Annotated in this window: 37 protein-coding genes and 1 pseudogene; 14 read left to right on the forward strand and 24 right to left on the reverse strand. The window is 69.4% G+C overall.

The genetic code is table 11. The annotated features are described in order from the left end of the window. Window positions 1–335 precede the first annotated feature (335 nt). Entirely contained in the window at window positions 336–1286 is a 951-nt protein-coding gene (locus tag AC069I_RS19470) for a DMT family transporter (RefSeq protein WP_478232098.1), read from the reverse strand. Window positions 1287–1530: 244 nt separating this feature from the next. Between AC069I_RS19470 and AC069I_RS19475 the strand changes: the two genes are divergently transcribed. Further along, window positions 1531–1713: a hypothetical protein gene (locus tag AC069I_RS19475; protein ID WP_478266131.1), complete on the forward strand. Its 183-nt coding sequence runs from the start codon at window positions 1531–1533 to the stop codon at window positions 1711–1713. Between the two features lie 230 nt (window positions 1714–1943). Here the strand turns inward: AC069I_RS19475 and AC069I_RS19480 are convergent, their stop codons facing one another. Then, window positions 1944–2738, reverse strand: a complete 795-nt coding sequence (locus AC069I_RS19480; RefSeq protein WP_478232097.1) for an SAM-dependent methyltransferase — start codon at window positions 2736–2738, stop codon at window positions 1944–1946. A 367-nt stretch (window positions 2739–3105) separates the two neighbouring features. Between AC069I_RS19480 and AC069I_RS19485 the strand changes: the two genes are divergently transcribed. Both AC069I_RS19485 and AC069I_RS19490 read left to right on the forward strand, forming a co-directional pair. Continuing rightward, a complete protein-coding gene (locus tag AC069I_RS19485) occupies window positions 3106–3885 on the forward strand; it encodes an alpha/beta fold hydrolase (protein ID WP_478224612.1) in 780 nt (259 codons plus the stop codon). Between the two features lie 29 nt (window positions 3886–3914). Continuing rightward, window positions 3915–4109, forward strand: a pseudogene (locus tag AC069I_RS19490) (MerR family transcriptional regulator); the annotation flags it as partial. A gap of 657 nt (window positions 4110–4766) precedes the next feature. Here AC069I_RS19490 and AC069I_RS19495 read toward each other — a convergent pair. Next, entirely contained in the window at window positions 4767–5456 is a 690-nt protein-coding gene (locus tag AC069I_RS19495) for a LysE family translocator (RefSeq protein ID WP_478266239.1), read from the reverse strand. Continuing rightward, complete coding sequence (locus AC069I_RS19500) at window positions 5405–5968, reverse strand: MarR family winged helix-turn-helix transcriptional regulator (RefSeq protein ID WP_478224613.1); 564 nt, start codon at window positions 5966–5968, stop codon at window positions 5405–5407. The genes AC069I_RS19495 and AC069I_RS19500 overlap by 52 nt, the downstream gene beginning before the upstream one ends. A 91-nt stretch (window positions 5969–6059) precedes the next feature. On the opposite strand from AC069I_RS19500, the gene AC069I_RS19505 reads away from it, so the two are divergent. After that, window positions 6060–6788 (forward strand): SDR family NAD(P)-dependent oxidoreductase, encoded by a 729-nt coding sequence (locus AC069I_RS19505; RefSeq protein ID WP_478224614.1) that lies wholly within the window; start codon window positions 6060–6062, stop codon window positions 6786–6788. A gap of 836 nt (window positions 6789–7624) precedes the next feature. On the opposite strand, the gene AC069I_RS19510 is transcribed toward AC069I_RS19505, so the two are convergent. Continuing rightward, complete coding sequence (locus AC069I_RS19510) at window positions 7625–9004, reverse strand: amino acid permease (RefSeq protein WP_478224894.1); 1380 nt, start codon at window positions 9002–9004, stop codon at window positions 7625–7627. 194 nt (window positions 9005–9198) lie between these two features. After that, window positions 9199–10086 carry a LysR substrate-binding domain-containing protein gene (locus tag AC069I_RS19515; protein ID WP_478266132.1) on the reverse strand — a complete coding sequence of 296 codons (888 nt, stop codon included), beginning with the start codon at window positions 10084–10086 and terminating at the stop codon, window positions 9199–9201. A gap of 72 nt (window positions 10087–10158) precedes the next feature. Here AC069I_RS19515 and AC069I_RS19520 point away from each other — a divergent pair, with 72 nt between their 5' ends. After that, complete coding sequence (locus tag AC069I_RS19520) at window positions 10159–11154, forward strand: YeiH family protein (protein WP_478266133.1); 996 nt, start codon at window positions 10159–10161, stop codon at window positions 11152–11154. On the opposite strand, the gene AC069I_RS19525 is transcribed toward AC069I_RS19520, so the two are convergent. From AC069I_RS19525 to xsc, 3 genes are all read right to left on the reverse strand, one after another. Next, the gene (locus tag AC069I_RS19525) at window positions 11132–12124 is read right to left on the reverse strand and encodes a phosphotransacetylase (protein WP_478266134.1); all 993 of its coding nucleotides are present in this window, start codon (window positions 12122–12124) and stop codon (window positions 11132–11134) included. The two genes, AC069I_RS19520 and AC069I_RS19525, sit on opposite strands and share 23 nt — an antisense overlap. Window positions 12125–12191: 67 nt before the next feature. Then, window positions 12192–13556, reverse strand: a complete 1365-nt coding sequence (locus tag AC069I_RS19530) for an aspartate aminotransferase family protein (protein ID WP_478224617.1) — start codon at window positions 13554–13556, stop codon at window positions 12192–12194. Window positions 13557–13903: 347 nt separating this feature from the next. Then, on the reverse strand, window positions 13904–15712 hold the full coding sequence (gene xsc, locus AC069I_RS19535) for a sulfoacetaldehyde acetyltransferase (protein WP_125795585.1): 1809 nt from the start codon (window positions 15710–15712) through the stop codon (window positions 13904–13906). Between the two features lie 144 nt (window positions 15713–15856). Here xsc and AC069I_RS19540 point away from each other — a divergent pair, with 144 nt between their 5' ends. From AC069I_RS19540 to AC069I_RS19550, 3 genes are read left to right on the forward strand one after another with little or no spacing between them, the layout of a single operon-like run. Then, the gene (locus AC069I_RS19540) at window positions 15857–16657 is read left to right on the forward strand and encodes an IclR family transcriptional regulator (RefSeq protein WP_340688425.1); all 801 of its coding nucleotides are present in this window, start codon (window positions 15857–15859) and stop codon (window positions 16655–16657) included. A gap of 9 nt (window positions 16658–16666) precedes the next feature. Beyond that, on the forward strand, window positions 16667–17599 hold the full coding sequence (locus tag AC069I_RS19545; RefSeq protein WP_478224618.1) for an AAA family ATPase: 933 nt from the start codon (window positions 16667–16669) through the stop codon (window positions 17597–17599). Beyond that, window positions 17596–19284, forward strand: coding sequence for a cobaltochelatase CobT-related protein (locus AC069I_RS19550; protein WP_478224619.1), 1689 nt, complete (start codon window positions 17596–17598; stop codon window positions 19282–19284). Before AC069I_RS19545 ends, AC069I_RS19550 begins: the two co-directional genes overlap by 4 nt. On the opposite strand, the gene AC069I_RS19555 is transcribed toward AC069I_RS19550, so the two are convergent. Next, window positions 19267–19467, reverse strand: coding sequence for an antitoxin (locus AC069I_RS19555; protein ID WP_125682836.1), 201 nt, complete (start codon window positions 19465–19467; stop codon window positions 19267–19269). The two genes, AC069I_RS19550 and AC069I_RS19555, sit on opposite strands and share 18 nt — an antisense overlap. A gap of 331 nt (window positions 19468–19798) precedes the next feature. Between AC069I_RS19555 and AC069I_RS19560 the strand changes: the two genes are divergently transcribed. Beyond that, window positions 19799–20305 carry an OmpA family protein gene (locus tag AC069I_RS19560; RefSeq protein WP_478266135.1) on the forward strand — a complete coding sequence of 169 codons (507 nt, stop codon included), beginning with the start codon at window positions 19799–19801 and terminating at the stop codon, window positions 20303–20305. Beyond that, window positions 20302–21525, forward strand: coding sequence for a polysaccharide pyruvyl transferase family protein (locus tag AC069I_RS19565; RefSeq protein ID WP_478224621.1), 1224 nt, complete (start codon window positions 20302–20304; stop codon window positions 21523–21525). Before AC069I_RS19560 ends, AC069I_RS19565 begins: the two co-directional genes overlap by 4 nt. 159 nt (window positions 21526–21684) lie before the next feature. On the opposite strand, the gene AC069I_RS19570 is transcribed toward AC069I_RS19565, so the two are convergent. The 5 genes from AC069I_RS19570 to ald form a co-directional block, all read right to left on the reverse strand. Further along, on the reverse strand, window positions 21685–23124 hold the full coding sequence (locus AC069I_RS19570) for a sodium:solute symporter family protein (RefSeq protein ID WP_478224622.1): 1440 nt from the start codon (window positions 23122–23124) through the stop codon (window positions 21685–21687). Continuing rightward, window positions 23124–23336: a DUF3311 domain-containing protein gene (locus AC069I_RS19575; protein WP_037339284.1), complete on the reverse strand. Its 213-nt coding sequence runs from the start codon at window positions 23334–23336 to the stop codon at window positions 23124–23126. Before AC069I_RS19575 ends, AC069I_RS19570 begins: the two co-directional genes overlap by 1 nt. Beyond that, complete coding sequence (locus AC069I_RS19580) at window positions 23333–24994, reverse strand: amidohydrolase (RefSeq protein WP_478224623.1); 1662 nt, start codon at window positions 24992–24994, stop codon at window positions 23333–23335. The genes AC069I_RS19575 and AC069I_RS19580 overlap by 4 nt, the downstream gene beginning before the upstream one ends. Window positions 24995–25107: 113 nt before the next feature. Next, window positions 25108–26571, reverse strand: a complete 1464-nt coding sequence (pdxR, locus tag AC069I_RS19585) for a MocR-like pyridoxine biosynthesis transcription factor PdxR (protein ID WP_478224624.1) — start codon at window positions 26569–26571, stop codon at window positions 25108–25110. Window positions 26572–26636: 65 nt separating this feature from the next. Then, complete coding sequence (gene ald / locus AC069I_RS19590; protein WP_478266136.1) at window positions 26637–27752, reverse strand: alanine dehydrogenase; 1116 nt, start codon at window positions 27750–27752, stop codon at window positions 26637–26639. Window positions 27753–27930: 178 nt separating this feature from the next. Between ald and AC069I_RS19595 the strand changes: the two genes are divergently transcribed. Then, on the forward strand, window positions 27931–28644 hold the full coding sequence (locus tag AC069I_RS19595) for a TSUP family transporter (RefSeq protein WP_478266137.1): 714 nt from the start codon (window positions 27931–27933) through the stop codon (window positions 28642–28644). A gap of 226 nt (window positions 28645–28870) precedes the next feature. On the opposite strand, the gene AC069I_RS19600 is transcribed toward AC069I_RS19595, so the two are convergent. The 9 genes from AC069I_RS19600 to AC069I_RS19640 are packed head-to-tail and all read right to left on the reverse strand — an operon-like array spanning window position 28871 to window position 39239. Further along, entirely contained in the window at window positions 28871–30340 is a 1470-nt protein-coding gene (locus AC069I_RS19600) for an isochorismatase family protein (RefSeq protein WP_478266138.1), read from the reverse strand. After that, entirely contained in the window at window positions 30327–30968 is a 642-nt protein-coding gene (locus AC069I_RS19605; protein ID WP_478266139.1) for an SRPBCC family protein, read from the reverse strand. The genes AC069I_RS19600 and AC069I_RS19605 overlap by 14 nt, the downstream gene beginning before the upstream one ends. Beyond that, complete coding sequence (locus tag AC069I_RS19610; RefSeq protein WP_340688410.1) at window positions 30965–31465, reverse strand: (2Fe-2S)-binding protein; 501 nt, start codon at window positions 31463–31465, stop codon at window positions 30965–30967. Before AC069I_RS19610 ends, AC069I_RS19605 begins: the two co-directional genes overlap by 4 nt. Next, a complete protein-coding gene (locus AC069I_RS19615; protein ID WP_478266140.1) occupies window positions 31462–33867 on the reverse strand; it encodes a xanthine dehydrogenase family protein molybdopterin-binding subunit in 2406 nt (801 codons plus the stop codon). Before AC069I_RS19615 ends, AC069I_RS19610 begins: the two co-directional genes overlap by 4 nt. Further along, a complete protein-coding gene (locus tag AC069I_RS19620) occupies window positions 33864–34730 on the reverse strand; it encodes an FAD binding domain-containing protein (protein WP_478224630.1) in 867 nt (288 codons plus the stop codon). The genes AC069I_RS19615 and AC069I_RS19620 overlap by 4 nt, the downstream gene beginning before the upstream one ends. After that, entirely contained in the window at window positions 34727–36115 is a 1389-nt protein-coding gene (locus tag AC069I_RS19625; protein ID WP_478224631.1) for an MFS transporter, read from the reverse strand. The genes AC069I_RS19620 and AC069I_RS19625 overlap by 4 nt, the downstream gene beginning before the upstream one ends. A 34-nt stretch (window positions 36116–36149) precedes the next feature. Further along, a complete protein-coding gene (locus AC069I_RS19630; RefSeq protein WP_478266141.1) occupies window positions 36150–37421 on the reverse strand; it encodes an FAD-dependent oxidoreductase in 1272 nt (423 codons plus the stop codon). After that, entirely contained in the window at window positions 37399–38196 is a 798-nt protein-coding gene (locus AC069I_RS19635) for a maleate cis-trans isomerase family protein (protein ID WP_478224633.1), read from the reverse strand. Before AC069I_RS19635 ends, AC069I_RS19630 begins: the two co-directional genes overlap by 23 nt. Next, window positions 38193–39239 (reverse strand): 2,5-dihydroxypyridine 5,6-dioxygenase NicX family protein, encoded by a 1047-nt coding sequence (locus tag AC069I_RS19640; RefSeq protein WP_016335108.1) that lies wholly within the window; start codon window positions 39237–39239, stop codon window positions 38193–38195. The genes AC069I_RS19635 and AC069I_RS19640 overlap by 4 nt, the downstream gene beginning before the upstream one ends. A gap of 203 nt (window positions 39240–39442) precedes the next feature. On the opposite strand from AC069I_RS19640, the gene AC069I_RS19645 reads away from it, so the two are divergent. The 3 genes from AC069I_RS19645 (at window position 39443) to AC069I_RS19655 (ending at window position 41684) form a co-directional block, all read left to right on the forward strand. Then, complete coding sequence (locus AC069I_RS19645) at window positions 39443–39943, forward strand: MarR family winged helix-turn-helix transcriptional regulator (RefSeq protein WP_465455551.1); 501 nt, start codon at window positions 39443–39445, stop codon at window positions 39941–39943. Window positions 39944–40026: 83 nt separating this feature from the next. Next, window positions 40027–40692: a HEAT repeat domain-containing protein gene (locus AC069I_RS19650; protein WP_478224634.1), complete on the forward strand. Its 666-nt coding sequence runs from the start codon at window positions 40027–40029 to the stop codon at window positions 40690–40692. Next, a complete protein-coding gene (locus AC069I_RS19655; RefSeq protein ID WP_478266142.1) occupies window positions 40686–41684 on the forward strand; it encodes a HEAT repeat domain-containing protein in 999 nt (332 codons plus the stop codon). The genes AC069I_RS19650 and AC069I_RS19655 overlap by 7 nt, the downstream gene beginning before the upstream one ends. The last annotated feature ends 312 nt before the right edge of the window (window positions 41685–41996 follow it).

Genomic DNA, 41996 nt, shown 5'->3' on the forward strand with positions numbered 1-41996 from the left:
GAGAGAAGCAAAAAACGGGCCTGGTCCTGAGATGGGGGGGCTGAGTTCGCTTTTGGGTTCCAACCCAAAACCCCCCCCCACGACCCTCTTCAAACCTTCTTCCGTCGACCTTCATGACGGGAACTCGATCACGCCACCTTTGCCATACGGATCAAATAGAACGACAGCTCTTCATCACCAAAGGAAGTGATCGACAGCGTTTCGACCACCGGGGCGGATACCGGTCGACGTGACGAACTCGGGCCGCGGATCGGCGCCGGGGCCGCTGGTTTCGCCGACCGATTCGGCCGCTGAGTCCACTCTGGACGACCGGCGATTTTCCCAGTAGCGCCGGATCACTGCGGTGCCGGTTCCTTCGACTGACGTCCGAGGCTGCCGATCGCGGTCATGATCAGCACGATTCCCACGACACCGGCCACCGTCAGCCGCTCACCCAGCCAGACGACGGCGATCACGACAGCGGTGACCGGCTCGAGCAGGGTCGCCACCACCGCCGCGCCGCTGGGTGTGGTCCGCAGGCCGGTGAACAGCAGCGCGTAGGCGAGCGCCATCGTCACGGCCCCGAGGTAGCCGATCAGCGCCCACGACCCGAGGTCGCCGGTCCACGTCCCACCGCCGCTCGCCAACGGCACGATCAGTCCGGCGGGAACGAGCACCATCGCCGCGACGCAGGTCGTCGTCGTGGTCATGGTCAGCGTGTCGAGCCGTAGGGACAACGGCCCGGCCGCGTCGGCGGAGAGGGCGTAGGCGGCTCCGGACGCGAGTGCGGTGAGCACACCTAGCACCGGGTACGGCGCTTCGCCGTCGGGGCTGCCGGCGACACTGACCAGGAGAAGCCCGGCCAGTGCGACCGCGACCGTGAGGAACTGGCCGGCGGAAGGCCGGCGGCGACGCCGGACGCTGCCGGTGATCAGCAACAGCACCGGCGCGAACCCGAGACACACCACGGTGGTGATGCTCACGCCGGCCCACAGGACGGCCACAAAGAAGAGCAGCTGGAAGATCGCCGTCGAAACCCCGACCGCCGCCACCCGCCGCCAATGCCGCCGACCGAGCCGCACGCAGTCGCGCAACCGCCGCATCACGGCAGCGGCGATCACCAGGACGACCACCGCGACGAAGGCGCGGTACCCGCCGATGGCCAGTGGTGAGAGGCCCGAAGCGTCGTGGACGACCGGGATGACCGGACCGATCGTGCCCCAGAGCACGCCGGCCAGACACACCAGAACCAGTGCTCGCCCCCGGCCGGCGGGCGCCTGGACAGGCTGTGTTTCCGTGGTTGCCACACCGGCAGCATGACAAACGGACTCAAGCCCGGTCGCCACCCGGCGGTATCCACGACCGGGCCGGTCACGTCCGGCACCGCCCATCGTCGGACGAACACCGACAGGTCGACAGCGTTCTGTCGACCTGCGCGCGGCAATCCCCAGTTTGGTTTTTCACCGGAGAGGCCGATTCCCGCGTCCAACGGAATAGACGAGCGAATCACGCAAAGCTCCGAGAGAGGGGAAACTTTGTCCAAATCGCGGTATGCCGGGTCGGGTTTCGGCGAATCCCTACTACCGGGACACGACCTCAGGTCCGAAGTGCACGCATTACGACAAGAAGATCTCGAAGAAGAAAGACATCGTCATGATCTGTCAGTCCGGCCCGTTGTGGGACATCTGCGTCGACCGCGGCGTCACCCGGAGGCCGGGCGGAGTACGAGGCTGACGAAACCGAAAGCTTCCCGGTGGACGCGTAGCCATTCTCTCGATGGGTGGCTGCCGCGGCAAGCGCGTGAGGACTGTCCGGACGATCGAGCCGGTCCGCCACGCCGAGATTCTGCACGGTATGCGCAGGCTGTCGTCGTACCGACTCGTCCCCCGACGGTGACGCCACCGGATGACGCGCATGGGCAAGCCGGGAAATCCGTTCACGTCGCGAACAGGACGCCGAGGACCTCAGACCTTGCGTCCGACCCCGGCGTAGACGTCGTCCGGTTCGATGTCACGGAGGCCGGGTTCGGGATGCCACTGTGGCGCGCTCACCACACCGGGATCGATCAGCTCCAGTCCGTCGAAGAGCGCGGCGACCTCAGCGTAGGGGCGGAAGTACATGGGATCCCTGCTGTTCTTCATCGCCTCGGTGACCGCCGCCATTTCCCGGGGCGCGTGGTCGGCGGTCAGATGCGACAGCGCGACCAGGCTGCCTGCCGGCAGTGCCTCCCGGTAACGGGCGACGATCTCGGTGGGGTGCAGGCTGTCCGGGATGAAATGGAACACGGCCACCATGAGCAGCCCGATCGGCTGATCGGAATCCAGCAACGCCCGCACCGCGGGCGAATTCAGGACCGCCTGAGGCTCGCAGAGGTCTTCTTCGACAACGGCGGCGTTCGGGTTGCCGTCCAGGATGAGGCGGCTGTGGGCGACGGCGACCTTGTCGTAGTCGACGTAGACCACCTGACATTCGGGATCCATGTCCTGGGCGATTTCGTGCACGTTCCCGACCGCCGGGATCCCTGAGCCCAGGTCGAGGAACCGGGTGATGCCCTGTCCGACCATGTACTGCACGGCACGGCGAAGGAACGCCCGGTTGGACGCGGCGACCTGACGGCCAGAGGGCAGGACCGCCATGACCTTCTCCCCGACAGCGCGGTCGGCGTCGAAATTGTGGCTACCGCCGAGCAGCCAGTCGTAGACCCGTGCCGCACTGGGCACCCGGATGTCGACACCCTCCGGAACCCGTTCACCCGCCACGGACACCGCACCTCGCACTGTCTCGACTCTCGGTACACCGCTGTCGCCAGTACGGTACCGACTGCGATACCTCACCCGAAACCGTTTCGCACACCGGCCACTGAAGTACAGGAAGAACAAAGCCGGGCACGCGGACGGGCATATGGGGGCACGGCGGCAAGAAGAAGTTCAAGGACCGGTTCATCTCCACGACGAAGGACAACCGGGTCACGAAGAAGTGGCGTAAACCCGGTCAACGGACGGTCGCGATCGAAGGGGCTTCTCCTGGGCGGCGCGGTGCCGCCGTCGGCGATCATCCGGCTGTACCCGCGCTGAAGCCGCCGGCGGGTTGACCCTGACGCTGGGTCAACCCGTCAGCATGGCCGCCATGAGCACGAAAGACAGCTATTTCACGGTCCACCGGGACGGCGTCGCGATCGAGGTCTCCCGCGGCGGCCGGGGACGGCCGCTGGTCCTGTGTCCCGGGCTCCTCACGACTCAGGCCGACCTGCGCGAGCTGATCGAGCTGCTGCGCCGCGACCACGACGTGATGACCTTCGACCTCAGGGGTCATGGCCTCTCCTCGTCCGCGGACCGGTACACCTTCGAGGCGTTCCTCGGCGATTTCGGCGCCGTCATGGCGGAGTCGGAAGACCACGCGCCCCTGCTCGTGGGGCATTCGCTCGGCGCGGACCTGGCCGTGCACTACGCCGCCGGTCATCCGGACGCCGTGTCCGGGCTCGTCCTCATCGACGGCGCGAACCCGGTACCCGAACCGTTCCTCACCGAGGCCGACCTGCCGGGGTTCCGTGCGATGGCCGAGGGACTGCGGCACGAGTTCGAGCGGGTCGCGGGCACCGAGCGTCAGGTGCTGCTGACTCCTCAGGACTTCCTCGATCTGAACATCGAGATCGAAGCGGTGCGCTCCGGCATCCTCGACCGGTACCGGAAGATCGACCGCCCGATCCACCTGATCATGTCGGCTTCGATGGCCGGGAACAGCGACGACGATCAGGCGCGGCGGCGCAACGAGAATTGGCGGGCCGGAGTCGAACGGCTCGTCCGGGAACGGCCACACCTCACCACGTCGTGGCTCGACGCCGACCACCGGCTCGTCGTCACCCACGCCCGGGACATCGCCCGGTTGATCCGCGAGGCGACCTTCTGACCAGCACGCGGGGCGAGGACACTGGACAGATGCTGACCATCGGCGAGCTGGCGTCGTACGCGGGGGTGACGGTGCGCGCGGTGCGGCACTATCACGCCAAGGGCCTGCTGCCGGAGCCCGGGCGCGACCACTCCGGCTACCGGAGGTACGACGCCGGTGCCGTGGTCGAGCTGATCAGGATCAGGACTCTCGCCGAAGCAGGGGTCCCGCTGTCGCGGGTGCGGGAACTGCTCCACGCCGGGGAGAGGGAATTCGCCGCGGCGGTCACCGACATCGACAAGCGGCTGCGCGCCGAGATCCGGCAGCGGCAGCGGCATCGCGAGCGGATCGCCCGGCTCGCCTCCGGGGACGGTCTGGTGCTGCCCCCGGAGGTGGTCGAGATTCTCGACCGGCTGCGGGCGCACGGTGTCGACGAGCGGATCGTCCAGGTCGAGCGGGACGGCTGGATCCTGCTGGCCGCGCATTCACCCGAGCGAGTCCCGGAGTGGGCGGCGCGCAAGAGGGAGCAGATCACCGACCCACCGCTCATCGATTTCTATCTCACCCTGGGACAGGCTCTCGACCGGGCAGGCAACGATCCCGAACTGGTCGAGCTGGCCGACAAGCTGGCCGTCTACATCACGCGGATGGCCGACGAGCGGGACGAGGCCTATGTCGGCGACACCGAGGTCACCCCACCGTTCGCCGATCTGATGGACACACTGGCCTTCGACACCGCCCCGCCGGCCCGCCGCCTGATCGAGCTGCTGAGAACGCGAGGCTGGACCGGCTGGACGAAGCTGGAACGCGTGGCCCCGGCACCGGACACCGCCGTTCACCCTGGCCGCGGCACGAGAATCTCCTGTCACAGAGCCGGTTCATCCTGTCGCACGACCACACCGTCACACTCCCACCAAGGCGACGACGCCGAGTCCCAGCAAGATCACGCCCACGACCGAAGCCAACGATCTCTTGACCGGCGGCCGGTTCAGGAACGGGTGGAGACTTCCGGCCGCGAACGCGAACCCGAACAACCACAGGGCGCTCACCGTGACATAGATGGCGAAGAGCACGAGCTCGGCGCCGAGGGCCGACGCCGCCGAACCCGGGAGGAACTGCGGAAGAATCGACAGATAGAACAGGCCGATCTTCGGATTCAGGCAATTCATGAGCAGTCCGCGCAGGAAGAAACCCGTGTTCCCGCGACCTTCCCGGTTCGGCGCGGGAACAGGCGGCGACAGCGCGGAACGCAGAGCCATGACCCCGAGCCACATCAGGTAGGCCGCGCCGATCACCGTGACGACCCGGAAAGCCACACTGCCGTTGGCCGGCAACGCCGATAGCCCCACCACCGAAGCGATACCCCACAAGACGATGCCGAGCAGGACCCCGGCGGCGGTGCGCACCGCCGCCGGACGTCCGGCGGCGGCACTCGTCTGGAGCAGGAGCGCTTGGTCCGGCCCCGGAACGATGACGATGACCGCCGCCGCGGCCGTGAAAGCGAGCACAGTGAACAGTGTCAAGCGATCCCCCGGAGGGTTCAGAGGGCCGTACCGACATCGCCGACATGGGAAACACCGTGATCGTCGCACCGGCTCTGAACCTCGGCGAGCAGCACCCGCAACAGTGAGGCGAGTTGGGCCCGCTGCTCGTCGCTCAGCCCGGAAATCAGTTCGAGTTCCCGCTCGAGCACCCGGTCGACGGTCTGCTCCACCAGCGCGTGCCCGGCCGGAGTCAGTGTCACGTACACGCTGCGGCCGGGCGGTTCGGTGTGCCGCTCGACCAATCCGTCGCGTTCCGCGCGGGCCACCCGCTGCGAGATCGCTCCCGCCGTGACCAGGGTCGACCTCGCCAGTTCCCTGGTCGTCAACGAGTATGGCGGCGAGCTGCGCCGGAGCACGCTGAGCAGGTCCAACGTGGCCGAATCGACGCCGGAGTCGAAGAGGACGCGGCGGCGGTCCTCGCCGAACACCTTGGCCAGCTGCCACACCCGGGTCACGATGCCGATGGACTCGGTCGACGTTCCGGGCCGTTCGCGCTGCCACGCCGCCTCGATCTCGTCCGCCGCGTCCGGCGTCGGATCCTGTTCGGCCGCTGCACTCATCCAGACCTCCACCACGGTTGTCGCCACACGCCGCCCAGCCTATCATTTAGGTCTAAACGTGACAGGGATCGGCCAACACGAAGGAAGTCAGATGACTCGGACAATCCTGGTCACCGGTGGGGGCACCGGCATCGGCAAGGCCGTGGCGGCGAAATTCGCGGCATCGGACGCCGTCGTGCACATCACCGGACGGCGCGAGGACGTACTGGTCGCGGCGGCGGCCGAACTGGGCGGCTCGTCGGTCCGGCCACTCGTCTGCGACAGCACCGATCCCGAGCAGGTCGTCGCCTCGCTGGCCGAGCTGGACGGACCGATCGACGTGCTGGTCAACAACGCCGGCGGCAACACCGACTTCGATCTCCCCGAGCGGGATGGGCTCGCCGGAGTCCTCGCGCGGTGGCGCGCCAATCTGGACGCAAACCTGATCAGCGCGGTGCTGACCACCACCGCCGTGGAGAGCAGGCTGTCCGAAGGCGGATCGGTGATCCACATCGGGTCCATCGCCGCCGACCAGGGTGCCGGATCGTACGGCGCGGCCAAGGCCGGGCTGGCGTCGTGGAACGTCGACCTGGCCCGCCGGCTCGGCGCCCGCGGGATCACCACGAACGTGGTCGCGCCTGGCTACATCCGGGAAACCGAGTTCTTCCGGGACAAGCTCCCCGCCGAGCGGGCCGAGCAACTGGTCGACGCGACCTGCACCGGCCGTGCCGGGATTCCCGTCGACATCGCCGAAACGGTGTACTTCCTCGCTTCCGCGGGCGCTCGGCACATCACCGGACAGACTCTCGGAGTCAACGGCGGCGCCCACCCGAGCAGGTGAGGACCAGAACGGCGGCCCCCTCGTGGTCATCGGTTTGGACCCCTTGCACGCGGGTAGCCCCTTGCCAGGCCGGCAGACTCCCTGACGGCGGTGGTGTGCACGCGTCCCACCGCGTCACAGGGCGGCCGGCTTTCCCTTGGTGAGGGCGGAAAGTCCCGGGGGCAAGCCGGCCGTTCAGTGCGGCTCCGTCATCCTCACCGTCCTCGCGTCGTTCCACGACCTCCGTTCCCACGAGGCGAGGACGAAGCTGCCGTCACCGGCGTCCTCTCGTAAGGTTACTGTTCCGGGGCGCCGGCCCCGGAGTGGCCCAGGCGGAGAAGAAGCACGGCAGTGGATGGGCGGCGTCGAAGACCATTGTGGCGGGCCATCGCCTCCGCCGCCGAGGTGGCGGGTCGTCGTGACAGCTGGGCGCAGACGGTCTGTCTCGCCTGTGTGGAGACCTTGGGCCAGGTGGACGCGGCGATCCTGGCGTTGCGGGGTGGTTCACACGCCGAGGAGGTCTTGGGCGCCAGCGGACAGGGGGCCGCCGACCTCGCGGAAGCGCAGTACACCGTCGGCGAGGGACCCGGCGTGGAAGCGTTCACGAGCGGATCGCCGGTGCTGGTTCCGGATCTGAATATCGAGCAGGTGCGCTGGCCGGGTTTCGCGCAGGCGGGAGATCGACGGCGTGCTGGCGGTACGGGTCGAAAACGGCTACGTCACCGGCGCCTACCACGTCCGCAATCCCGAGAAACTTTCAAGCGTGACAAGGGAGATCACCGTGAGCCGGTGAACGGGGAAACGGCCCGCCCGCAGGAGAACCCGCGGGCGGGCCGGGCTTCACGGTGCCCGCCGGGTCACTCCCGGACGGCGGCCGGGGCCGCGTCCCTCGTGGGTTCGGGATCGATGGGCCCGGAGGGCACCTTGGCCACCGGCCTCCCCCGCCGCCGCCGGATCTCGAATCCGACGAGGATCAACGCGAGTGTCACCGCGCTGAGCCAGAACTGCGAGCGCGTCGACGGCAGCAGCGCCATCGCCAGGATCACCGCGGCCATCAGCGCGATGGTGGCGTAGCTCAGCCACGGGAACAACCACATCTTGAGCGTGAGCTTGTCCGGATCCTCCCGTTCCAGCCTGCGGCGAAGCCGCACCTGCGCGAGCGCGATCGAGAGGTACACGAACAGCGCGACGGCACCGTAGGAGTTGACCAGGAACTGGAAGATCAGATCCGGCGAGGTGTAGGCGGCGATGACGGACACGTACCCGATCGCGGTCCCGGCCAGGATCGCGCGCCGCGGCACACCGCTGCGGGAAAGCGCGGTGAAGGCCTTCGGCGCGTCGCCGTTGCTGGTGAGCGCGAACAGCATCCGCGACGAGGTGTACAGCGCCGAGTTCAGGCAGGAGAGCACCGCGGTCAGGACGATCGCGTTCATGATCGTGGCCACGGCCGGGATACCGAGCACCTCCAGCACGGCCGCGTACGGACTCACCGCGGTCGCCGGGTCGTCCCAGGACTTGATCGCGACGACGAGGAACACCGAACCCACGTAGAACAGCACGACCCGGAAGATGATCGACCGCATGGCCTTCGCGATCGCCTTCTTCGGTTCCGCGGACTCGGCGGCGGCGATGGTGACGATCTCCGCGCCGGTGTAGAAACCGATGCACGGGACCACCGCCGCGAGTACCGCGCCGATCCCGAGTGGCGCGAATCCGCCGTGAGAGACCAGATTCGTCAGTCCACCTTGGGCACCCGGCCAGAAGCCGAACAGGTACAGGGCACCGACGACCAGGAAGACGACGATCGCGACGACCTTGATCGAGGAGAACCAGTACTCGAACTCGCCGTAGGACCGGGCCGAGACCATGTTGGTGCCGGTGAGGATCAGGAGCAGGCCGAGACTGAGCACCCACAGTGGCACGTCCGGTACCCACAGCTGCAGGATCCGGCCGCCCGCGACGGCTTCGACCGCCACGACGATGACGAAGAAGTACCAGTACATCCAGCCGACGGCGAAACCCGCGCGGTTGCCGAGCGCTTCCCTCGCGTAGACGTAGAACGAGCCGAGCGCGGGTTTGGCGATCGTCATCTCCGCGAGCATCCGCATGATGAGCACGGTGATCAGGCCGGCGATGAGGAACGAGACCACCGCGGCCGGACCGGCCGACTGGATGACCACGCCACTGCCGACGAACAGCCCGGCCCCGATGACGCCGCCGAGGGCGATCAAGTTCATATGTCGCTGCTTGAGCCCTGGTTTCAGGCCGCTGCTCTGTGCCGGGTCGGACGCTGAAGTCACGTCTCCTCCTTCCCGCACGCACCGCCGGGGCGGTGGCGCTGGGAGCTCCATTGTGGTTCCGGTCACCGTAGGAACAAGTCGGGCCCTGAGCGAGTGCCAGTTACGATGTGGGAAAGGGGTCCAGATACCACTCAGGACGGCTTGTGCGTCGCCAAGGCCAGCAGTTCCGCCGCCGGGCCGTCGAGGCGCCGTCCGGCGGGCCAGACCGCGCGCAGGACGCGACCGAAGTGGACATCTTCCACCGCGACGACCACGAGATCGTGTCCGGCGACGTCCAGTGCGCTGATCACCGCGGGGCCCGCTCCCGCGAGTACGGCGTTGCGGACGGCGGACGCGGAACCCAGCTCCAGCAACGGTTTCACCGGCCCCACGCCGGCCTCGCGCAAGGCGGTGTCGACGGTCTCCCTGGTTCCGGAGCCGTGTTCCCGCACCACGAGCGGCGTACTCGCCAGCTCCGCCGGGGTCAGCCGACGACGTTCGCGCGCCCAGGGATGGGTGCCGGAGACGACCACCACGAGATGGTCACCAGCGACTTTCCGCGACGCGAGACCGGGCAGCGCCCCGGGCGACTCGACGAAGCCGAGGTCGACCTTGCCCTCGCGGGCCAGTACGGCCACCTGCTCCGAATTCGTGACCTCGAGGCCGAGGTAGAGGCGGGGGTTCGCGCGGTTGAGCTCGCCGATCCAGCCCGGGACCAGGTGTTCGGCCAAGGTCATGCTCGCCGCGACGCGGAGCTCTGCCTCGTGCCGGGTCCGCAGGGCCTCGGCGCCGTCGAGCAGCCCGTCGAGCTCGGTGAGCACGCGGCGCGCCCAGCCGGCGATCACGCGACCGTCCGGGGTGAGCGCGGAACCGCGGCGGGTCCGGTCCATCAGCACCAGACCGAGTCGTCGTTCCACAAAGGACAGCCGCTTGCTCGCCGACGCCTGCGCGAGTCCGAGGACGGCGGCGGCCTGCCCGATGCTGCCCAGTTCGCCGACGAGGACGAGCAGGCGCAACGAATCCAGCTCCGGTGCTGTCATAGCCAAACTGCATGATCTACCCGCCGTATTCCCGGCTACCGGCACCGTGCTTTCCGGACGACGCTCGTCAGCATGAGCACCACGTATGCGCGGCGGACGAAGCCGCATCTGATCGGTCTCGCCGTCACCGCGCTCGGTGTGGCCGTCGCGTATCTGCTGAGCACCGCCGTTCCCGTGCTCAGCGCCCTCACGCTCGCGGTCGTGCTCGGGGTGCTCGCCGGCTCGCTGCCGGTGCTCTCGGACGGCACCAGGCAAGCCATCGCGAAGGTGACGAAGAAGCTCCTGCGCGCCGGTGTCGTCCTTCTCGGTTTGCAACTCGCGCTCCCTTCGGTGCTTTCCCTCGGTCCTGGCACCCTGCTCGCGGTCGTGCTGACGGTCGGCCTCACGTTCGTCGGCACGCTCGGGCTGGGCAGGCTGATCGGCGTTCCGCGCGGTCTCGCGATGCTGGTCGCGACCGGGTTCTCCATCTGTGGCGCGTCGGCGATCGCTGCGATGGAAGGCGTCGTCGAGCGTGAAGACTCCGACGTCGCGACCGCGGTCGCGCTGGTCACCTTCTACGGCGGCCTGGCGATCGCGGCGGTCCCCCTCCTCGGCGGCTGGCTGGGCATGGACGCGCTGCGGCTCGGCGGCTGGGCCGGGTTGAGCGTGCACGAGGTCGCGCAGGTCGTCGCGGCCGCCACCCCGGCGGGGACCGCCGCCGTCGCGGTCGCCGTGGTGGTGAAGCTGAGCCGGGTCGTCCTGCTGGCGCCGATGGTCGCCGCGGTCAGCGTGCACGAACGCCGTCGCCGCCCGTCCGCCGGCGGGAAGCGCACGCCGCTGGTCCCGCTGTTCGTCCTCGGTTTCCTGGCGATGGTGGTGGTGCGCAGCACCGGGATCCTGCCGGGCGTCGCACTCGACGTCGCCAAGGTGGTCTGCACGCTGCTGCTGGCGGGAGCGCTCTTCGGGCTCGGCTGCGCGGTCCGGATCGGCACCCTGGTCCGCACCGGTGGCCGGGCGCTGCTGCTCGGCCTGCTCTCCACGTTGCTCGTCGGCACCATCGCCTACGTCACCCTTGCCGTGCTCGGCTAGCTTGGACGGCGCTCAGGAGCGCGAGCGTCTCGATGTCGGAGGCCGAGCAGCCGCGGGAGAGATCGTTGAGCGGCGCGGCGAGGCCTTGAAGGATCGGGCCGAGCGCGACGGCGCCGCCGAGCCGTTCGGCGATCTTGTAGCCGATGTTGCCCGCGTCCAGATTGGGGAAGACGAGGACGTTCGCGCGGCCGGCTACCGCGGATCCGGGAGCCTTGGCCGCCGCGATCGACGCCACCAGCGCGGCGTCGAACTGCAATTCTCCGTCCACGGGAAGGCCGGGTTCCCGCTGCCGCACCAACGAAGTCGCCTCACGGACGACGTCGACGCGCTGATGGGCGGCACTCCCCTGCGTGCTGAACGACAGCATCGCGACCACGGGGTCTTCGCCCGTCAGGCCGCGATGGGTCGCCGCCGCGGCGAGCGCGATGTCCGCCAGCTGCGCCGCCCCCGGCTCGGGCACGACAGCGCAGTCCGAAAAGGTCAGCCGCCGCCCGTCCGGGAGCAGCAGCAGGAAGCAACTGCTCAAAGTGGACACTCCCGGCGCCAGGCCCACGACCCGCAACCCCGCGCGCAGGACGTCGGCGGTCGGCCGGGTCGCCCCGGCGACACAGGCGTCCACAGTGCCTGCCCGCAAGGCGGCGGCCGCCACGAAAACCGGATCGCGCCGGGCGGCGTCGAGGTTCTCCGGACGACGCGCGAATCCCTCAGTCAGGGCGGCCTCGATCCGGTCGTCGGCAAGAGCGTCCGCGACGTCCACGATCAGCTCGTCCGTGGCCCCCGCCGTGCGAAGGCGCGCCCCATCACCGAAGAGCAGTGGCCGCACGATGCCCTCGTCCCGCAACGTCAGTGCGGCGCGGACGGCGCGCTCGTCGTCACCGTCAGGCAAGGCGACGCGGAGATCCCGGCCGCGCAACGCCTCCCGCCATGCGTCGAGCGTGGCGTCCGGCGTGACCTCGGTGGTCAGGCTCATCGAAGTACCTCCACGGACGAAGCGGGGGCCGCCGCGAAACGGCGACCCCCACCGGGTGAACAGAGGATCAGGGCTGGACGGCCTTCTCGACATCGTTGAGCATCGCGTCGACGCCGTGGAGAAGCTCGGTGAGCACCTCGCGATCGGCGACGAGCGGCGGCGAGATCATCAGCATCGTCGCGCCGCGATCGTCACCGCGGAGGATGACGCCCGTGCGCCGGAACGCCTCCGGGAGCACCTCGCGAAGCACCTTCAACGACTCCGCCTCGGTCAGCTCCCGGCCGCTGTCGCGGTCGGCCATCAGCTCGATGGCGTAGAAGAACCCGGTACCGCGGACGTCCTTGACGCAGCGGTGCGCGGACTTGAGCGAGTTCAGCGCGGCGAACAGCTCCGGCCCCTCGGTGAGCACGTTGTCGAGCACCCGCTCGTCCCGCATCGCGGTGAGGTTCGCGACGGCGACGGCGGTGGCGACCGGATGCCCGCCCCACGTGGCGCCGTGGGTGAAGACGCCACCCTTCGGGGAGTCGTACAGCTCGGTGACCAGCTTCTCGCGCACGATCACCCCGCCGAGCGGCGCGTAGCCCGACGTCGATCCCTTGGCGAAGGTGATCAGGTCCGGCACGACCCCGGTGACACCGTGCCCGAACCAGTGCCCCAGCCTGCCGAACGAGCAGATGACCTCGTCGGACACAAGCAGGACGCCGTATTTGTCGCACAGGGCGCGCAAAGCGGGCCAGTACCCCTTCGGCGGCACCAGCGCCCCGCGGCCGTTCTGCACCGGCTCGGCGAACAGCGCCGCGATCGTCTCCGGCCCTTCCTCCAGAATGACCCGCTCGATCGCCGTGACACAGTCCAATTCGGACGCCGGACCGCAGTCTCCCAGCAGTCCCAAAGTGTTCGGCACGTGCCGGACGCCCGGCATGAGCGGGCCGAAGGGCTCCTTGATCTTCGCCAGCCCGGTCACCGAGAGGGCGCCGATGGTCGTGCCGTGGTACGCCATGTCCCGGCTGATGATCTTCGTTCGCTCGGGCTCCCCCTGGCTGCGGTGATACTGCCGGGCGAACTTCAGCGCGGTTTCGACCGCCTCGGAGCCCGAGTTGACGAAGAACGTCGTCCCGAGGTCGCCGGGCGCGAGCTCGGCCAGCAGCGTGGCCGCCTCGATCGCCGGGGTGTGCGCCGAACCCCAGTTGCTCGCGTAGGCCAGGGTGCCGACCTGGTCGGCGGCCGCCTTGGCGATGTCCGCCCGCCCGTGGCCCATGTTGACGCAGAAGAGCCCGGCGAGCCCGTCGAGATGACGGCGTCCTTCGGTGTCGATCAGGTAGCTTCCCTCGCCGCGTACGAACACCGGGAAATCCGAGGCCCAGGTGTCCTTGCGGGTGAAGTGCGGGCCGAGATGCCGTCGAGCCTGCGCTCGCAGCTGGGTGACGTCCACCGGAGACCTCCTTCGAGACACGAGTCTGTGCTTCGACTTTCGCAACCCGGCTGGCACCGGCCCAGCACCAGAGCGGCGACGATCGATGGGTCCAGTTGCCCAGCCATGGGTGGCCGGTCCGTGAAGGCCTCCTTCCCTACTCTCAAGGTAGGGAAGGAGGCCTTCACGGCGTGGTCGCAAGCAGAAGGGGAGGACTGGGGGAAAGTCCCCTTCACGCCGTCGCGTGCGGACGACCACCTCGCCGCCCGATGGGCACTTCCAGCTTTCCCAGCTGAACGCGCGTGAAGGCCCCCTTCACCTTCGACCGAGCCAAGAGGAAGGGGGCCTTCACGCGCAAATAACGAGACCTACACGTAGTCCTTGTACTTCTCCAGGAACCGCACGGGCTTGGACAGCGCGTCCCGGCGGAACGGGTCGCCCAGCTCGCGGGTGCACATGATCTCGATGACGGTGGTCTTGCCCTCGTTCATCTGAGCGTCGACGGCGCGCTGCAGGGCGGGACCCACCTCGTCGAGTTTCTCGACGACGATGCCTTCCGCACCCATCGCCTTGGCGATCCCCGCGAAGCTCTCGCTCTCCAGCTCGCCCGCGACGAACCGCCGGTTGTAGAAGTCGACCTGGTTCTTCTTCTCCGCGCCCCACTGCCGGTTGTGGAACACCACCGCCGTGACCGGGATGTCGTGCCGGACCGCGGTCATGATCTCACCCATGCTCATCCCCCACGCACCGTCGCCGGCGTAGGAGATCGCGGGCCGGTCTGGCGCGGCGGCCTTGGCGCCGATGATGGTCGGCAGCGCGTACCCGCAGTTGCCGAAGCTCATCGGGGCGAAGAAACTGCGCGGCTCCTCGAAGCGCAAGTAGCTGTTCGCGACCGAGTTGATGTTGCCGATGTCGGTCGACACCATCACCCGCGGCGGCATCGCCTTCTCCAGCTCCCGCAACACTTCCCGGGGGTGCAGCCAGTTGCCTTCCTCGCTCTCCTGCTCCGCGATCATGTCGAGGCTGAACGGGTCGGTCTCGTGGGTCCAAGCGTCGAGCTCGGCCTCCCACGCGTCCTTCTCCGCCTTGATCTTCGCCGCGCGAGCGTCCTTTGTGGAGTCACAGGCCAGTGTACGGTCCGCCAGGCGCCTGGTCAGCGCGACCGCCGCGTCCTTGGCGTCGCCGCAGATGCCGACGGTGATCTTCTTGACCAGGCCGAGCATCTTGTGGTCCGCGTCGATCTGGATGATCTTCGCGTCCTTGGGCCAGTAGTCCATGCCGTGCTGCGGCAGCGTGCCGAACGGGCCGAGGCGCGAGCCGAGCGCGATCACGACGTCCGCCTGCGAGATCAGTTTCATCGCGGCCTTGGAACCCTGGTACCCCAGCGGTCCGCACCACTGCGGGTGGCTCGCCGGGAACGAGTCGTTGTGCAGGTAGCTGTTCACCACGGGCGCGCCGAGGCGTTCGGCCAGCGCCTTGCACTCCTCGACGCCGTCGGCCATCACGACGCCGCCGCCGGAGATGATCACCGGGAACTCCGCCGTCGCCAGCAGCGCCGCGGCCTCGTCGAGGCTCCGCTCGCCGCCTGGGCCGCGGTCGAGCCGGGCGGGCTCCGGGATCTCGGCCTCGATCTCGCCGTAGAAGAAGTCGCGCGGGATGTTGAGCTGCGTCGGGCCGAGTTCCGAGTGGGCCCGGTCGAAGCAACGGCCGGTGTACTCGGCCATCCGCTTCGGGTTGTTGACGTGCCCCTGGTACTTCGTGAACTCCTGGAACATCGGCAGCTGGTTGGCCTCCTGGAAGCCGCCGAGGCCGGTGCCCATAGTGCCCGCCTCCGGCGTCACGATGACGACCGGGCTGTGCGCCCAGTAGGCGGCCGCGATCGCGGTCACGCAGTTGCTGATGCCGGGGCCGTTCTGCCCGATGACGACGCCGTGCCTGCCGCTCACCCTGGCGTAGCCGTCGGCCATGTGCCCGGCGCCCTGTTCGTGCACGACCGGTACCAGCCGAATGCCCGCCGGCGCGAAGATGTCCATCGCGTCCATGAACGCCGACCCCATGATGCCGAAGATGTCGGTGACGCCGTTCGCCACGAGCGTCTCGACGAAGGCCTCGGACGGGGTCATCTTCTTCCGGCCGCTGACGACCACGCGGCCGTCACCCGTCTTCCGTTCCGTCATGTTGCGCTCCTTCGACAGGCAAGATTTACAAAAAACGATACGTGGCGTTCCTGAAATCAGGATACGACCGACGATAGGACGCGGATCGCCGAGCGTCAACGTCGGATTCTGAAAACCGAGACGAACTGTGCTACTTTCCGGAACATGGAGCTGCTTCGCGAACCCGATCCGATCAACGGGGACACGCCGACCATGCGGCTGTTCTCCCTGCTCGAGCTGATCGCCGCCAAGGACCAGCTGGTCTCCCTGCAGGGCCTCGTCGAGGAGACCGGCCTGCCGAAACCGACTCTGCACCGCATGCTGCAGCAACTCGAAGGGGCGGGCCTGCTGGTCCGCCAGGCCGACGGCCGCCACTACGGCACCGGCCACCGGCTGCGACGGCTCGCGGAGAACCTGCTCCTCAACGCGACCCACCACGGCGCCCGGCACGCCGTCCTGCGCCACCTCGTCGACGAACTCGGCGAGAGCTGCAACGTGACCACGTTGTCGGGCAACGAGATCGTGTACCTCGACCGGGTGGAGACGCCGGAGCCGCTGCGGTTCTACCTCCGGCCCGGCTCCCGCGTGCCGATCCACTGTTCGGCCAGCGGCAAGATGATCCTCGCGCAGATGAGCCCGTCGCAGCGGCGGAAGCTGCTCGCGCACGCGCCGCTCAAGCGGTACACGAACAAGACCCTCACCGACCTCGACGCGCTCGAAGCCGAGTTCACCCGCATCCGCCGCGACGGGTTCGCGCTCGACGACGAGGAGTTCCTGCCCGGCTTGGTGTGCGTCGCGGTCCTCGTGCCCGGGCGCGCCAACCTCTGCGTCGCCGTGCAGGCGCCCGTCATGCGCCTGACACCGGACAAGGCGCTACAGACGCTGCCCGCACTCCAGCGCGCGGCCGAGGCGATCAGCCGGGTCGACGCCGAGGGCGCGTCCGAACCGGAAAGTGTTCCGTCGTAAGGAGTTCTCATGATCCCCGAGCTTCGGCTCCCGGTACGCGAAGTCTTCGGCATCGATTCGGACCTCGTCGTCGGCGCGTTCCGAGAGCGCGGCGAGCACGTCCCCGAGGTCGACGAGGCGTACCGCTTCAACCCGGACGTGACGCTGGCCCTGCTCGCCGGCTTCACCCGCGACCGCCGGGTGCTGGTGCAAGGTCTGCACGGCACCGGGAAATCGACCCATATCGAGCAGGTCGCCGCACGGCTCAACTGGCCGTGCGTGCGCGTCAACCTGGACGGTCACCTCAACCGCCTCGACCTCGTCGGCCGCGACGCCGTCGTGCTGCGCGAGGGCAAGCAGGTCACCGAGTTCCAGGAGGGCATCCTCCCGTGGGCGCTGCAGCGGCCGGTCGCGCTGGTGCTCGACGAGTACGACGCGGGCCGCCCGGACGTCATGTTCGTGCTCCAGCGGGTCCTCGAACGGGACGGCAAGTTCACCCTCACCGATCAGAACCGGGTCCTGCGGCCGCATCCGTCGTTCCGGCTGTTCGCCACCGCCAACACGGTCGGACTGGGCAACCTCAACGGGCTCTACCACGGCGCGCAGCGGCTGAACCACGCGCAGATCGACCGCTGGAACATCGTGGTCTCGCTGAACTACCTGCCCGCCGCCGAGGAGATCGCGATCGTGCGGGCGAGGGTTCCCAGCGTCTCCGAGACGCTGGCGGCGTCGCTGGTCGCGGTGGCCGCCCTGACCCGCAAGGGTTTCCAGGCCGGTGATCTGTCCACATTGATGTCCCCGCGTACGGTGATCACCTGGGCGGAGAACATCGAGATCTTCGGTGATCCGGCGACGGCCTTCCGGCTGTCCTTCGTGAACAAATGCGACGAAGCCGAGCGGGACCTGGTGGCGGAGTACTTCCAGCGCTGCTTCGACGACGAGCTCCAGCTGCTCTCGGCATGACTACGGGGCAGGCGGAAACCCGGCGCCGCAACCAGGTCGAGGAGTTGTGTGCGGCCGCGATCCGGGCGCTCAGCGGCGATCCGGCGCTCCACTTCCGGGCACGACGGCTGCACCGCGGACGCGAACCGCTCCCCCTGCACGCACCGCATCTTCGTCCGTCGGCCGACGACGATCCGCTGTCGTCCCGCGGCATCGCGGACGGGATGGCGCTGCGCCTGACGTCCTCCGACGCCGCCCTGCACCGGAGCCTGTGCCCGCGAGACCCGGCCGAACGCGGGATTTTCGAGCTGCTGGAACAGTTCCGCGTCGAGTCGCTCCCGCCCGCGGACCTACCGGGAATGCGGCGGAACCTGCGCCTCCGCCATCTTCGCTGGTCACTGGAGTTCCACCGGTCCGGCCTGACCGAGACCGCACGCGGACTGCTGCTGTACACGGTCGCGCAGATCTGCCGGTCACGGATCACTGGCGAACCTGTGGTCGAGGAGACCGAAGACCTCATCGAGGCGACCAGGTTCGCGCTGGCCCCTTCGCTCGGCCACGACCTCGCCGGGCTTCGGCGGCACCGGACGGACCAGAAGGCGTTCGCCGAACACGCGCTGGCGATCGCCCGGACGACCGGCGTCCTGCTCGCCGGGACCGAGCAGGACGCCGAGGACGATGGTGATCCCACCGACCCGCGGTTCAGCCTCGTGATCGACTTCGACGCGAGCCTCGGCGAGCAGATTCCCTCCGCGACCGCCGGTACCAGCCGGACGTTGGGCGAATCCGGTGCGGCGTACCGGGTTTTCACCACCGCGTACGACCGCGAACGGCGTGCGTCGGATCTGGTGCGCCCCGGACTGCTGGCCGAACTCCGCGAACGGCTCGACCGGCGGGTCGCCAGGCAGGGCGTCGGGCCGGGACGGCTGGCACGCGACCTCAAGGCGGTGCTCGCCGAGCCCGCGCGCGACGGCTGGGACGGCGGCCAGGAGGAAGGCCGGCTCGACGGCCGCACCCTGGCGCAGCTGATCAGCTCGCCCACCGAACGCCGGATCTTCCGCACCGAGCGGATCGAACCGGTGGCGGACACCCTCGTCACGTTCCTGATCGACTGCTCGGGCTCGATGACCGCGCACGCGGAACCCGTCACGGCGCTGGTTGACCTCTTCGCGCGCTCGATCGAACTCGCCGGCGCGTCCTGCGAGGTACTCGGCTTCACGACCGGCGCCTGGAACGGCGGCGGACCCGGGCGGGAATGGAGACGAGCGGGACGGCCGCGCCATCCCGGCAGGCTCAACGAACGCCTGCACCTCGTGTTCAAGGACGCCGAAACCCCATGGCGCCGGGCGCGCCCGGATCTCGCGGCACTGCTGAAAGCCGATCTGTTCCGGGAAGGGATCGACGGCGAGGCCGTGGCCTGGGCCTGTGGCCGGATGCGCGCGCGAACGGAGGCACGCCGGATCCTGCTCGTCCTCTCCGACGGCAGCCCCATGGACAGCGCGACGAGCCTGGCGAACGATCCGCACTACCTGGACGAACATCTGCGGGAAACGGTGCCGCGGGAGGAGAACACCGTCGAGATCCGCGGGATCGGCGTGGGGCTCGACCTCAGCCCTTTCTACCGCCGCTCCCGGGTTCTCGACACCTCGGTCACGTCCGGGTACGCGCCGTTCCGGGAAGTCCTCGGGTTACTGACCCTGCGGTGAATCCTGCTGCCCCTCGCCCGGCTGCTGCTCGCCGCCGGACTCGCCGAGGTAGTCCTTCGCCTTGTCGGCGGCCGAGTCGATCTTGTCGGAGTGGTCACCGAAGCGGGATTTCGCGAAATCGGCGGCCTTGTCGACGTGCTCCCCGCTCACCTTGTCCTTCATGCCTTCGAAGTCGATACCCATGAGAACTCCTCACCTATTGTGAATACGCCGACTACCGGCGCATAACTCCCATCAAAGTCCCTTCGCGCTCCATCGCAACTTGAGCCGGACGGTTGGGTGAGTCGCGTGAACTTCACCTCATTTACCCTTTGCGGGTAAGGAAATCGGACTCGACCACCGCGAACGCGGATCGCCGGAGGTAGCTCACTCGGGTGGACTTACCGCCGCTCCACCGGTTCACGATTGGCGCATTTAGCTCTTTCGTGTTCGTATCCCTGGGGTCACCAATGCGGACACGGCCAAAGGGAGTTCGAACTTCATGCGCAGGAATATTGCCCGGACGGTATCGGGCGTGGTGATCGTGGCCGGCCTGGTCGCCGCGTGCGGCTCCGAGGGCGAGAACGGTGCGGCTGGAACATCTGGCGCGAATGGAACCGCTTCAAGCGCGGCCGCTGCGCCGTCCTCCGGCGACGGGGCCCCGGCTTCTTCGGGAGCGGACGCGGGTCAGGCCGGCGGCGAGGCGGCGCAGAAGGTGACCGCGGCGATCCAGCAGGCACTCCAGCAGTCGCCGATCGCCTTCACCACGGAAAGCGCCGAACTGTCCGAAAAGAGCAAGGCGGCACTCGGCGAGATCGCCAAGGCCATGCAGGGCAACGACGTGAAGATCATGGTCGCCACCCACGCGGGTTACCCCGACGCGGAAAAGTCCAAGGCGCTCTCCGAAAAGCGCGCCGAAGCGATCACCGCCGCGCTCGAAGGAGCGGGCGTGGCCGAGGACCGCGTCAAGACCGAGGCGACCGGCAACGAAAAGGCGCAGGGCGACAAGGCGTTGGACACGCAGATCACCGTCGCCCAGTGACCCTCGACGGAAGCGCGGGTGGGCGGAACGATCCGCCTTCCCGCGCTTGTCACTATCTGATCGGCCCGAGCGGTTTTCCCAACTACGGCGACGAACTGATCGCCGCGACGTGGCTGCGTCATCTGGCGCGGACCGCGCCGGAGGCCGACGTCTGGCTGGACACCCATTCGCCGGGACCCGCGCAACTGCTCTTGAACGATCTGCATCCGCGCCTCCGCTGCACGGACACCCTGTGGCGGCTGTGCGGTGAAGCGCCGTCGGACGATCCGTGGGAGGTCGCGCGCTGGGTGCAGTCGGCGGTGGACGACCCCGGGCTCGCGCCGCGGTGGGACGCGGGCATCGACCTCCTCGGCCGGACCGACGTGGTGCACCTGATCGGCGGCGGCTACCTCAACGCGTTGTGGCCCCGGCACATCGGGCTGATCGCGGGCGCCGTGGCCGCCGCACGCCGATCGGGTGCCCGTACGGCCATGACCGGGCAGGGCCTGACACCGTTCCCGCCCGGGGCGACCGACCTCCTCCGCTCACTCACCGACCGCTTCGACGTCGTCGACGTCCGCGACGACCCCTCGGCGGAACTGCTCACCGGCGCCGTCCGGACGTGCGACGACGTCTTCCTGGAACCGCCCGAGCCGAGACCCACCGCGCAGGCGCGCGAATTCGTGCTGTGCGTCCAGTCCGACATCGGCGCCTTCGAGCCGTCCGCGCTGGCCGCCCAGGTACTCGGCTTGCTGCGCGCGTGGGAAGTCCACCCTGAGCAACTCGCCGTCGTCGAAGGGATCCCCCGGGTCGACCGCGCCGTTCCGGCACTGCTGGAACACGAACTCGCCGGCGCGGAATTCCACCCGTTCCGCGACATCTGGCGCCACAGCCTCCCGCTGGCGCCCGGGCAGACCTGGATCTCCAGCCGGTACCACCTGCACCTCGTCGCCGCGGCGGCAGGCGCGACCGGCCTCGCGATGAGCGTGTCGCGCGGGTACTACACGACCAAGCACCGCAGCCTGATCGATCTCGGCTCGGGCTGGACGCCGTTCGACGCCGAGACAGGCGGGACGCCGGACCGGCCGACCGGTAACGGGTTCCCGCCGCACGTCGTCCGGCGGTCCCGGGACTTGAAACTCTCGGTCGCGAAGGCGGTGTACGGAAGTCCGGTGGCCGAGGCGGCACAGCCCGCGACGCGACGCCTCGCCCTGCGCTCATGGCGGACCCGGTCGAGCTAGCCGGATGATGCGTGATTGGAGCCGGATCTCGCGTGCTTGAAGCCGTAAGACACGCGGTGCGAGAGTTCCGCCTTCAAGCACGCGAGTTACGCCTCCAATCACGCGAGTTCCGCCTTCAAGCACGCGAGTTACGTCTCTGATCACGCGAGATCGTTCGTGTCACCGGCTGAGGGAGGGCACCGCCTCGGCGTCCGAGACGCTGTCGGCCGACCGCGCCACCGGAACCCGGGCCTTGTCCGGCGCCGCCAGGCTCCAGACCGCCACCACGGCCAGGTTCACCCCGAGTGACACCAGCCCCGCGTTGAAACCGCCGAACGTCGCGCCGGTGACGTACAGGACGATCGCGGTGAGCACCCCGGTGACCATCCCGGCGGCCACCGCGGCGGTCCGCACCCGACGCACGAACAGGATCGCGAGCCAGCCGGGGACGACCTGAGCCAGCAGGTTGTAGGTCAGGTTCAGGATGGTGAGCATCAACGTCGACGCGACGAGGGTCAGTACCGCCGCCAGCACCAGGAAACTCGCCACCGCGACGACCGTCCACCGCCGTTGCGCCGCGGCCGGGACGTTCGGCGCGATGTTGCGGCAGACCATGCCGCCGATGGTGAGCGCGGTCGCGGCGAGCACCAGCACGCCCGACAGCGCGGCCCCGGCGGCGACGAGGCCCAGCAGCCAGTCCGGCAGCAATCCCTTGGCTGTCACCATGAACACCGTGTTCGGGTTCTCCAGATCCGGATGCGCGCGCACGCCGTAATAGGCGGCCAGCACCAGGAACGGGTAGATCAGCATGTACATCGGCATCCACACGGTCGAACTCTTCACCGCGCGTTCGGAACGGGCCGGGAACACGTAGGCGCCACCGAAACCGAGGTAGAACACGATGCTCTGGAAGAGGATCGTCGTCATCGCGAACGTGAGTTCCGAACCGCCCATGGTGGTCTGTGCCGCGCTCAGCACCTCGGGTCCGCTGACCTTCGCGGTGCCGCCTGCGGCGATCACGACGGCCACCCCGACGAGCACGACACCGAGCAGCATGAAGAAATCCTTGAGGATCGAGACGAACGCGGGCGACCGCACCCCCGAGACGGCGATGTAGACGAACGCCACGATGCCGGCCAGCACCACGCACTGCACGGGATCCAGCGGCAGCCCCAGATTGCCGAGCACCACCTGGAGGCCGATGAACTGGTACTGCCCCCACGGGATCAACGCGATCAGCATCGTGACGCAGGTGATCAGCTCGAGCCGCCTGCTGCCGAAATGCCGTCCGAACACGTCGGGCACGGTCATCGCGTCGTACCGTTTCGCCGCCCGCCACACCAGCGGCGCCAGGAAGTAGCCCAGTGAGTACGCGAGCAGGATGTAGCCGAGGAACCAGATCCCGTAGCTCGCGCCGTGCGCGTAGATCCCGCTGGGGAACCCGATCATCGTCCCGATGCTGTACACCTCGCCGACCGCGAGGAAGTACACCAGCCACGCCGGGAACGACCGGCCGCCGACGAGGAACTCCGAGATCCCGCCACCGCGCGTCGACCGTCCCGCCCACACCGCGAGCCCGATCGAGCCCGCCATCACCACCGCCACGATCGCGATCAGCATCAGTCGTCCTCCGGGTAGTGGGCGCGGTCGAAGAAACGCCAGCTGATCCACAGGCACAGGGTGGTCAGCGGGCAGCAGCAGAACACCCAGAAGAACAGCACCGGAATGCCCAGCACCGATGCCGTCGATCCGGAGAGCAGCAGAATTCCCGCCAGCAGGGCGAAAGCGGGAACGAACAGTCCGATGAGGACACTTGGCCAGCTGCGGATCATCGTCCTGCCCCCGTCGCCTCGCGCCGCCAGACGACCTCGCCGCCGCTGACGGTGGCGTCCACGGTCAGCTCGCGGATCCGGTCCTGGTCGATCGTGGTCGGATCGCCGGACAGCACCGCGAGATCGGCGAGCTTCCCGACCTCCAGGCTGCCCTTGACGTTCTCCTCCCCCGCCAGATAGGCGGCGTCGATCGTGTAGCCGCGCAGCGCGGCGTCCACGTCCACGGCCTGTTCCGGGCCGAGCACCTTGCCCTGCCTGGTGATCCGGCGTACCGCACACCAGATCCCCTCCAGCGGCGGCACCGGGGTCACCGGCGTGTCCGAATGCAGTCCGAAGTGGATTCCGCGCGAGCGGGCCGAGACCAGCGGGCTGATCCGGCGCGCCCGCTCGGGGCCGAGGAAGACGTCACGATGCCGGTCTCCCCAGTAGTAGACGTGTTTGACGAAGAACGACGCGAGGATGTCGTGGGCGGCCATCCGGTCCAACTGGTCTTCGCGCACCGTCTGGCAGTGTTCGATCCGATGCCGCCTGCCGGTTCCGCTCGGTGACCCCAGCCGCGAGTAGCCGTCGATGATCGCGTCGATCGCCGCGTCCCCGTTGCCGTGCACGGCGACCTGCCAGCCCACCGCGTCGAGCGCCGCGATCCGGCGGCCGAGGTCGGCGGGTTCGAGCAGCATCATGCCGTGCTCGTCCGGGTCGCACGTGTAGCCCTCCGCGAGGCATCCGGTCTTGCCCTGGATCGACCCGTCCGCGACGATCTTGACGCCGGTCATCGCGAACTTGTCGTCCACGCGGGCTTCCGGAGCTTCCGGGTCGCCCTCGTCGAGGCCGGGAAGCAGGCCGTCGAACAGGTAGCCGCGCACCCGGACGCGCAGTTTCCCGGCCCGCCGCAACAACGCGTACGCCTCAAGTTCCGCCGCTCCGCCGATGAGGCCGATCCCGGTGTCGTGCACGGAAGTCACGCCGTTGGCGAGGTATTCCTCGTCGGCGAGCAGCAGGGCTTCGGCCAGTTCGCCCGCGCTCTGACCGGGCAGCCGGGACGTGACGAGGAAGGCCGCCGTCTCGACGAGCACCCCGGTCGGCTCGCCCCGGGCGTCCCGCACGATGAGCCCACCGGGCGGATCCGGGGTCTCGGCGGTGATCCCGACTTCGCGCAGGGCGAGCGAGTTCGCGGTGCAGAAATGCCCGGAAACATGGGTCAGGACCACGGGATTGCGACCGGAGACGGGGTCGAGGTCCGCGCGCGTCGGATGACGGCCGTCCGCGAGCAGTGTGTCGTCGTAACGGAAACCGCGGATCCACTCCCCCGGTCCGAGGTCCTTGGCCGCCTGGGCGACCCGGCCGGCGATGTCGGCGATGGTGTCGTTGGGCGGGCTGCCGGCGTCGACCGGCGCGGCCAGTGTCATCCCGAAGAACGCCGGATGGTTGTGGGACTCGACGAAGCCGGGGATCACCGTGCGCTCGGCCAGGTCGAGCACGGTCGTCTCCGGGCCGATCAACCGCGAGATCTCCCGTTCGGCCCCCAGCGCGGTGATCCGCCCGCCGGACGCGGCCAGCGCGCGGACCCGTCTTCCCGCCGCGTCCAGCGTGAGCACGGTGCCGCCGAGCGCGACGAAATCGGCGGCATTCCGGGGATCTTCTCGAACGAACTCCACCACACGGACCTCCTGGCGACGTGTCCTGGCTCACGAAGGATCCCCAGACAGTGCGGCACATCTGGCCGCCTGAACAGGTCCAGAACGCTCCGGTGCGGTGGTACCAGTTGCGCGGTTCAGCCGCCGAGCAGGTCGCGGCAGGCCTCGCCGAGCAGCCGGATACCGGGGTCGATGTCGCGCAACGGCACCGCCGCGAAACCGATCCGGAAGTGGTTGCGCGGCGGCTCGTCCCCGACGAAGAAGATGTCGCCGGGCTCGATCAGGACGCCGTCGCGCTCGGCGCGTTCCATCAGCGCCCGGCAGTCCAGTTCGGACGGCCCGGTCATCCAGAGACTGACCCCGCCCGGCGGATACGCCGTCTGCGTCCACGGCAGGTGTTCGGTGACCGCGGCGCAGGTCGCCTCCCATTTCCGCATCAGCTTCGTGCGGTACCGCCGCAGGGACCGGTGGTACTCGCCGCTGTCGATGAGCAGTGCCAGCGCCCGCTGGAGGTGACCGGGCGGATGCCGCAGCACGTACCGCCGGATCTCCCGCAGTTCCCGCACCAGCTCACGCGGCCCGACCAGGTACCCGAGCCGCAGGCCGGGTGAGAGGAACTTGGAGAAGGTGCCGAGATAGATCGCATCGCCGGTGCCATCGAGCGCCTTGAGCGCGGGCGTGGGGCTGCCGTGGTACCGGAACTCGCTGTCGTAGTCGTCCTCGACGAGCACCGTGCCCGCACTCGCGGCGAGGCTGAGCAGGCGACGGCGGCGGCCGATGCTCAACGTCGCGTTCGTCGGATGGTGGTGGCTCGGAGTGAGATAGAGCAGGTCGACGCCGTCGAGTGTCTCCGGCGGGCGCAGGCCGCTCTGGTCGACGTCGACGCCACGCAGCCCGGCGCCGGTGCGCAGGAAGATGTGCCGGGCGTCGAGATACCCCGGGTTCTCCATCGCCACGACGCTGTCCGGTCCGAGCAGGGCGCGGCCGAGCAGGTCGAGCCCCTGCTGCGAACCGACGGTGATCAGCACCTCGGCCGGGTCGGCCTCGATCCCCCGCGCGGTGAGCAGCTGACGGCAGATCAGGTCGACCAGCATCGGGTCGTCCGAACCGACGCTGTCCTGGAGGCTCGGGAACACGTGCGGCCGGTACAGCGCGTCGCGCAGGCAGCGGGTCCACGACCGCGCCGGGAACGCGGTGACGTCGACCTGACCGGCGAGGAACGGGTACGGATAGGTGTGCCAGTCCACGCGTTTCTCGATATGTGGCACCCCGGCGTCCGGATACCGGCGCACCCGCGCGCTCCAGTCGATGGCCGGGCTGGTGCCGCGCTCCTGCACCGCGCAATGTGGCCGCATCTCCGCGTTGATGAACAGGCCGCTGCGCTCCCGGCTCTCCACGAACCCCTCGGCGACCAGCTCCTGGTAGGCGAGGTTGATGGTGTTGCGGGAAACGCTCAGTTCGGCGGCCAGCTCACGCGAACTCGGCAGCCGGTGCGCCGGGTCGAACGTGCCGATCGCGATGCCGTGCTCGATCGCGCGCCGCACCTGCCGGTAGAGCGGCTCGGCGGACGTCCGGTCGATTTCGATCAACGTTCGCGGCAACGGCACCTCCCTTTCGGCGACGGGGCCGGGATCTGAACCTAGCTCCAGATCCCGGCCCGCACCACCTAGCCGAGCACGTCGTCCAGCGAAACCGAGCCGATTCCGAGAGCCTCGCCGACCGGCGCGGACGTCAGCCGCCCGTCGACCGTGCTGACCCCGCCGCGCAGCTCCGGGCAGCGCGCGAGGGCGCCGGCGAGACCGTTGTTCGCCAGCTCCAGCGCGTAGGGCAGCGTGACGTTCGTCAGCGCGTAAGTCGAGGTGTGCGGAACCGCGCCGGGCATGTTGGCGACGCAGTAGAACACCGAGTTGTGCACGGCGAACGTCGGTTCCGCGTGCGTGGTCGGCCGCGTGTCCTCGAAGCAGCCGCCCTGGTCGACGGAGATGTCGACGAGTACGCTGCCCGGCTTCATCCGGGAGACGAGGTCGTTCGACACCAGGCTCGGCGCCTTGGCACCGGGCACGAGCACCGCGCCGATCACGAGGTCCGCCTCGAGCACGGCCTCCTCGATCGAGTACGCGTTGGCCGCGGCGGTGCGGATCCGGCCCTGGTACATCCGGTCGGCGGCACGGAGCTTGTCGACGTTCTTGTCGAACAGCACGACGTCGGCCCAGGTCCCGGCCGCGCCGGCGACCGCGTTCATGCCCGCGACACCGGCGCCGAGTACGACCACCCGCGCCGGGGCCACCCCGGAGACACCGCCGATGAGCACACCCCGTCCGCCATTGGCGCGCATCAGCATCTGCGCGCCGACCTGCGGGGCCAGCCGTCCGGCGACCTCGCTCATCGGGAACAGCAGGGGCAGAGAACCGTTCGGCAGCTGCACCGTCTCGTAGGCCACCGACGTCGTGCCCGCGTCCAGCAGCGCCCGCGTGCACGGCTCGCTCGCGGCGAGATGCAGGTACGTGAACAGCAACTGGTCGCGCCGCAGCCGGTGGTACTCCTCCGCGATCGGCTCCTTGACCTTGAGCACGAGGTCTCCGGTCGCCCAGACGTCGTCGGCGCTGTCGAGTACCTTCGCCCCTGCCGCGGCGTAATCCTCGTCGCGCACGGAGGAACCTTCGCCTGCTCCACGCTCGACGAACACCTCATGCCCGGCCGAAGTGAATTCGTGCACGCCCGCGGGCGTCACCGCGACCCGGTACTCGTGGTTCTTGACTTCACGAGGGACACCGATCTTCATCTCACGCTCCCGTCTGTTCCAAAGGCAATGACGCTGAGCGTGCGGCACGGCTGGAACGGCCAGAAGTGCCAGAACCCACGCGTTCGACGGGTCCAGTTCACCGCTCATAGCGTTGGGCTATGACGTCTTCGCCGGATACCGCCTACCGGCGTGATCGCGTCGGCTCCACAATGGACTCGTGGGAACCCTGGCCATGACCTCGCTGGCGGCGGCGGCCGGGGTGGTCGCCCAGCGCCTTTCCGGGATGGGGCTTTCCCTGCTGTGCGTACCGTTCCTGGCGCTGGCGCTGGGTCCGCTCGACGCCGTCCGGCTCACCCTGCTGCTCGGCTTCCCGGTCTATCTCGCGGTCGCGATCACCCATTGGCGGGCGATCAGATGGGCACAGGTCGCGTGGCTGACCGTGCCCGCGGTGGTGTTCACCCCGGTCGTCGCGCTCGTGGTCCGCGGTGTCCCCGCGCGGCCGCTGCTGCTCGCCGCGGGCGGCTGCTGCGTCCTGGCCGTCGGCGTGCTGGCCAGCGGCATCACCAGCAGACGGCTCGCGGGCAGGACAGGCGCTGTCGGCGCGGGCGTGCTGAGCGCGGCGATGAACTCCGTCGCCGGGCTCTCCGGCCCCGCCGTGGCGGTGTACGGGGCGAGCGCGGGCTGGGGCGCGGACGAGACACGCGGGACGCTGTCGATCTACTTCTTCCTGCTCGGCCTGGTGGCGTTGCCCAGTCTCGGCTGGGTGGAGGTGCCCATGAGCGTGCTCCTCGCGGTCGCGGTCGCCGCGCTCGCCGGCGACCTGCTGGGGCGGGCGCTGAGCCGCCGGGTCGGCGAACGGTCCGTCCGCTGGTCCGTTCTGGTGCTTTCGGCGGCGGGTGGCGCGCTGACGCTGGCGCATGCCGCGCTCTGAAGCGGCTGGGCTCGACCCGCTCAACGCTGGCGTCCGTGAAGGGCCCCTTCACTACCCTCAGGGTAGGCAAGGAGGCCTTCACGGACACCGTCGGCCAAAGAAGATGCCGGTCCCGTTGGTCGTGAGTGGCGATTCGGCTTAGAACCCGAATCGCCACTCACGACCAACGGGACCACGCACCCACACTCACCGCCACCCGTCGCGAAAGCCACCTTCGCGACATGCTTCAGAGCAGCTTCCGCAACGCCTCCCGCAGCGCGGCAAGAGCGGCCTCGGGCTCATCCCAGAAGATCATGTGCCCCGCCTCCGGGATCTCGGCGAACTCGGCCGACGGATTGCACTCGGCCGCTTCAGCCGCACCAGCGGCGGTGACTACCGGGCTCGCGCCGCCGTAAAGGAAGTAGGTCGGAGCGGGCACCTTCGGCCAGTCGTCGAAGAAGTCCTCGGATTCGAACCCGGCGTGGGTGGCGACGATCGCGGAGCGGGAGCACGAAGACAGCCAGCGGGCACGCAATTCCTGTTCCCGGCGCGGCCATCGCGGCCAGGACCGGGCCACCTCGTCGGCGTCGGTGCCCCGGCGGGCCTGCGCGAGTTGCCCGAGGAAGGCGTCGAGAGTGGTGGGATACGGCGCCCGTCCGGGACCGCTCAGCGGAGGGTCGGCCAGCACCGTGCCCCGAAGTGGCCGGGTAGTGGCGGCACGCGCGGCGATCCGCGCGCCCATGGAGTGTCCGAACAGGATCGGATCACGCAGCCCGAGTCCGTCCACGACCGCCTCGACGTCCGCGGCGTAGCTTCCCAGGTCGTAGTCGGGCGCGTCATCGGACAGCCCGCGCCCGCGGACGTCGAGCACGAGTGGCCGCACGAGGTCGGTGAGTTCCCGTGCCACGAAGTCCATCGTGACCGCGGGGCTGGTGATCCCCGGCAGCACGAGCACCGGGACGCCGTCGGCGGGACCGTAGTCGAGCACGTGCAGCCGGACCGGGCCCGACGTCACCCAGCGGCTGGTCGCCGGAACGTCGCCGAGATCCGCCAAGGCGGGTTGACCGAGCGTGCGGCGATCCAGATCCGCGAGATACGCCAGGGCCTCGTCGAGATCGACGACGTCCGCGTATTTCGCTTGCAGGTCGAACAAAGCGGCATCGTGCGGTCCCTGCGCGCGGTCACCGCAGGCTTCCCGCACGACGAGCGTATTGAAGCCGGATTGGACGGCGTCGACGGCGGTCGCGCGGACACATCCCGAAGTGGTCGCGCCGCAGACGACGACGGTGTCCGTGCCCAGGCTCGTGAGGAGCGCCGCCAGCGAGGTCCCGTGGAACGCCGACGCGCCCTTCTTCAGGATCAGATGGTCGCCCTGCCGCTGGTCTAGCCGCGGGTCGAGGGCGACCGCTTCGCTTCCTTCGCGCAGCGCCCGCATCCCGGGCGCTTTCCGGAGCCACGCGACGGCGTCGCCGTCCGCTTCGGCGGGTATGTAGGAGATCGCGGTGTAGATCACCGGCACGTCCCGCCGCCGGGCTTCGGCGACGAGAGCGGCGGTCGCGGTCACCTCGGCGGTGAGGTCGGCTCCGGACGGGAAGCCGGGTTCGGTGAACCCGCGGGTCAGGTCGACCACGACCAGGGCCGGGCGCGATCCGCGCGGCACGCTCGCGCCGAAACCGGCTCGGTCGTACACGCTGTCGAGACGTTCATCGACGGGCACGCTGCAACTCCTTGATCAGTTTGTCCTGAGTACGGATCCGGCCCAGAAGCCAGCCCTGGAACAACCCGAGGGCCGCGGCGGCCGCGATCACGCCGTAGCGTTTGACGTTGTCGGGAACCAGCATCGCCAGACCGTCGAGAGCCTCGCCGCCGCCGGCCGGAGCGGGTTTCGCCACCGGCGCGGGCCGCCCTTCCAGCTGGTCCGCGAGATTGCGGGCGAACTGGTCGAGCAGCCGGGTGGAGACGGCGCCGATCGCGCCCTTGCCGAATTGGGCGAGCTTGCCGCGGATCGACAGATCGGTGCGCAACTCGATGGTGGCGCCGCCGGGTGCCTCGCGCACGGTCAGCGTGACGTCGGCCTCCGCGTCACCGTTGCCGTGGGCGTCGGCTCCCCTGGCCACCAGCCGCAGGCTGCGGTCGGCGGGGGTGACGTCGGTGAACCGCACGGTGCCCGAGTAGGCCGCGGTGATCGGGCCGACCTTGACCTTGACGCGGCCGAGATAGGCGTCGTCATGCCGCCCGTCGAGGATCGCGCCCGGCAGGCAACCGGCCACCCGTTCGACGTCGTTGATCAAGGCGAAGACCGCGTCGGGTCCGGCCGGGACGGACAGTTGGTTTTCCAGGATCACGCTGTCGCCTCCTTCTTCGCGGCGTGGCACCGGCGGGTCGCGGTCGCCTCGATCGCGTCGACGATCGTCTGATAACCGGTACAGCGGCACAGGTTCGCCGAGACGGCCTCGCGGATCTCCTCGCGGCAGGCGTCCGGCCGCTGGGCGAGGAATCCTTCGGCCAGCATGAGGAATCCGGGCGTGCAGAAGCCGCACTGCAGACCGTGGTGCTCGCTGAAAGACCGCTGCAGATCGGAAAGTTCGCCGTCCTGCCCCAGCGATTCGACCGTGCGGATCTCGGCCGTCTCCGCCTGGACGGCGAACATCAGGCACGCCCGCACCGGCTCGCCGTCGACGAGGACGGTGCAGGCGCCGCAGACCCCGTGCTCGCAGCCGACGTGGGTGCCGGTGAGCCCGAGGTCGTGGCGCAACACATCGAGCAGGGTCTTGCGCGGCTCGACGAGGGCCTCGTGCGACTCGCCGTTGACGTTCAGGACGATCAGGTGCCGGTCGCTCATGATGGGACGCTCACTTCCTGGTGGATCTCCGCGTCGAGCGCGGCGAGCACGGTCTGCGGGTGGACCGGGGTCGTGTCGAGTTCGACCCCCGTACGGCGCAGCGCGTCGTTGATCGCGTTCAGCACCGCGGCCGGCGCGCCGATGGTGCCGCCCTCCCCCGCGCCCTTCGCGCCGTTTTCCGTGAAGGCGCAAGGGGTTTCGAGGTGGGTCACGGTGATGTCGGGGATCTCCGTCGCGGTCGGGACGAGGTAGTCGATGAAGCTCGCGGCCGACGGTTCCCCATTGCCCGCGTAGGTGATCTCCTCGAACAACGCGCCGGCGATGCCCTGCGCGATCCCGCCGCGGCACTGGCCGTCGACGACCTGCGGATGGATCACCACGCCGCAGTCCTCCACGCAGGCGTAGCGCAGGATCCGGATCTGGCCGGTGCCCGGATCCGCCTCGACGACCACGGCGTGCGTGGCGTTGGAGAACGTGCCGTCGCCGGGCACGTCGAAGCTCGCCGTGGCCGTCAACGTCGGTTCGACGTCCTTGGGCAGCAGATGACTGCGCAGGTAGGCCACGTCGGCGATCTCCTCGAACGACGCGCGCCGCTCCGGGTCGTCGATCTGGACGACGCCTCCGTCACCGTCGAGGCGGACGTTGTCAGGACTCGTTTCGAGCAGGTGCGCGGCGATCCTGCACAACAGTTCGCCCAGTTTCCCGGCCGCGAGGGACACCGCCGAGCCCCCGATCGTCACCGAGCGGGAGGCGAAGGTCCCCCATCCGTAGGCGATGCGCTCCGTGTCGCCCTGGCGGAGCTTGACCTGGTCGAGGTGCAGGCCCAGCCGGTCGGCCACGATCTGCGCCAGCGTCGTCTCGTGGGACTGGCCGTGGTTCATGGTGCCGCTGGTGACCACGACGGAGCCGGTGGTGTCCATCCGGATCTCGGAGATGTCGAAGCCGGGGACCACGGCCATCTTCCGCTTGGCGAAGGCGCCCGAGCCGTATCCGGTCCGCTCGGAGAAACAGCAGTAACCGATGCCGATGTGCCTGCCCTCGGCGGCGGCACGGTCCCGGATCTCGTACCACCCCTCGTCGCGGATCGCCGCCTCGGCGAGTTCGAGCGATTCGCGGTAGGTGCCGGGGTCGTAGGTGATGGCGTTGACGCCGGTGTACGGGAACTGCGTGATCACGTTGCGCCGCCGGATCTCGACCGGATCGAGGCCGAGTTCCCTGGCGGCGCGTTCCATGACCCGTTCGATCGCCATCACGTACTGAGGACGGCTGACCCCGCGGTAGGGCGCCGTCGGTGCCTTGTTGCTCGCGATGGCGCGGGCACGAACGCGGTACTCGGGCACCTGGTACACGCTCGGCATCTCGGCCGACGCCATCAGCGGCTCGATACCCGCGGTGAACGGGTAACAGGAGTACGCGCCCATGTCGCAGACGACGTCGACGTCCAGCGCGGTGATCCGCCCGTCCTCGTCGAACGCCGCCAGCGTGCGGTAACGCTGTTCCCTGGCAAGGAATCCGGCCGTGAGCGCCTCGCGCCGGTCTTCGATCCATTTCACCGGCCGGTTCAGCCGCCGGGCCGCCGCCGCGACCGCGATCTCCTCGCGGCCGACGACGCATTTCTGACCGAAACCCCCGCCCATGTCCGGAACGGTGACCCGCACGGTGCGTTCGGGGACCCGCAGCGAACGGGCCATCGCCGTGCGCACCTGATGCGGCACCTGCGTGCACATCTGGACGAGCAGCTGGTCGTCGCGGTCGTCCCAGGAGGCGACCACTCCCCGCGTCTCGAGCGGGAGCGCGTTCTGCCGTCCGCTCTTCGTGACGACTTCGACCACGCGGCCGCCGCCCGCGCGGGCCGCCTCGAACGCCGCGTCGACACCGGGTGTGTCGAACATCGACACGTCGACCAGCACGTTGCCGGGCGCCTCGTCGTGGACGAGCGGCGCGTCCGCGGCGAACGCCGACTCCTCCGACACGATCGCCCCGAGCGGCTCGTAGTCCACCACCGCTGCTTCGACGCCGTCCTCGGCGCTGTACGGATCGCGCGCGACGACCAGTGCCACTGGTTCGCCGGTGAACCGCACCTTCTCCCTGGCGAGGATCGGCATCGCGGTCGGCGAGAACTCCTCGGGCGGGCGGTCGAGCAGGGCGACGATGTCACCGAGATCGAGGTCGGCTGCCGTGTAGGCGGCGATGACGCCGTCGACCGCCAGAGTGGCCGACAGATCGATCCCGGTGATCGTGCCGTGCGCGACCGTCGAACGGACGAAGGCCGCGTGCAGCATCCCGGGCTGCTGGATGTCGTCGACGAAGCGGCCCCGGCCGGTGAGCAACCGGGGATCTTCGCGCCGGGGCACGGACGCGCCGACCCAGCGGCCGTTACGCCCGTCGAACCGCGGAGTCATCGCGTTTCTCCTTTCTCCCAGGCCTCGTGCAGCGCCCGGGTGACGAGGGTGCGCGCCAGCCGACGGCGGTAGGCGGCGCTCCCCGCCGCGTCGTCGGGCGGATCGATGGCCGCGGCCGCGGCCTCCCCGCACTCGGCGAACAGGTCCGGTCCCGGGACACCGTCGTCGAGCAGCGCCTCGGCCTCGGGCACCCTGACCGGCGCGGGCGCGACGCCGCCGAGCACGACCCGGCCCCCGTGCTCCGCGTCGATGCTCACGGCGGCGTCGACGATCGCGAAATCGCCGTGGCGGCGGGCGAACTCGGTCAGCGCGGCCCGGGGCGACGGGCGGGTGAAGCGCACCGCGGTCACGACCTCGTCCGGTTCGACGGCCGTGGTGTAGAAGCCGTGGAACATCTCCGCGGCCGGGATCTCCCTGGGCCCGCCCGGACCTTCGGCGACGATCACCGCGTCGAGCAGCAGGGCCAGCAGGCACCACTCCGCGGTCGCGTCACCGTGGACGACGCTGCCCGCCACCGTGCCGCGGGACCGGATCGGCAGATGCCCCACCCACCGCATCGCGCGGGACAGCACGGCGAAATCCGGTCCCAGCTCGGCGACCTCCACCGCCCGATGGGTGACCATCGCGCCGATCGTGAGGCTGGAACCGTTACGCCGGAACGAGTTCAGCGCCGGTTCCCGCCGCAACGGGCCCAGATCCACCAGCGCCGTCGGCCGGGCGAGCCGGAAGTTCATCATCGGCATCAGGCTCTGGCCGCCGGCGATGAGTTTCGGGTCCTCGCCCGCCGCGGCGAGTTCGCCGAGCAGGCCGACGGCGTCGGTGACGTCGTGGGCCCGGTGGTACCGGAACGCGGCGGGCTTCACAGAGCCGGCCTGGTCTCGGCGGCAGGCTCGGCCGGGTCGACGATCCGGTCGAGTTCGCGGCCGCGGGTCTCCGGCGCGCCCGTCATCATGAACACGGCCGCGGCCACCACGAGCACACCCAGCACGGTGAAGGTGAGCGGCAGCCCGAGCACCGGCCACAGCACGCTGCCGAACAGCAGGGGCGCGAAACCGGTGATCGCCCGGCTCGACGACGACGCCCAGCCGAACCCCGAAGCCCGGAGTTCCGTCGGGTACAGCTCGGAGACGTAGGCGTACATCACCGGGATGACCACCAGCGCGAACAGGCCGAACGCGCCGATCGCCACGACCGCCGCGGCAGGCGTGTCGAGCAGCAGGGAGAACACCACCAGCGACAGTGCGGTGAGCGGACCGGCGACCATGATGATCCGCTTGCGGCCGACCTTGTCGACCAGGAGCACGGCCACCGCGACACCCACGATGCCGGTCGCGTTCATGAGCGCGGTCGACGCGAAGGCGGCGATCTCGCCGAATCCCTGCGCCCGCAGGATGGACGGCATCCAGCTGAGCGCGGCGTAGTAGACCAGCATGACGCTGATGAACAGCGACCACGCCACCGCGGTGATCCGCGGGTTGAACGCCCACACCCGGCGCAACTGATCGAACGCGGCCGCGACCGCGCCACCGCGGGTGTCCTCGACCACCGCGGGCGGGACCGAGTAGGGCTCCGGTGTCGCGCCCGTGCGGCGCACGAGATCGTCGATCACGGCGCGTGCCTCCGCCTCGCGCCCCTTGCGCACCAGGTACAGCGGTGATTCCGGGACGCCACGCCGCACCCAGAACAGCAGCAGCGCCGGCAGGATCATCAGCACCAGCATCCAGCGCCAGTTCCCCTCGACCGGGAGCAGCAGCGTCGCGGTGACGGCGGCCAGCGTGGTCCCGATCGGCCACCAGCCGTCCATCGCGGACAGCACCCGGCCGCGATGGCGGCGCGGGGAGAACTCGCTGACGATCGCGTAATCGACCGGGATACAGCCGCCGAGTCCGATACCCGCCAGGAAACGCAGGGCAAGGAACGTCTCGACGTTCGGGGCGAACGCCCCGAGCACGGAGAACAGCGCGAACAGCAGCAGCGTGACACTGAACGCCCGTTTCCGGCCGATCCGGTCCGCGACCGTGCCCCAGGCGACCGCCCCCACGGCCATGCCGATCAGGTTCGCGGTCGCCACCAGCCCTTTCGCGCCGGCGGACAACCCGAATTCCGCCCCGACCAGCGGGGTGAGGAATCCGTTCAGCGCGACGTCCCAGGCGTCGAACATGTAGCCCAGCCCGCCGATGAGGAAGATCTTTCCCTGCACGCTCCAACGCCAGGGCAGGTCCTGGACGATCTGATCACCAGTACGCATGAACCACTCCGATGCGATTGCCGGCCAGCGCGCCTCAGCGGGCGAACTGGTAGTGGATGGACTCGGTGTCGGGGTCGGTGAGCGGGCTGCCGTTCCACAGCCAGTCGTAGGACACGTCGGATTCGCCGTCGAAGCGCCGTAGCTTCTCGTCCCGTTCGCGCTGTTCGGGACCGTCTGGCAGGTGATAGAAGTCCATGTTCTGCAGCGAGGCGTCCTGCACCATGCCCGCGTGCTTGGCGCGCCGGTCCACGTAGCGGATCAAAGCACCGTCGATCCCGTCGCGGGTGACGCGCCCCAGTTCCTCGGCCAGCACCGCGGCATCTTCCATCGCCTGGGACGCGCCTTGCGCCTGATACGGCAGCATCGCGTGGCACGCGTCGCCGAGCAGGGCGACCCGGCCGTCGACCCAGACCGGGTCGCGGCGGCGGCGGTACATCGCCCACACCGAGACGTCCTCGTCCTTCGCCTTGGCCAGCATCGTCGGTACCCGATCGTCCCAGTCGTGGTACTCCGCGGCGAGTTCGGCGGCGGTGGCCGGGCCGCTCCAGTCCTTGGCCACCGCTTCGGTGCACGGCACGATCGCGACCACGTTGAGGTACTCCCCGCCGCGGATCATGTAGTGCACCAGGTGTTTGTTGGGGCCGTACCAGATCGTGGAGTGATAGCGGTCGGCCAGGAAGCGGGTGGCCGGGTCCTGCGCGATGAGGTCGCCGGAGATCAAGGCCCGGTACGCCATCTCTCCGGAGAACGCGAGGGTGTCGTCGAAGCCGGCGAGGTCGCGCACCGAAGACCGGATGCCGTCCGCCCCGACCACGATGTCACCGGTGAACCGGCGTCCGTCGGCGGTGATCACGGTCGGCCGGTCCGGCACCGACCGGTCGAGGTCGACCACCCGCGCGCCGGTCGCCACTCGCACCACCGGACCGGGGACCTCCGGATCGAGGCAGGCGTCCAGCAGCACTCCGTGCAGGTCGGCGCGGTGGTAGTGCCAGTAGGGCGCGCCGTACTGGTCGGTCACGCGCCTGCCCAGCGCCAGCTGGGCGATGATGCTGCCGTCGGCCCAGCGACGGCGCACCTGGTCCTGCGGCTCGGTCCGCACCCGCTCGAGCCGGGCGCGCAGGCCGAGCCCGATGAGGATCCGGCTGGCGTTCGGCGCGGTCTGGATCCCCGCGCCGATCTCGCCCAGCTCAGGGGCGGCTTCGACCACGGTGACGCGCAGACCCCGTTGCCGCAGGGACAACGCGGCACAGAGCCCGCCGAGCCCGCCACCGACGACAACGACCTCAAACGACTGACTCGCGGCCATGCCCGCCTCCCGTCTTCGTCATAGCTTTCGCGCCACTGAGCAAGCTGCCGGCACCGGGCACCCAAGGCTCCACGCCGAGTTCCGAGAGGATCCGGAACGTCGTGGCCGTCGCCGCCGAGAGGACCGGGATCCCGATCTCGTCCTCCACCGGCTGGATCGCGGGCAGCGAAGGCATCTGGACACAGGCGGAGAGCACCAAAGCGTCCACATCGGACAGATTCAGTCTGCGGTGGTGCTCTCGCAGCCCGGCGGGATCCAGCCGGGCGACGGCGAGATTGTCCGCCACTTCGAGCGAAAGCGCGTCGGCGACCTCGAACCCGGCGTCCTCGATGTACTCCGCCACCGCCGTGGTCAGCGGCTTCATGTACGGCGTGATGATCGCGACCTTGCGGGCGCCGAGCGCGCTCAGCCCGGACAACAGCGCGCCGGCGCTGGAGACGACCGGTGACTCGCAACCCTCTTCGCGCAGCACGCGCGTGATGTCGTCCTCGGCGGTGCAGTGGTAACCGGGCCCCTGGGCCATGATCGCCACCAGGCACGCGGTGGCGACGACGTCGGGCCGCGCGTCGGCGAGTTCGGCCGCCGCCCGCCCGGCCTGGGCGTTCATCGCCCGCAGCTGTTCGGGTTCGACGTGCCGCATCCTGGCCCTCGCGGAGTGGAACACGAACCGGTCCCCCGGCTCGGCCTCCTCCCTGGCGCGCAGCATCCGCGGCAGCTCGGTCTCCATGGTGAGGTTCGAACTGGGGACGATCATCCCGATGTGGTGGTCGCTCATCGGCGGGCCGCCGGGCGCATCTCGGCGACGGTCAGCTCACCGTTGTCGACGATCAGTTCGTCGTCCAGGTAAAGGGAATTGCCGCGCATCGGGATGTCGAAGTGGCAAGGTGTGTCGTTCGGTCCGCCGAGCTCGTTGTTGGGGCCGATGGAGAACATGACGTTGCCGTAGAAACTCCGCAGCTCCATGCCCATCCCGCCGGGGAACTGGGTCAGGCCGTGCCAGTGCGCGCGCTCGTCGAGCCCCCAGCCCACGTGGCTCATGCCGTAGCCTCGCGGATCGTCGAAGCTCTCGATGTACGAGCGCAGCAGATCCGCGTCCAGCCCGGACGATCCGGCACCGCCGCGGATGTCCCGGATGAACCCCTGTTCGATGGTGATCTCCACCGGTGTCTGTACGTAGGTGTTGAACGGCAGCAGCACATCCCCCGGCGAAAGCACGATCTTCCCGTCGACACCGTCGTCGGCCCCGCCGGTGAACACGAACGCCGCCGGCCAGTGGTCCCAGCGGCCGGGAGTGTCGGTGTAGCCGTATTCGGACAGCGTCGGGTACACGCCGAGCTGATAGGTGACGTCGGTGCCCGCCGGGCTGGTGATCCGCATCGTGCCCGCCTTGGCGAGAAGTTCCGCGCCGATCTCCACCCGCTCGCGCAGTTCCTTCGTCGGCATGAGCCGGGCCAGCAGCTCGGGCGGTTCGACGGCGGTGAGGATCCGGGTGCCCGCGTCCTGGATGGCGAACTGTTCCTTGCTGAACAACAGGAACGTGCAGTCGACCACCATGTCCACGCTCTTGAGCGCCTCGACCGCCAGCGGAATGTTCCCGAGCCCCGAGTCGCCGACCGCCCACGCCCCCGCGGCGCTGACCGGTGACGGCAGCCGCATGTGGTACGCCGAGGCACCCAGCTGCTGGGCGGCCCACAGGAACGCGTCGGCGTACTCCGCGCGCTCCCCGCCGCGGGTCAGCACCACCACGGTCTCGCCCTCGTGCACCCCCGAGAACGTCAACTGGCGCAAGCAGATGTCGTTGAACAGGTTCCGGTCCATCCTCGACCACCTCCATATTGATCCGAGCACGTACTATCCGGGTACGCAAGAGTTCAGCCGGACCTTCATCCGAACACGTACTATCCGGATACGCAAGAGGTGACCGTGGACAGATCTCGGCGGTCTGCCACTGAGCGACCGTCCGGACACGTAGGATCACCGCGGGGGCCCGGGCAGCGGGTTGGAGCCGACAAGGAGCAGCGATGGGTGAATCGGCGCGCACGGGCCGGCGCAGGGACGACACACCGGCCGTCACTCCCGCGCCGCCGTCGGACCTGCTGGCGGCTCCCGGCTACGGCGCCCGCAGGCTGTACCAGGCGTACCTCGCCGCGTGGAACCGCCATGTGGATCCGGTGTTGACCGGTCCGCAGTTCGCGGTCCTGTCGGCGGTCCGCGCCTATCCCGGCAGCGACCAGAGTTCACTCGCGGGCGCCGTCGCGCTCGACACCTCGACGATGGCCGATTTGTGCCGCAGGCTCGAACGGCGGGGGCTCATCCGGCGTGTCGAATCCCCTCACGACGCGCGGCGCAAACTGCTTTCGCTCACCGACGAGGGCAAGTCGGTCTTGAGCCAGGTGAACCGCCGCGCCCGCCGTCTGGACAAGGCACTCCTCGACGGCGACGACGACATCGACATGGCGGCTTTGCTCAACGCGCTGGGCGCCCGCTGGGAGCGGATCGCCGAGGTCGACAAGCTGCGCTGAGGCCGACACGCCGGGTTCCGGAGCTTGAGGGTTGACCTTGACATCGTGACAAGGTCTTCACTGAAGCGCAGGAGGTGGTTCCCATGAACCCGACCACGGACACACCGCTGCTCGACGCTCTCGGTGCCGAGGACTCGTCGACGCGGCTCAAGGCCGCCATGGCCGCAGGCACTCGGCCCGACCCGCGCTTCACCGACGCCCTGGTCGCGCGATGCGCGATCGAGCCCGACTTCTTCGTCCGCGACATGCTCACCTGGGCGCTGACCCGTCTCCCGCCGTCGAGCACGGTGCCCCGGCTCCTGGTGGAGCTTCGATCCGAGCGGGCGCAAGCACGGAGCCAGGCGTTGCACACCCTGTCGAAGATCGGGGACCGCGCCGCCTGGCCCGCGATCACCGCATCCCTGTTGCACGACGCGGACGACGAGGTGGCGCGAAGCGCCTGGCGTGCGGCCGTCATCCTCGTGCCGGAGGGGGAACGAGCCGGACTGGCCGCTGAACTGGCGATCGAGCTCGGCCGTGGTGACCGGAACAGGCGGCTGAGCCTCAGCCGGGCGCTCGTCGCGCTCGGGGACGCCTGCGAGCCGGCCCTGCGGAAGGCATCGGAGAGCCGCCATGACGCGGTGCGCGCGCACGCCTTCGCCACGGAACGCCTCCTGCTCGACCCGGAAGCGGGGTTCGACGTGACGGCGGACGAGGCGAAACGGATCATGGCGCTCGGTCCGCAAGGGGCCGGAGGATCGGCGTGCTGATCGGCGAGGTGGCGCGGCGTTCGGGAGTGAGCTCCCGGATGCTGCGCCACTACGACTCCCTCGGGCTGGTGCGGCCGACGGGACGCACCGTCGGCGGCTACCGGGAGTACCAGGACGAGGACATCCGCAGGATCTTCCATGTGGAGAGCCTGCGCTCACTCGGGTTGTCCCTGCGCCAGATCTCGCGCGCGCTGGAGGATCCGACCTTCACGCCGTCGACGCTGGTCGGCGATCTCATCCGTCAGGCGGAGGACCGGTTGAACCGGGAACGGGAGCTGCTCGCGCGGCTGCGTACGGTCGACGCGTCCGCCCCCTCGGACTGGCAGGACGCCCTTCGGATCGTGGAGCTCCTGAGAGGGCTCACTTCGCCTCACGCGGCGCGCCGCCAGCAGGCCGCCCTGAACCCCGCCGAAGAAATGCCGGTTCCCGCCGACCGGATCGCCGACGCGATCCTGACCGAGGCCGACCCGAACGTCGCCGGAGCCCTGCGCTGGGCTCTCGCGCGGGCGGGCGGCGACGGGGTGGCCGAGGTGGCGGCAGGACTGCACGCGGAGGACTCGGACGTCCGGCAGCGCGCGGTACTGGCGCTCGCCGAGATCCCTGGCGAGGAAGCGGGCAAGGCGCTCACGGAGGCGCTCGGGGACTCCGACGCGAGGGTGCGCGGGCCCGCCGCGCTCGCCTTGGGCGGGAGGGGCACGACCGCGGCCATCCCCACCCTCCTCGGCATGGTGGTCGACGGCACGAACGACGTCGAAGCCGCAGAGGTCCTCGGCGCGCTGATGGAGCTTCCCGGCTCCGAGGAACGGATCATGGCCGCCCTGGCCGACGCGCTCGCGGCGCACACCGGGGATTCCGCGGTCCGGATCCGCGTGGTCCAAGCCCTGGCGGAGATTCCAGGGGCCAAGGCGGGCGGCATGCTGGAGCTGCTGGCCGGGGACCCCGATCCGGCTGTCGCGCTGATCGCCTCCGCCCTCGCCGACCGGGACCGGTGACCCACTGGGGCGCCACAGATACAGGGCCTATAGAGGGACAAGGCAAACGTTGCGCGACCGCGAGGCCCTCTGCCACGTAGACCTTTTTTGCCGGTTTCGAGGCAGAGGGCGACCTTCGCGCCCCATTCGTCCACAAGGGACACTTCATGGCGATTGAATGTCTGATTGATACCTATATGCAGGGTTCCCGAGGGGGTCGTGGGGGGGGGTTTTGGGTTTTCCCCCCCAACCCCCCCCCCCCCCCCCCACACCAAACAAACGTTTTGTGCCCAAAACCCCCTGCTGGTTCCCTACAGGGCCCTTTCCTCCCTC

Source organism: Amycolatopsis sp. NPDC043885, assembly GCF_056435685.1.

Coding starts and splice junctions, on each gene's coding strand:
- AC069I_RS19515 (WP_478266132.1), bottom strand. CDS start 10,086: ATGACAGCACCGGAGCTGGATTCGTTGCGCCTGCTCGTCCTCGTCGGC.
- AC069I_RS19550 (WP_478224619.1), top strand. CDS start 17,596: ATGACTACGGGGCAGGCGGAAACCCGGCGCCGCAACCAGGTCGAGGAG.
- AC069I_RS19505 (WP_478224614.1), top strand. CDS start 6,060: ATGACTCGGACAATCCTGGTCACCGGTGGGGGCACCGGCATCGGCAAG.
- xsc (WP_125795585.1), bottom strand. CDS start 15,712: ATGACGGAACGGAAGACGGGTGACGGCCGCGTGGTCGTCAGCGGCCGG.
- ald (WP_478266136.1), bottom strand. CDS start 27,752: ATGAAGATCGGTGTCCCTCGTGAAGTCAAGAACCACGAGTACCGGGTC.
- AC069I_RS19540 (WP_340688425.1), top strand. CDS start 15,857: ATGGAGCTGCTTCGCGAACCCGATCCGATCAACGGGGACACGCCGACC.
- AC069I_RS19635 (WP_478224633.1), bottom strand. CDS start 38,196: ATGAGCGACCACCACATCGGGATGATCGTCCCCAGTTCGAACCTCACC.
- AC069I_RS19475 (WP_478266131.1), top strand. CDS start 1,531: ATGCCGGGTCGGGTTTCGGCGAATCCCTACTACCGGGACACGACCTCA.
- AC069I_RS19640 (WP_016335108.1), bottom strand. CDS start 39,239: ATGGACCGGAACCTGTTCAACGACATCTGCTTGCGCCAGTTGACGTTC.
- AC069I_RS19570 (WP_478224622.1), bottom strand. CDS start 23,124: ATGCTGATCGCGATCGTGGCGGTGGTGATGGCGGGCTCGATCGGGCTC.
- AC069I_RS19545 (WP_478224618.1), top strand. CDS start 16,667: ATGATCCCCGAGCTTCGGCTCCCGGTACGCGAAGTCTTCGGCATCGAT.
- AC069I_RS19520 (WP_478266133.1), top strand. CDS start 10,159: ATGAGCACCACGTATGCGCGGCGGACGAAGCCGCATCTGATCGGTCTC.
- AC069I_RS19650 (WP_478224634.1), top strand. CDS start 40,027: ATGAACCCGACCACGGACACACCGCTGCTCGACGCTCTCGGTGCCGAG.
- AC069I_RS19555 (WP_125682836.1), bottom strand. CDS start 19,467: ATGGGTATCGACTTCGAAGGCATGAAGGACAAGGTGAGCGGGGAGCAC.
- AC069I_RS19525 (WP_478266134.1), bottom strand. CDS start 12,124: ATGAGCCTGACCACCGAGGTCACGCCGGACGCCACGCTCGACGCATGG.
- AC069I_RS19625 (WP_478224631.1), bottom strand. CDS start 36,115: ATGCGTACTGGTGATCAGATCGTCCAGGACCTGCCCTGGCGTTGGAGC.
- AC069I_RS19610 (WP_340688410.1), bottom strand. CDS start 31,465: ATGAGCGACCGGCACCTGATCGTCCTGAACGTCAACGGCGAGTCGCAC.
- AC069I_RS19630 (WP_478266141.1), bottom strand. CDS start 37,421: ATGGCCGCGAGTCAGTCGTTTGAGGTCGTTGTCGTCGGTGGCGGGCTC.
- AC069I_RS19615 (WP_478266140.1), bottom strand. CDS start 33,867: ATGACTCCGCGGTTCGACGGGCGTAACGGCCGCTGGGTCGGCGCGTCC.
- AC069I_RS19645 (WP_465455551.1), top strand. CDS start 39,443: ATGGGTGAATCGGCGCGCACGGGCCGGCGCAGGGACGACACACCGGCC.
- AC069I_RS19485 (WP_478224612.1), top strand. CDS start 3,106: ATGAGCACGAAAGACAGCTATTTCACGGTCCACCGGGACGGCGTCGCG.
- AC069I_RS19500 (WP_478224613.1), bottom strand. CDS start 5,968: ATGAGTGCAGCGGCCGAACAGGATCCGACGCCGGACGCGGCGGACGAG.
- AC069I_RS19510 (WP_478224894.1), bottom strand. CDS start 9,004: ATGAACTTGATCGCCCTCGGCGGCGTCATCGGGGCCGGGCTGTTCGTC.
- AC069I_RS19575 (WP_037339284.1), bottom strand. CDS start 23,336: ATGATCCGCAGCTGGCCAAGTGTCCTCATCGGACTGTTCGTTCCCGCT.